This is a genomic window from Pseudomonas sp. PDM03 (assembly GCF_014852385.1).
GTDB lineage: Bacteria > Pseudomonadota > Gammaproteobacteria > Pseudomonadales > Pseudomonadaceae > Aquipseudomonas > Aquipseudomonas migulae.
The window spans coordinates 1-56113 of record NZ_JACVBM010000026.1 but is presented as its reverse complement, the minus strand read 5'-3'; the positions used below and the strand labels follow the sequence as shown (position 1 = coordinate 56113).

The 56113-nt window shown below is 57.8% G+C and carries 57 protein-coding genes, 1 tRNA gene and 3 pseudogenes; 22 read left to right on the top strand and 39 right to left on the bottom strand.

What is annotated here, in order from left to right:
• Window positions 1–219: 219 nt before the first annotated feature.
• The 11 genes from nirS to IB254_RS26420 are packed head-to-tail and all read left to right on the top strand — an operon-like array spanning window position 220 to window position 9112.
• Entirely contained in the window at window positions 220–1788 is a 1569-nt protein-coding gene (gene nirS / locus IB254_RS26470) for a nitrite reductase (protein WP_225602511.1), read from the top strand.
• 24 nt (window positions 1789–1812) lie between these two features.
• Window positions 1813–2127, top strand: coding sequence for a c-type cytochrome (locus tag IB254_RS26465; RefSeq protein WP_192420343.1), 315 nt, complete (start codon window positions 1813–1815; stop codon window positions 2125–2127).
• 16 nt (window positions 2128–2143) lie between these two features.
• Complete coding sequence (locus tag IB254_RS26460; protein WP_192420341.1) at window positions 2144–2470, top strand: c-type cytochrome; 327 nt, start codon at window positions 2144–2146, stop codon at window positions 2468–2470.
• Window positions 2467–3645 carry a cytochrome D1 domain-containing protein gene (locus IB254_RS26455; protein WP_192420339.1) on the top strand — a complete coding sequence of 393 codons (1179 nt, stop codon included), beginning with the start codon at window positions 2467–2469 and terminating at the stop codon, window positions 3643–3645. The genes IB254_RS26460 and IB254_RS26455 overlap by 4 nt, the downstream gene beginning before the upstream one ends.
• A 1-nt stretch (window position 3646) precedes the next feature.
• Window positions 3647–4105 carry an Lrp/AsnC family transcriptional regulator gene (locus IB254_RS26450; protein WP_192420337.1) on the top strand — a complete coding sequence of 153 codons (459 nt, stop codon included), beginning with the start codon at window positions 3647–3649 and terminating at the stop codon, window positions 4103–4105.
• A complete protein-coding gene (locus IB254_RS26445; protein ID WP_192420335.1) occupies window positions 4102–4617 on the top strand; it encodes an AsnC family protein in 516 nt (171 codons plus the stop codon). The genes IB254_RS26450 and IB254_RS26445 overlap by 4 nt, the downstream gene beginning before the upstream one ends.
• A complete protein-coding gene (locus IB254_RS26440) occupies window positions 4610–5053 on the top strand; it encodes an Lrp/AsnC family transcriptional regulator (RefSeq protein ID WP_008034421.1) in 444 nt (147 codons plus the stop codon). Before IB254_RS26445 ends, IB254_RS26440 begins: the two co-directional genes overlap by 8 nt.
• Window positions 5028–5531: an Lrp/AsnC family transcriptional regulator gene (locus IB254_RS26435; protein ID WP_008043669.1), complete on the top strand. Its 504-nt coding sequence runs from the start codon at window positions 5028–5030 to the stop codon at window positions 5529–5531. Before IB254_RS26440 ends, IB254_RS26435 begins: the two co-directional genes overlap by 26 nt.
• A 26-nt stretch (window positions 5532–5557) precedes the next feature.
• Window positions 5558–6736, top strand: coding sequence for a heme d1 biosynthesis radical SAM protein NirJ (gene nirJ, locus IB254_RS26430; protein WP_192420333.1), 1179 nt, complete (start codon window positions 5558–5560; stop codon window positions 6734–6736).
• 52 nt (window positions 6737–6788) lie between these two features.
• Entirely contained in the window at window positions 6789–7628 is an 840-nt protein-coding gene (cobA, locus tag IB254_RS26425) for a uroporphyrinogen-III C-methyltransferase (RefSeq protein ID WP_192420331.1), read from the top strand.
• Window positions 7625–9112: a cytochrome D1 domain-containing protein gene (locus tag IB254_RS26420; protein WP_192420329.1), complete on the top strand. Its 1488-nt coding sequence runs from the start codon at window positions 7625–7627 to the stop codon at window positions 9110–9112. The genes cobA and IB254_RS26420 overlap by 4 nt, the downstream gene beginning before the upstream one ends.
• A gap of 902 nt (window positions 9113–10014) precedes the next feature.
• Here IB254_RS26420 and IB254_RS26415 read toward each other — a convergent pair.
• The 16 genes from IB254_RS26415 to IB254_RS26340 form a co-directional block, all read right to left on the bottom strand.
• On the bottom strand, window positions 10015–10758 hold the full coding sequence (locus tag IB254_RS26415; RefSeq protein ID WP_008032084.1) for an SDR family NAD(P)-dependent oxidoreductase: 744 nt from the start codon (window positions 10756–10758) through the stop codon (window positions 10015–10017).
• Window positions 10759–10875: 117 nt separating this feature from the next.
• Window positions 10876–11400 carry a nitrous oxide reductase accessory protein NosL gene (locus IB254_RS26410; RefSeq protein WP_008037451.1) on the bottom strand — a complete coding sequence of 175 codons (525 nt, stop codon included), beginning with the start codon at window positions 11398–11400 and terminating at the stop codon, window positions 10876–10878.
• A gap of 32 nt (window positions 11401–11432) precedes the next feature.
• A complete protein-coding gene (locus tag IB254_RS26405; RefSeq protein ID WP_008037452.1) occupies window positions 11433–12263 on the bottom strand; it encodes an ABC transporter permease in 831 nt (276 codons plus the stop codon).
• Entirely contained in the window at window positions 12260–13183 is a 924-nt protein-coding gene (locus tag IB254_RS26400) for an ABC transporter ATP-binding protein (RefSeq protein ID WP_192420327.1), read from the bottom strand. The genes IB254_RS26405 and IB254_RS26400 overlap by 4 nt, the downstream gene beginning before the upstream one ends.
• Window positions 13180–14469, bottom strand: a complete 1290-nt coding sequence (locus IB254_RS26395) for a nitrous oxide reductase family maturation protein NosD (protein WP_192420325.1) — start codon at window positions 14467–14469, stop codon at window positions 13180–13182. Before IB254_RS26395 ends, IB254_RS26400 begins: the two co-directional genes overlap by 4 nt.
• A gap of 27 nt (window positions 14470–14496) precedes the next feature.
• Window positions 14497–16416, bottom strand: a complete 1920-nt coding sequence (gene nosZ / locus IB254_RS26390; RefSeq protein WP_192420323.1) for a TAT-dependent nitrous-oxide reductase — start codon at window positions 16414–16416, stop codon at window positions 14497–14499.
• 161 nt (window positions 16417–16577) lie between these two features.
• Window positions 16578–18758, bottom strand: a complete 2181-nt coding sequence (gene nosR, locus IB254_RS26385; protein WP_192420321.1) for a transcriptional regulator NosR — start codon at window positions 18756–18758, stop codon at window positions 16578–16580.
• A 109-nt stretch (window positions 18759–18867) separates the two neighbouring features.
• Window positions 18868–20256 carry an oxygen-independent coproporphyrinogen III oxidase gene (gene hemN / locus IB254_RS26380; RefSeq protein ID WP_192420319.1) on the bottom strand — a complete coding sequence of 463 codons (1389 nt, stop codon included), beginning with the start codon at window positions 20254–20256 and terminating at the stop codon, window positions 18868–18870.
• Window positions 20257–20278: 22 nt separating this feature from the next.
• Window positions 20279–21625, bottom strand: coding sequence for a coproporphyrinogen III oxidase (locus IB254_RS26375; protein ID WP_192420318.1), 1347 nt, complete (start codon window positions 21623–21625; stop codon window positions 20279–20281).
• A gap of 109 nt (window positions 21626–21734) precedes the next feature.
• Window positions 21735–22178: a CopD family copper resistance protein gene (locus tag IB254_RS26370; RefSeq protein ID WP_008032069.1), complete on the bottom strand. Its 444-nt coding sequence runs from the start codon at window positions 22176–22178 to the stop codon at window positions 21735–21737.
• 204 nt (window positions 22179–22382) lie between these two features.
• Window positions 22383–24383, bottom strand: a complete 2001-nt coding sequence (locus tag IB254_RS26365; protein WP_032832365.1) for a peptidase U32 family protein — start codon at window positions 24381–24383, stop codon at window positions 22383–22385.
• 202 nt (window positions 24384–24585) lie between these two features.
• Complete coding sequence (locus IB254_RS26360; RefSeq protein WP_192420316.1) at window positions 24586–25161, bottom strand: DUF1353 domain-containing protein; 576 nt, start codon at window positions 25159–25161, stop codon at window positions 24586–24588.
• Window positions 25162–25223: 62 nt separating this feature from the next.
• Window positions 25224–25811, bottom strand: coding sequence for a tetratricopeptide repeat protein (locus IB254_RS26355; protein WP_192420314.1), 588 nt, complete (start codon window positions 25809–25811; stop codon window positions 25224–25226).
• Window positions 25808–26296 carry a hypothetical protein gene (locus IB254_RS26350; RefSeq protein ID WP_192420312.1) on the bottom strand — a complete coding sequence of 163 codons (489 nt, stop codon included), beginning with the start codon at window positions 26294–26296 and terminating at the stop codon, window positions 25808–25810. Before IB254_RS26350 ends, IB254_RS26355 begins: the two co-directional genes overlap by 4 nt.
• 63 nt (window positions 26297–26359) lie before the next feature.
• Window positions 26360–28693: a hypothetical protein gene (locus tag IB254_RS26345; protein WP_192420310.1), complete on the bottom strand. Its 2334-nt coding sequence runs from the start codon at window positions 28691–28693 to the stop codon at window positions 26360–26362.
• Window positions 28690–29712, bottom strand: coding sequence for an NAD(P)/FAD-dependent oxidoreductase (locus tag IB254_RS26340; protein WP_192420308.1), 1023 nt, complete (start codon window positions 29710–29712; stop codon window positions 28690–28692). Before IB254_RS26340 ends, IB254_RS26345 begins: the two co-directional genes overlap by 4 nt.
• 240 nt (window positions 29713–29952) lie before the next feature.
• On the opposite strand from IB254_RS26340, the gene pseH reads away from it, so the two are divergent.
• Both pseH and IB254_RS29585 read left to right on the top strand, forming a co-directional pair.
• A complete protein-coding gene (gene pseH / locus IB254_RS26335) occupies window positions 29953–30507 on the top strand; it encodes a UDP-4-amino-4,6-dideoxy-N-acetyl-beta-L-altrosamine N-acetyltransferase (RefSeq protein ID WP_192420306.1) in 555 nt (184 codons plus the stop codon).
• Between the two features lie 461 nt (window positions 30508–30968).
• A pseudogene (locus tag IB254_RS29585) lies at window positions 30969–31127 on the top strand (integrase); the annotation flags it as partial.
• Between the two features lie 89 nt (window positions 31128–31216).
• On the opposite strand, the gene IB254_RS26330 reads toward IB254_RS29585, so the two are convergent.
• The 9 genes from IB254_RS26330 to thrS form a co-directional block, all read right to left on the bottom strand.
• Window positions 31217–31293, bottom strand: a tRNA-Pro gene (locus IB254_RS26330).
• Window positions 31294–31382: 89 nt separating this feature from the next.
• On the bottom strand, window positions 31383–31739 hold the full coding sequence (locus IB254_RS26325) for a MerR family transcriptional regulator (RefSeq protein ID WP_003179985.1): 357 nt from the start codon (window positions 31737–31739) through the stop codon (window positions 31383–31385).
• A complete protein-coding gene (gene ihfA / locus IB254_RS26320) occupies window positions 31720–32022 on the bottom strand; it encodes an integration host factor subunit alpha (protein WP_002553164.1) in 303 nt (100 codons plus the stop codon). The genes IB254_RS26325 and ihfA overlap by 20 nt, the downstream gene beginning before the upstream one ends.
• A 3-nt stretch (window positions 32023–32025) precedes the next feature.
• Window positions 32026–34407 (bottom strand): phenylalanine--tRNA ligase subunit beta, encoded by a 2382-nt coding sequence (gene pheT / locus IB254_RS26315; RefSeq protein ID WP_192420304.1) that lies wholly within the window; start codon window positions 34405–34407, stop codon window positions 32026–32028.
• 26 nt (window positions 34408–34433) lie between these two features.
• Entirely contained in the window at window positions 34434–35450 is a 1017-nt protein-coding gene (gene pheS, locus IB254_RS26310) for a phenylalanine--tRNA ligase subunit alpha (protein ID WP_007905876.1), read from the bottom strand.
• 109 nt (window positions 35451–35559) lie between these two features.
• Complete coding sequence (gene rplT / locus IB254_RS26305; RefSeq protein ID WP_007905879.1) at window positions 35560–35916, bottom strand: 50S ribosomal protein L20; 357 nt, start codon at window positions 35914–35916, stop codon at window positions 35560–35562.
• 28 nt (window positions 35917–35944) lie between these two features.
• Window positions 35945–36139 (bottom strand): 50S ribosomal protein L35, encoded by a 195-nt coding sequence (gene rpmI, locus IB254_RS26300; protein WP_002553160.1) that lies wholly within the window; start codon window positions 36137–36139, stop codon window positions 35945–35947.
• A 60-nt stretch (window positions 36140–36199) separates the two neighbouring features.
• A complete protein-coding gene (infC, locus tag IB254_RS26295; protein WP_172435341.1) occupies window positions 36200–36751 on the bottom strand; it encodes a translation initiation factor IF-3 in 552 nt (183 codons plus the stop codon).
• Window positions 36751–38673 (bottom strand): threonine--tRNA ligase, encoded by a 1923-nt coding sequence (gene thrS, locus IB254_RS26290; protein WP_008023971.1) that lies wholly within the window; start codon window positions 38671–38673, stop codon window positions 36751–36753. Before thrS ends, infC begins: the two co-directional genes overlap by 1 nt.
• 373 nt (window positions 38674–39046) lie before the next feature.
• Here thrS and IB254_RS26285 point away from each other — a divergent pair, with 373 nt between their 5' ends.
• Together IB254_RS26285 and IB254_RS26280 are read left to right on the top strand one after the other, a co-directional pair.
• Complete coding sequence (locus IB254_RS26285; RefSeq protein ID WP_192420302.1) at window positions 39047–39349, top strand: hypothetical protein; 303 nt, start codon at window positions 39047–39049, stop codon at window positions 39347–39349.
• A gap of 292 nt (window positions 39350–39641) precedes the next feature.
• On the top strand, window positions 39642–39854 hold the full coding sequence (locus tag IB254_RS26280; protein ID WP_003179963.1) for a cold-shock protein: 213 nt from the start codon (window positions 39642–39644) through the stop codon (window positions 39852–39854).
• A 72-nt stretch (window positions 39855–39926) separates the two neighbouring features.
• Here the strand turns inward: IB254_RS26280 and IB254_RS26275 are convergent, their stop codons facing one another.
• On the bottom strand, window positions 39927–40247 hold the full coding sequence (locus IB254_RS26275) for an I78 family peptidase inhibitor (RefSeq protein WP_008037562.1): 321 nt from the start codon (window positions 40245–40247) through the stop codon (window positions 39927–39929).
• Between the two features lie 165 nt (window positions 40248–40412).
• On the bottom strand, window positions 40413–40718 hold the full coding sequence (locus IB254_RS26270; RefSeq protein ID WP_192420300.1) for a hypothetical protein: 306 nt from the start codon (window positions 40716–40718) through the stop codon (window positions 40413–40415).
• A 131-nt stretch (window positions 40719–40849) separates the two neighbouring features.
• On the opposite strand from IB254_RS26270, the gene IB254_RS26265 reads away from it, so the two are divergent.
• Window positions 40850–41062, top strand: a complete 213-nt coding sequence (locus IB254_RS26265; RefSeq protein ID WP_008023978.1) for a hypothetical protein — start codon at window positions 40850–40852, stop codon at window positions 41060–41062.
• A 31-nt stretch (window positions 41063–41093) separates the two neighbouring features.
• On the opposite strand, the gene IB254_RS26260 is transcribed toward IB254_RS26265, so the two are convergent.
• The 8 genes from IB254_RS26260 to IB254_RS26225 form a co-directional block, all read right to left on the bottom strand.
• Complete coding sequence (locus IB254_RS26260) at window positions 41094–42122, bottom strand: nucleoside hydrolase (protein WP_192420298.1); 1029 nt, start codon at window positions 42120–42122, stop codon at window positions 41094–41096.
• A 43-nt stretch (window positions 42123–42165) separates the two neighbouring features.
• Window positions 42166–42570: a D-ribose pyranase gene (gene rbsD, locus IB254_RS26255; protein ID WP_192226384.1), complete on the bottom strand. Its 405-nt coding sequence runs from the start codon at window positions 42568–42570 to the stop codon at window positions 42166–42168.
• Window positions 42567–43484 carry a ribokinase gene (gene rbsK, locus IB254_RS26250; protein ID WP_192420296.1) on the bottom strand — a complete coding sequence of 306 codons (918 nt, stop codon included), beginning with the start codon at window positions 43482–43484 and terminating at the stop codon, window positions 42567–42569. The genes rbsD and rbsK overlap by 4 nt, the downstream gene beginning before the upstream one ends.
• A gap of 41 nt (window positions 43485–43525) precedes the next feature.
• A complete protein-coding gene (locus IB254_RS26245) occupies window positions 43526–44545 on the bottom strand; it encodes a LacI family DNA-binding transcriptional regulator (RefSeq protein WP_192420294.1) in 1020 nt (339 codons plus the stop codon).
• Between the two features lie 3 nt (window positions 44546–44548).
• Entirely contained in the window at window positions 44549–45526 is a 978-nt protein-coding gene (locus tag IB254_RS26240) for an ABC transporter permease (protein ID WP_008028232.1), read from the bottom strand.
• Complete coding sequence (locus tag IB254_RS26235; RefSeq protein WP_192420292.1) at window positions 45523–47076, bottom strand: sugar ABC transporter ATP-binding protein; 1554 nt, start codon at window positions 47074–47076, stop codon at window positions 45523–45525. Before IB254_RS26235 ends, IB254_RS26240 begins: the two co-directional genes overlap by 4 nt.
• A 56-nt stretch (window positions 47077–47132) precedes the next feature.
• Window positions 47133–48086 (bottom strand): sugar ABC transporter substrate-binding protein, encoded by a 954-nt coding sequence (locus IB254_RS26230; protein WP_192420290.1) that lies wholly within the window; start codon window positions 48084–48086, stop codon window positions 47133–47135.
• A 187-nt stretch (window positions 48087–48273) separates the two neighbouring features.
• Window positions 48274–48732, bottom strand: a complete 459-nt coding sequence (locus tag IB254_RS26225; RefSeq protein ID WP_192420288.1) for a hypothetical protein — start codon at window positions 48730–48732, stop codon at window positions 48274–48276.
• Between the two features lie 352 nt (window positions 48733–49084).
• Here IB254_RS26225 and IB254_RS26220 point away from each other — a divergent pair, with 352 nt between their 5' ends.
• The 3 genes from IB254_RS26220 to IB254_RS26210 all read left to right on the top strand — a co-directional run bounded on the left by IB254_RS26220 (window position 49085) and on the right by IB254_RS26210 (window position 51315).
• The gene (locus IB254_RS26220) at window positions 49085–50173 is read left to right on the top strand and encodes an asparaginase (protein WP_008037575.1); all 1089 of its coding nucleotides are present in this window, start codon (window positions 49085–49087) and stop codon (window positions 50171–50173) included.
• A 157-nt stretch (window positions 50174–50330) separates the two neighbouring features.
• The gene (locus IB254_RS26215) at window positions 50331–50621 is read left to right on the top strand and encodes a DUF1654 domain-containing protein (protein ID WP_008028238.1); all 291 of its coding nucleotides are present in this window, start codon (window positions 50331–50333) and stop codon (window positions 50619–50621) included.
• A gap of 4 nt (window positions 50622–50625) precedes the next feature.
• A complete protein-coding gene (locus IB254_RS26210; RefSeq protein WP_008028239.1) occupies window positions 50626–51315 on the top strand; it encodes an endonuclease in 690 nt (229 codons plus the stop codon).
• A gap of 101 nt (window positions 51316–51416) precedes the next feature.
• Here IB254_RS26210 and IB254_RS26205 read toward each other — a convergent pair whose 3' ends face one another.
• On the bottom strand, window positions 51417–51782 hold the full coding sequence (locus IB254_RS26205; RefSeq protein ID WP_008037578.1) for an SPOR domain-containing protein: 366 nt from the start codon (window positions 51780–51782) through the stop codon (window positions 51417–51419).
• 250 nt (window positions 51783–52032) lie between these two features.
• Here IB254_RS26205 and csrA point away from each other — a divergent pair, with 250 nt between their 5' ends.
• Window positions 52033–52224: a carbon storage regulator CsrA gene (gene csrA / locus IB254_RS26200; RefSeq protein ID WP_008028241.1), complete on the top strand. Its 192-nt coding sequence runs from the start codon at window positions 52033–52035 to the stop codon at window positions 52222–52224.
• A gap of 185 nt (window positions 52225–52409) precedes the next feature.
• Here csrA and IB254_RS26195 read toward each other — a convergent pair whose 3' ends face one another.
• Window positions 52410–52865 carry a DUF2214 family protein gene (locus tag IB254_RS26195; RefSeq protein WP_192420286.1) on the bottom strand — a complete coding sequence of 152 codons (456 nt, stop codon included), beginning with the start codon at window positions 52863–52865 and terminating at the stop codon, window positions 52410–52412.
• A gap of 238 nt (window positions 52866–53103) precedes the next feature.
• On the opposite strand from IB254_RS26195, the gene IB254_RS26190 reads away from it, so the two are divergent.
• The gene (locus tag IB254_RS26190) at window positions 53104–54051 is read left to right on the top strand and encodes an SGNH/GDSL hydrolase family protein (protein ID WP_192420283.1); all 948 of its coding nucleotides are present in this window, start codon (window positions 53104–53106) and stop codon (window positions 54049–54051) included.
• A 253-nt stretch (window positions 54052–54304) separates the two neighbouring features.
• Here IB254_RS26190 and IB254_RS30030 read toward each other — a convergent pair.
• A pseudogene (locus tag IB254_RS30030) lies at window positions 54305–54403 on the bottom strand (glycoside hydrolase family 19 protein); the annotation flags it as partial.
• Window positions 54404–54481: 78 nt separating this feature from the next.
• On the opposite strand from IB254_RS30030, the gene IB254_RS26185 reads away from it, so the two are divergent.
• On the top strand, window positions 54482–55504 hold the full coding sequence (locus IB254_RS26185) for an acyltransferase family protein (RefSeq protein WP_192420282.1): 1023 nt from the start codon (window positions 54482–54484) through the stop codon (window positions 55502–55504).
• Between the two features lie 490 nt (window positions 55505–55994).
• On the opposite strand, the pseudogene IB254_RS26180 reads toward IB254_RS26185, so the two are convergent.
• Window positions 55995–56113 (bottom strand): annotated as a pseudogene (locus tag IB254_RS26180) (integrase core domain-containing protein); the annotation flags it as partial.

Here is a 56113-nt window from a genome sequence, read left to right as displayed (position 1 = left end):
AGCGGGCATTGGCCTGCTCGGGCATAGCCTTGCAGCGCACTAAGAACCTGCGTCCTGTGCTGCCGTTCCAGCGCATCGCAAAGGTCTTGCCTGAGGAGAAATGGAATGCTGATCAGCAATAGAAAAACGTTTGCTCTGACCGTCGCCACCCTGTGTTCGACACTGGCCTTTGCGGTGTCTCACGCAGCTAGAGCCAACGAGCCCGCCGCCTCACCGCCCATGGTCAAAACCGCTGGCGCTCCCGATATGAGCCGGGCCGAGTTCGATTCATCCAAGGAAATCTACTTCCAGCGCTGCGCCGGCTGTCACGGCGTGCTGCGCAAAGGGGCGACCGGCAAGCCGCTGACCCCGGACATCACCCAGTCACGCGGGCAACCGTTCCTGGAGGCCTTGATTACCTACGGTTCACCGGCAGGCATGCCGAACTGGGGGACGTCCAATGCCCTGACCAAGGAGCAAATCACGGCCATGGCCAAATTCGTTCAGCACACGCCGCCGACACCACCGGAATGGGGCATGGCCGAGACGCTGAAAACCTGGAAGGTGCTGGTCAAACCCGAGGATCGTCCGAAAAAACAACTGAGCAAACTTGACCTGCCCAACCTGTTTTCGGTGACGTTGCGCGATGACGGCAAGATTGCCCTGATCGACGGCGACAGCAAGAAAATCGTCAAGCTGATCGAGACCGGTTATGCGGTGCACATCTCGCGGATCTCCGCCTCGGGCCGCTACTTGCTGGTGATTGGCCGCGACGCCCGGATCGACATGATCGACCTGTGGCCGGTGGAGCCGACCAAGGTCGCCGAAGTCAAAGTGGGCATCGAAGCACGCTCGGTCGAGACCTCCAAATTCAAGGGCTACGAAGACAAGTACACCATCGCCGGTTCCTATTGGCCGCCGCAGTTCACCATCATGGACGGCGAAACCCTGGAGCCGAAGCAGATCGTCTCGACACGCGGCATGACCGTCGACAAGCAGGAATATCACCCTGAGCCGAGGGTCGCGGCGATCATCGCGTCCCACGAATGGCCGGAGTTCATCGTCAACGTCAAGGAAACCGGCAAGGTCATGCTGGTCAATTACCAGGACATCAAGAACCTCACCGTCACCTCCATCGACGCCGCGCCGTTCCTGCATGACGGCGGTTGGGACAGCACGCACCGCTACTTCATGACCGCCGCCAACAACTCCAACAAAGTCGCCGTGATCGACTCCAAGGAACGCAAGTTGACCGCGCTCGTGGACGTCGGCAAAACCCCGCACCCTGGGCGCGGCGCCAACTTCGACCACCCGACCTACGGGCCTGTCTGGGCCACCAGCCACCTGGGCGATGAAGGCATCTCGCTGATCGGCACCGACCCAATCAAACACGCGCAATACGCCTGGAAACAGGTCGCCTCGATCAAGGGCCAGGGCGGTGGATCGCTGTTCATCAAGACCCACCCCAACTCCCGTCACCTGTACGTCGACACCACCCTCAACCCGGACGCAAAACTCAGTCAGTCGGTGGCGGTGTTCAACATCGACAAGCTCGACGCCGGCTACACCGTGCTGCCCATCGCCGAATACGCAGGCATCAAGCAAGGGGCGATGCGCGTCGTGCAACCGGAATACAACAAGGCCGGCGATGAAGTCTGGTTCTCCGTGTGGAGCGGCCAGGCCGACGAATCGGCGCTGGTAGTGATCGACGATAAAACCCTGAAGCTCAAGTCAGTCATCAAGGACAAACGACTGATCACACCCACCGGAAAGTTCAACGTCTACAACACCCAACACGACATCTATTGAGCTCCATCAATGCAAGGAAACACCATGAAAAATACTCTGCTTTCACTGTTCGCCCTGACCGCTGCGCTGAGCGTGCAACCGGCCATGGCCCAGGACGCGCTGGAGCTGTTCAAGAGCAAACCCTGCGCCGCCTGCCACTCCATCGACACCAAACTGGTCGGCCCGGCACTCAAGGATGTAGCGGCCAAGAATGCGGGCGTAGCCGGGGCCGCGGACACCCTGGCCACTCATATCAAAAACGGCACACAGGGCAATTGGGGACCGATGCCGATGCCGGCAAACCCGGTCACGGATGAGGAAGCGAAGATTCTCGCGACCTGGGTCCTGACACTCAAATAACCGCCTGGAGGGCGCCATGATGATTTATCGAAAGGCTCTGGTTCTGGCGGCCCTCCTCCTCATTTGCGCAACCACGGTTGCCGCGCCCGACGCCCAGCGTCAGGCGCAACTCGAACACCTGCTGACCCAGGACTGCGGCGCCTGCCATGGGCTGCACATGACCGGCGGCCTCGGCCCCGAACTGACCCGCGCAGCGCTGGCGGGCAAGTCCAGGGACAGCCTGATCGCCACAGTCACCCATGGCCGGCCCGGCACCGCGATGCCCGGTTGGGCCCCGCTGCTCAGCACCGCCGACATCCGTTGGCTGATCGATCTTCTTCTCCAGGGATATCCCGCACCATGATCCGTTCAATCCTGCTGTCAGCGGCGACCGGACTGTTATTGTCCGCCTGCGCTCAGCCACCCTTGCGTGGCACCGGCGACTTGGGCGTGGTGGTGGAACGCGCCACCGGCAGCCTGCAAATCATCGAAAGCGACAACCGCACTTCGCTGGCCCGGCTCGAAGGGTTGGGCGACCTGTCCCACGCCTCGGTGGTGTTCTCCCGCGACCAGCGTTTTGCCTATGTGTTCGGCCGCGACGGCGGTCTGAGCAAGATCGACCTGCTGACCCGACGCATCGATCACCGAGTGATCCAGGGCGGCAACAGCATCGGCGGCGCCATCAGTCAGGACGGCAAATTGATCGCCGTGTCCAACTATGTGCCGGGCGGGGTCAAGGTCTTTGATGCCGAAACCTTGCAGCTGGTGGCCGACATTCCCGCCACCCCGCTGGCCGATGGCAGCAAGCGTTCCCGCGTGGTCGGCCTGGTCGACGCGCCTGGCCAGCGTTTTGTGTTCAGCCTGTTCGACACCGGCGAGATCTGGACCCTGGATTTCAGCCAGGGCACCACCCCGCAGATCAACCGCTTCACCGACATCGGCGAGCAACCCTACGACGCGCTGATCACCCCGGACGGGCGCTACTACATGGCCGGCCTGTTCGGCGAAGACGGCATGGCGCAACTTGACCTCTGGCATCCCGAGCGTGGGGTAAAGCGGGTGCTCGGTGATTACGGACGCGGCCAGGCAAAACTGCCGGTCTACAAAATGCCGCACCTTGAGGGCTGGGCCGTCGCCGACCATCAGGCCTTCGTCCCCGCTGTCGGTCGCCATCAGGTGTTGGTGATGGATTCGCGCACCTGGCAGCAGAGCGCCGTGATCCCCGTGGCCGGCCAACCGGTGTTCGTCACCTCGCGCCCGGACGGTCGGCAACTGTGGGTCAATTTCGCCTACCCGGACAACGATCGGGTCCAGGTGATCGACACCGAAACCCACGCCGTGGTCGCCGACCTGCGACCGGGCCCGGCGGTGCTGCACATGGAATTCACCGCACGCGGCGATCAGCTGTGGCTGTCGTTACGCGACGGCAATCAGGTTCAGGTCTGGGACCCGTACAGCCTGAAACAGCTGAGCACCCTGCCGGCCACTGCACCGAGCGGCATCTTCTTCAGCAGCCGCGCACAAAAAATGGGTTATTGAAATGGACCTCGACCTGCTTGCCTGCCAACTGATCGATCGCTTCCAGCATGGCATGCCGCTGTGTCCGGAACCTTATCTCGAAATAGCCCAGGTGTTGGGTTGCAGCGAGTCGCAAGTGATCGCCTGTCTGCAACGCCTGGAACTGGCCGGGGCCTTGTCGCGGATCGGTCCGGTGTTCGACCACAGCCGTGCCGGCGCCAGCACCCTCGCCGCCCTCGCCGTGCCCGCCGAACGCCTGCATCAGGTCGCCGAGCGCGTCAGCCAGTACCCCGAGGTCAATCACAACTACGCGCGCGAGCATCACTACAACCTGTGGTTTGTGTTGACCGGCCCCGATCGCCAACACATCGAGCGCATTCTCGAAGAACTGGAGTACGACACCGGACTCACCCCACTGGACCTGCCGATGTTGACCGCTTACCGCATCGACCTCGGCTTTGCCCTGGGAGAAAACCGATGAAAGCGCCATTGAATCCCAAACAGGCACTGGCCCTGCGTCGGCACCTGGAAGGCGGGTTGCCGCTGGTCTCGCGTCCTTATCAGGCACTCGCCGAACGGATCAACGCCGAGGAAAACCAGGTGCTCGCGCAAATGCACCAGTGGCACGAGCAAGGGTTGTTCCGCCGGGTTGGCCTGGTGCTCAACCATCGAGCGCTGGGCTTTACCGCCAACGCGATGCTGGTGCTGGACATTCCGGACGCGTTGATCGACGAAGTCGGCCAGCGCCTTGGGCGAGCGCCCGGCATCACCCTCTGCTATCAACGGCCGCGACGCTTGCCTGACTGGCGATACAACCTGTTCTGCATGGTTCACGGTCGCCAACGCGATCAAGTCGCGGCGCACATTCAGGCGCTGCTCGAAGAACACCTGCTGAGCGACCTGCCCCACCAACTGCTGTTCAGCACCCACGCCTTCAAACAATGCGGCGGGCGCTTTGCGCCTTCACCAACAGGAGCCTCCGACCGTGGATGACCTCGACCGTCGACTGATCAACCGCTTGCAACTGGGCCTGCCGCTGGTGCGCCATCCCTGGAAAGTACTGGCCGCCGAACTGCAAAGCAGCAGCAGCGAACTGCTCGATCGGCTCCACGCACTGCTGGAAGACGGCGTGCTCACGCGCTTCGGCCCGATGTTCGACATTGAACGGCTGGGCGGTGCCTTCACGCTCGCGGCGCTGGCGGTGCCGGAAGAACGCTTCGAAGACGTCGCCGAGCAACTGCACGCACTGCCGGAAGTGGCCCACAACTATCGACGCGAACACCCCTGGAACATGTGGTTTGTGCTCGGTTGCCCGACCGAACAAGGCATCGCCGAGACCCTGCAGCGCATTGAATCCCTGACCGGCTTGCCGCTGCTGAATCTGCCCAAAGAGGAGACCTACCATGTCGGTTTGTATTTCCCGGTCTGAAGACACCCTGGCCCATCGCCTGATCGAGCTGACCCAGACCGGCCTGCCATTACTGGACGACCCTTGGGCCTGGCTCGCCGAGCAGTTGGACTTGAGCATCGAATCCACCCTGGACTTGCTCAAGCGTTTGCAGGCCGAGGGGGCCATCCGGCGCATAGCCGCCGTCCCCAACCACTATCGCCTTGGCTATCGCTACAACGGCATGACGGTCTGGGATGTGCGCGACGCCGACATGCCGCGCCTCGGCGCGCTGATCGGTGCGCAGCCCTTCGTCAGCCATTGCTATCGACGCCCGCGCCGTGAGGACTGGCGCTACAACCTGTTTGCCATGGTGCACGGTCGCAGCAGCGAGGAAATCGACAGCTACCGCGAACACCTGCGCTACTTGCTGGGCGATGCCTGTGCCGCCGACGAGATGCTGGTGAGCAGCCGCATCCTGAAAAAAACCGGATTGCGCCTGCCACCCGCAACGCACTGAACGCGCGCCGACTCAAGGAGAGTTGCATGTTAAGGATCAGCCAATACCTGCGTGCGCTGGCCGGCCAGGCGCCCGCCCCCAGAACCAGCCCACCGGGCAGCAACCGGCCGCCCGTGGTGATCTGGAACCTGCTGCGACGCTGCAACCTGACCTGCAAACACTGCTACGCAACCTCAGCCGACAGCGTCTTTCGCGACGAACTGGATACGCCCGCCGCACTGAGCGTGATCGATGATCTGCGCGCTGCCGGGGTGAAGGTGCTCATCCTGTCCGGCGGTGAGCCGCTGTTGCGTGACGATCTGTTTGTGCTCAGCGCCTACGCCCGCGCCAAGGGTTTCTTTGTTGCCTTGTCCACCAACGGCACGCTGATCGATGAGCACAACATCACGCAGATCCGTGCGGCGAATTTCGACTATGTCGGGATCAGCATCGATGGCCTGGAAGCCACCCATGACGCCTTCCGCCAACTCAAGGGCAGTTTTGCCAGTTCCATGCGGGCGATCCGCCTCTGTCGCGAACAAGGTATTCGGGTCGGCCTGCGCACCACCCTGACCCAGGAAAACCATGCGCAGCTTCCCCAATTGCTGGCGCTGATGCGCGAGTACGACGTGCAAAAGTTTTACCTGTCGCACCTCAACTACAGCGGTCGCGGCAAACGCAGCCGCCAGCTCGACGCCCGGCAACAGATGAGCCGCGAGGCGATGACGCAGATTTTCGAACGCGCCTGGGAAGACATCGCGCAGGGCCGCGACAGCGATTTCGTCAGCGGCAACAACGATGCCGACGCGGTTCTGTTGCTGCAATGGGTGGGGCTGCATCTGCCTGAACATTACCCGCGCCTGGAACACATGCTGCGTGCCTGGGGCGGCAATGCCTCGGGCAGCGGCATCGCCAACATCGACAACACCGGCGAAGTACACCCGGACACCTATTGGTGGCAGCACTCGGTGGGCAACGTGCGGCACACACCGTTTCGCACGCTGTGGCTGGACCGGCCGGACACCTTGTTGCAGCAGCTGCGGGTGCATCCGCGCGCCGTCGGCGGCCGCTGTGGCCAATGTCGCTGGCTGGACATCTGCAACGGCAACACCCGAACCCGCGCCTGGGCCGAAGGCGATCTGTGGGGGCAGGACCCCGGTTGCCACCTCAGCGATGAAGAAATCGGTGTGCCGCCCATCACGACCATCCCTTGCGTCATGCACTGAAGCATCCGCCTGGCAAGCCCCGGCCAACCTGATGAAGAACCAAGGACGTCCCATGTACCCATCGATTATTTTACCGGCCGCACTTGCGTCCCTGTTCAGACCGGGCGAAGTCGCCCTGGTCGGCGCGGGCCCCGGCGATCCACGCCTGCTGACCCTGCGCGCCTGGAGCCTGTTGATGCAGGCCGACGCCGTGGTTTACGACCGTCTGATCAGCCCCGACCTGCTGACGCTGATCCCCCTCACTTGCGCCCGGCATTACGTCGGCAAGGCCAGCGGCTGCCACAGCCTGCCCCAGGAACAAATCAACGAGCTGCTGGCCGACCTCGCCGAGCAAGGGCAACGCGTGGTCCGGCTCAAGGGTGGCGACCCGTTCATCTTCGGTCGCGGTGCCGAGGAGTTGCAGTATCTGCTGCAGCGCAACATCGACTGCCAAGTGGTGCCGGGCATCACCGCCGCGTCCGGGTGCAGCGCTTACGCCGGCATCCCGCTGACGCACCGGGACCTGGTCAACTCCTGTCGATTCATCACCGGCCACTTGCAACACGACGGCGAGTTGAAACTGCCTTGGCACGATCTGGCCGACAGCAGCCAGACCCTGGTGTTTTACATGGGCTTATCGAACCTCGGGGTTATCGCCCGGAACCTGATCGAGGCCGGGTTGCCGGCCGACACACCGGCAGCGCTGGTCAGCAACGGCACGCGCGCCGACCAGCACGTTGCCCGTGGTTTGTTGCATCAACTGCCGACGTTGGCGCTGGAGTGCCCGCCCGGTATTCCGACGCTGACGGTGATCGGCAAGGTGGTCGATCTGTTCGCGGCACAACCGATGGAATACCCGGCGCGTTTTTATCCTGTCCAGGCGTTGCAACGGCACGGCAAGGTGGCGCTATGAAGCGCGGGCTGCTGCCGTTGTTATGGGTCAGTGCTGTCGTTGGCGCCGCTGATCCGGCACTTGAACACGCCGCGAACGACTACCGCCAGCATTGCCAAAGCTGCCATGGCGCCAACCGTTTCGGCGGTACCGGGCCGGCGTTGTTGCCAGAGAGTCTGAGCCGGATCAAACCCGATGAAATCCGCAGCGTGATCCAGAACGGCCGCCCCGCCAGCCAGATGGCCGGGTTTGCCAACGTGTTCAACCCGGCACAGATCGACGCGCTGGTGAGCTACCTTCAGCAACCGCCCACCACCGCGCCGACCTGGAGCAACGACGAGATTCGCGGCAGTCACTCGATGTTCGCCGACATCAACAAGCTGCCCAACACGCCCCAGCATGGCGCCGATCCGCTGAACCTGTTCGTGGTGGTGGAAGCTGGCGATCACCACATCAACATCCTCGACGGCGATCGCTTCGAGGTGCTGGCGCGGTTTACCTCGCACTTTGCCGTGCATGGCGGGCCGAAGTTCTCACCCGACGGGCGCTTCGTCTACGTCGCCTCGCGCGATGGCTGGGTCAGCCTGTACGACCTGCACAACCTGAAGCTGATCGCCGAGGTCCGCGCCGGGCTCAACACCCGGAACCTGGCGGTGAGCAAGGATGGTCGCTGGGTGTTGGTGGGTAACTATTTGCCGGGCAATCTTGTCGTGCTGGATGCCCGCGATCTGTCGCTGGTCAAGACCATTCCAGCCATCGGCCAGGACGGCACGGCGTCACGGGTCAGCGCGGTCTACACCGCGCCGCCACGGGACAGTTTCATCGTCGCGCTCAAGGACGTGAAGGAAGTCTGGGAACTGTCGAGCGCCGGGACTCCGGATTTCGAGCCGCGACGGATCGAGGCTGAGGACATGCTCGACGACTTTTCCTTTTCACCGGACTACAAGCAGTTGCTGGCCACGTCGCGCAAGGCCAAAGGTGGTCAGGTGATCGACCTCGACAGTGGCAAGGTGGTCACCGACATTCCGTTGCCGGGCATGCCGCACCTGGGGTCCGGTACCTATTGGAAACGCAACGGTCAGTGGGTGTTTGCCACGCCGAACATCAGCAAGGGGCTGATCTCGGTCATCGATTTCAAGACCTGGAAGCTGATCAAGGAAATCCCGACACTGGGGCCGGGGTTTTTCATGCGCAGTCACGTCAATTCGCGGTATGCCTGGACGGATGTGTTTTTCGGGCCGGACAACGATGCGATTCATTTGATCGACAAACAGACCCTGGAAATCGCTCGTACCTTGCGTCCGATGCCTGGCAAGACGGCGGCGCACGTCGAGTTCACTCGCGATGGTCGGCACTTGCTACTGAGCATTTGGGCCACGGATGGGGCGCTGATTGTTTATGACAGTGACACGCTTGAGGAGATCAAGCGTATCCCGATGAACAAGCCGTCGGGCAAGTACAACGTTGGTAACAAGATCGAGTTTGTGGAGGGGACTTCGCATTAGGGGTTGGGTGTATATCCGTTTTTTTGGTGATGGCGGCTGGCGGTTTCGCCCTTACGGCGAGTCACTTTGGAAAAGCCCCAAAGTAACCAAAGGGCTCTTGCCCCTTTCGTTCGGTGCCTCGCTAATGCTCGGCATGCCCTCGCTCCGGTCCTGCTCCGTGGGCCCGCCGCCATCGGCCATCCATGGCCGGGGGCGGCTAACCCGGCATCCATGCCGGGTTGCCCACTGCGCAGAACCTACGCTCGGCCTCTCGAGGGGGCGTGTACCTCAAAATCAAAAGCTGAAGGCGAGCTAACGCTCGGCCTGATGAGTGGTGAAAGTCAAAAGCGTATGGGATTCCCTGTAGGAGCCGGCTTGCCGGCGAAAAACGTCGGGGCAACGCGTTCATTCAGACAGCCCGCGTTATCGTTGACGCCCATCGCCAGCAAGCTGGCTCCTACAATTTTGAATCGTGTGAACCCAATCCCTGTGTAGGAGCCGGCTTGCTGGCGATGGCGGTAGATTAGTCAACGTATGTATTGGCTGGACGGACGCTATCGCCAGCAAGCCGGCTCCTACAGTTGATTGGTGTCATGGCCAATTACCGCGTCTGCTGCTGTTGCTTTGCTTTGCTTTGCTTTGGCTTTTGATTTTGATCTGCCCCGTCGGAAGGCCGAGTGGAGGTTCTGCGCAGTGGGCAACCCGGCATGGATGCCGGGTTAGCCGCCCCCGGCCAGGGATGGCCGATGGCGGCGGGCCCACGGAGCAGGACCGGAGCGAGGGCATGGCGAGCCTTAGCGAGCCACCGTACGTCAGGGGCGCGGGCGCTTGGTTACTTGGCGCTTTTCCAAGTAACCCGCCGTAAGGGCGGAACCAATAGCCGCCGTTACCGCAGAAATGGATATGTACCCCGATCCCCCCCCTCAGCCCAACGTATAACCGTTATCAACCTTCCAGTCCTGCCCATAAACCCCCCGAGCCCCCTGGGACAGCTGAAAAATAATCACGTTGGCCACCGCAGACGCATCAAGAAAATGCCCCGGCAAAAGACGCTTGCCAAGCGTATCGGCAACATCATCAAGCTCACCGTCGCTCAAGCCCAGGTTGTCCCACATCGAGGTCGCGGTCGGCCCCGGCGAAACCAGGTTGATGCGCACATCGTAACGGGCAAACTCCACCGCCAGCGTGCGCGCCTGGGCCGCCAATGCCGCCTTGCTGGCAATGCAGGCAGCCAGGCCAGGAAAACTCGACCCCGTCAGGAAGCTGCCGACAAACACCACCGACGCCGGGTTCGCCAACTCACCGCGCAACGCCGCCAGGGTGTTCAACGCACCCGCACCGTTGACCGCCCATTGCCGCTGAAAGGCCGGCATGTCCAGGCTATCGGCCATTTCGGCAATGCCGGCGTTGGGCACCAGATAATCCACCCGCCCCAACGTCGCCGCCCGCCGGGCCAACCCTTGCAGATCGTCCTCGCAGGTAACGTCCCCGGCACACCATTGCAGCCGTTCACCATAGATCTGCTGCAAGGCCGGCAAGTCACCGACGGTGCGCGACATCGCCAACACCCTGACCCCGCGCGGCAACAGCGCCGCGCACAAGGCCAGGCCAATCCCGGAACTGGCGCCGGTGATCACGGCCAAACGATCCTGAAACTCGGTTTGCATCATGTTCTCCTGGGCATCGTCGATGCCAAGCACTGGGGACCTGGCGGGCCCCTATCTTTGAACAGATGCAAAAATACCGACTTGACGGCGATCAGATTTTCTCAATGGATCGACAGCTCAATGAGTCGAGTGCGACATGGCCGGTTGCTGCAGCACCGACTGATCGATCTCGCTGAACCGCAGCACGCGACCGCCCTGCTCCGTGGCCAGTTTTTCAGCAGCCTGCTGGCTGGAGAACGACGCCAACACCACACCCATCGCCCCCTTGAGCCGGGTGCCGACCACGTAATACGCATCTTTGGCATCGATCAGTTGGGTGTCATCCGGCGAATTCCAAGGGCTGTGCTCCATGTCGTGGACATACAGCCTGGCATCGCCATGATGGTTTTCCGGTTGCAACCACCAACCGATCATTTCCGCCGTCGAGCAGAATTTCTTGATGCCGCTGTGCTCGACCACTTCACCCTTGGGGCCGGGAAAGCCGTCGATGATCATGCCGCAGACATGGCACTCATCACTGGGATGAAAGGCGCTGGGGGCATCGCTGTAGCTGGCTTGCACGGGTTTGTCACACGCCGTCAGCAGCACACAGACCATCAGGCCCGCCAGGTTGCGCAGCGTCTTCCAATCAAGCGTTCTCATCATCAGGTGCTCCAAAAAACCAAAGTAAGAATTCAAGTCGCCCGTCGACGAAACAGCAGCCAGGCCGTACCCAACGGCGCCGCCACCCACAACAGCAGGCAGAGCCAGAGCATCGAGCCCGGCACAGGCAAATCGCTGCCCAGGGTCAGCACGCCAGCGGTACTGGCGACGGCGTCAAAACCGGAAAGATTGATCAAGCGATAGAGGTCGGCGGGATTGAACAGCAGCAACCAGGGCAGCACTTTCGGGTTGAAGTGCCCTTCGCTGAGCACCAGCAGGGCGAGCAGCGCCAGGTCGAACACCAGCACGAAAAAGAACCACACGCCCAGCGCCAAACCGGCAGCCGTGGATTTCTCGGCTGCCACACTGCTCAGCACATAGGCCAGCCCCAGGAAGCCCCAGCCCAGTAGCGTCGACGAGACAATGAATCGTCCGAAGGCCCAGAGCAGCAGGTTCAGCTCGACGTCGTCCACCAGCACGGCGATCGCGAGCATCGCGCAGCCGAAACCGATCAGCGTCGCCAGTGCCAGGATCAACCCGTGGCCAATGAACTTGCCGAGCAGGATGTGCCCGCGCCCCAGCGGATAGGTCAACAACAGCAGCAAGGTGCCGCTTTCGTCCTCGCCGACAATGGCGTCATACGCCAACATCAAGGCAATCAGCGGCATCAGGAACGTCGCCAGGCTGGCCAGGCTGGCGATGGTCGCGGGCACCGAGGTAAAGCCCAACTGACCGGACGCCGCCGCGCCCAGCCAGGCAATGCCGGTGGCCAGCACCGCGAACAACAGGCTGATCGCCAGCAACCAGCGGTTGCGCAAACCGTCATTGAATTCCTTGCGGGCCATGTTCCAGATCGGGTTCATAGAATCTCTCCACTGTGGGTCGCAGCGGCCCGTCCCATGTAATAGCGGTAGAGGTCTTCCAGGGACGGTGGAGTGATTTCCACGTCCGCCGGCTCATCCTCATTGAGCAACTGGCGCAACAGGCCCAGTTTGCTGCCATTGAGCGCGGCCACTTCCAGGCCCTCCACGCCCCAACGTTGAGTGGCGTGCCCGGCGCTGTTCCAAGTAGCCTGCAAGGGGCCGGCATGCTTGAGTCCGTTGGCGCGAATCAGCGTCGGCAACCCGGCTTCCTCGCGCAGGCTGCGCAGACTGCCGAGGGCCAGCAGACGCCCTTGGGTCAGGATCGCCGCACGATTGATATGCGCCTCGACCCCCGGCAAAACGTGGGAACAGAGAATGACGCTGGTGCCCTGGCTGCGCAGACGGTCGAGCAACCGATACAGGTCTTGAGTGGCGATGGGATCGAGGCCGACCGTCGGCTCGTCGAGCAGCAACAGGCGCGGTTCGCCGAGCAAGGCTTGCGCCAGCCCGAGGCGCTGGCGCATGCCTTTGGAGTAGGTCTTGACCCGTCGATGCGCCGCCCCTGCCAGGCCAACTTCTTCCAGCAGCCCGTCCACCTGAGCGAACGCGGCCCCTTTGAGTCGCGCGAAATGACGCAAGGTTTCCAGGCCACTCATCTGCGGATAAAACGTCACGTTCTCCGGCAAATAGCCGAGCAGACGCCGGACATTCGGATCACTGGGCAAGCGGCCAAACACCCTGACCTGCCCTTCGCTGGCCTGCAGCAAACCGAGCACCAGTTTCATGCTGGTGGTCTTGCCCGCACCGTTGTGCCCGAACAAACCCAGCACTTCGCCTTCGGCCAGGCTCAGGCTCAACTGATGCAACACCGTGGTGTGCCCATAACGCTGGCTGACGCCTTCCAGATCGACGACATTCATGTGACGGGCTCCTTGGTCAGGGTGTGCGTGGTGGATTTCATCAACGGATGGCTGTCGAGTACGCCCGGCGATTTCATCACCGGAAACGCCCGTTGCACCCAGCGCAGCAGTTCAATCCCGGGGCTGTTCATCAACAGCCGCACCTGCGGATACAGCCACAGCAGGCGGTCGACGTTGTCGTTGGGTTCGTAGGCGATATCGCCCAGGCCATCGTTGTTGCGGTCCCAGCCCAGATAGTCGCTCCAGTAATTGCCCCGGCCATCCGCCGACCATTCCTGCAAGCGGGTGGCGACGTATTTGACCTGGCGCTGGTTGCCGACAAACGCGTTGTCGGCGATGCGGTTGTCTTCGGAGCCGGCGGTGAGGTGAATGCCCACGGCGCTGTGCTCGAAGTGGTTGTGTTCGATGCGGTTGAACAGCGAGTTGTAGATGAACAGCGCCTTGCCCTCGGCGCCGCTGATCATGCTGTCGCCGGTCGAGCCGTCGCGCACGTCGGTGACGAAGTTGTCGCGCAAGGTCGAATAGGTGATGTAGTTCATCAGGATGCCGTAGTTCTGATCCTGTTCGGAGCGGTTGCCGATCACCGTGAGCTTGCGGCTTTGCATCAGGGCGTAGCCGGTACGGGTGCGGCGGGTGGTGTTGCCGATCAGCTGGTTGTCGTTGGCGAACATGTAATGCACGCCGTAACGCAGGTCTTCCAGGGTATTGCCTTGCAGCAGGTTGCCGTTGGAAGTGTCGATGTAGATGCCATCGCGGGTGTCGCGCACCTGGTTGCCGATGACCCTGGCGCCATGCACGGCATACAGGTGAATGCCGTTGCCGCGATCCTGTGAACGCATCGCCGGATCGCCCTGGATGCGGTTGTCGATCAGGCTCGCATCCTGAGTCCCATCGACCCAGATCCCGAAACCCTGACCTTGCAGGCGATTGCCTTTGATCACCGCGCCACGGGCCTTGGGCTGGAGGAACACCGCCGCATTCATGGCCGTGAGGTCATGACCCCAGTCCAGAAAAGTGCAGCCCTCGATCCCGACGTCCGGTGCGCTGACAATCACCCCGTTGCCCTGCCCTTGCGCCTGAAACACCGCGCCGGGCTCGCACACAATCTGCATCGGCTGATCGACGCTGAACGAGCCACGGTATTCGCCCGCCGGCACGTGCCAGCGTTGCTCGGCGTCGAGGCGCAACGGCAGCGCGGTAATGGGTTGCACCGCCAGCACGCTGCCGGGCATCAGCAGGAGCGCAAGCGCGATCACCTTGATCGGGTTTCCCTTGATGTCGGTCATCGGTCCGCTCCTGTCGATGCTCAACCGTCAGGCCCGCTCGACCTTCATGCGGCCGACCATTTCCATGTGCAGCGCATGGCAGAACCAGCTGCAGTAATACCAATGCAGGCCGGCCTTGTCGGCGGTGAAGGTGATGGACGAGGTTTGCTGCGGGCTGATCTCCATGCTCGCGCCGTGGTTGGTCATGACAAAACCATGGGACACGTCCTCGATCTGGTCGATGTTGGTGATGGTCACGGTCACTTCGTTGCCCTGCTTGACGGTGAACTCGGTCAGGCCATACGCCGGCGCCATGGAGGTCATGTAGACCCGCACATGGTTGCCGTCGCGGATCACCTTGTTGTCGGTCTCCAGGTTGATGCCATCCTTCTTGGCCAACTCCACGGTGGCGGCGAAGAACGGATCGTTACGGTTCCAGATTTTTTGCGTCTTGATCTGATCCCGCCGCGCGAGGATGCAATCGTGCGGTTCGGCAAACGCCGGGCCGTCGTGCACCAGCTTCATTTCTTCGCCGGAAATATCGATCAACTGGTCGTTTTCCGGGTGCAGCGGCCCGGTCGGCAGGAAGCGGTCCTTGGAGAACTTGCACAACACCACCAGCCACTTGCCGTCCGCCTCACTGGTTTCGGTCAGCGACGCGTGGTTGTGGCCGGGCTGGTAATGCACGTCGAGTTTTTGCTTGATGTAATTGACCTTCTCGCCCTTGTAGGCACGTACCGCGTCCGCCATGTTCCACTTCACCACCTGGCTGTCGATGAACAGCGTGGTGTAGGCGTTGCCGCGACCGTCGAAGGTGGTGTGCAACGGGCCCAGGCCCAGTTCGGGCTCGGCGGCGATGACTTCGCGCGGGTCCTTGAATTTATCGGCGAACAGGTCGTCCAGGCGGTCGATGGCGATCATCGATACGGTCGGCGACAGCTTGCCGTTGGCAATGAAGTACTTGCCATCGGATGAGGTGTTGAGGCCGTGGGGGTTCTTCGGCACCGGGATGTAACGGGTGAATTCGGAGTCCTTGCCATCGGTTTTACGACCGTCGACCACCGGCACTTTCGAGTTTTCCAGGGTGATGAACTTGCCGGCCTTGATCGCGGCTTCGATGCGCGGAATGTTGAACACCACGACCCAGTCGCGCTCGTTGCGCATCATGCCGCCGAGGTCGTAGGCCTTCTCCGAGTTGTAGCAGGTGGACGCGGCGTACTTGCCGGTGTAGTCCATGTCGGCGTTGTCCAGATTGCCGTCGACGATCACCTGAAACGCCATTTCCATTTTTTCGGCATCGACGGCGTTGAACATGGTGAAGCTGTTCTTGTCTTGCAGGTCGAAGGTGTGGCCGTCATTGGGGTGCGGAATGACGAACTCGGCGTTGGCGAACACGTACTTGGTGTACGGCACTTTTTGCAGGCGCAGGCCGTGAATGGCTTGCACGTTCGGCACCGTGAGCATCTTGTCGCACTTCATGATGTCCAGGCGGATGCGCGCAATACGGGAGTTGGCCTTGTCGTTGATGAACAGGTACTTGCCGTCGTACTTGCCGTCCGTCATGGAGATGTGCGGGTGATGGCAATCGCCGTTCTGAAACTTCGCGCTGTCGCCCATGATGCGCTTGCTTTCGTTGGTCAGGCCCCAACCGGTGGCCGAGTCTACGTTGAACACCGGAATACGCATCAACTCGCGCATCGACGGCACGCCCAGCACCCGCACTTCGCCCTGATGACCGCCGCTCCAGAAGCCGTAGTATTCGTCCAGCTCGCCGGGGCCGACATGTGTTTTCGCCTGCGCATCCTTGACCGCAGCCGCCCATGACTCGCGGCTGAACACCGCCCCGCCCAATGTCGTGGCCCCTGCCAGCACCGCCCCGGTGACGGCGCTGCTGCCGAGAAAACCGCGACGGCTGAGTCCGGTCTGTTCTTCTTCCTGCACCGGTTTTGTGGATTCTTTGTCAGTCATGCTGCGTACTCCTTGAAGGGATAAAAACTGTGTGCGGGTAGAACTCGGTCAACTGTAGGAGCGAGCCTGCTCGCGATGTTCGCTAACGATGACGCGTGATGACTGGCTAAACGCGGCGCTCTGAATCCATCGCGAGCAGGCTCGCTCCTACAAGGGGCACATCATTCAGCGGCCGTCACTTCCACGACAGGTATCAGTTGCGCCGCCACGGGTGCCGGTTTGCCGCGCTTCTTGCGCTTGTTGATCAGCGGCGGGCATTTGTGTTCGTTGTGGTAAGTCATCTGGCAATCGAGGCAGTAGTGGCACTCGTTGGCATTGATTCGCCCATCCGGGTGAATCGCCTGGATCTCGCATTCTTTGGCGCACAACTGGCAGGGGTTGCCGCATTCCTTGCGGCGCTTGAGCCAGTCGAACAGGCGCAGCTTGGTCGGGATCGCCAACGCGGCACCCAACGGGCAGATGTAGCGGCAATAGACTTTGCGCGTGAAGATGTTGATGACCAGCAGCGCCACCGCGTAGAGGACAAACCACCATTGGCGGTCGAACCTGAGGGTGATGGCGGTCTTGAACGGTTCCACTTCGGCGAACAATTCGGCGGTGGACATGGATTCCAGGGAGATACCGAACAGCAGCAGCAAAATGATGTACTTGATCGCCCACAACCGCTCATGCACCGCGAAGGGCAATTCGTACTGGGGGATTTTCAGCTTGCGCGCGGCTTCGTTGATCAGTTCTTGCAAGGCACCGAACGGGCACAACCAGCCGCAGAACACCCCACGCCCCCACAACAGAATGCTCGCGGCGGTGAACACCCACAGCATGAAAATCAGCGGATCGGTGAGAAACAGCTCCCAGCGAAAATGCTCGAACAACGCATGGACAAAGGTCAGGACATTGACCACCGACAGCTGCCCCAGCGCATACCAGCCGAGGAACACCACGGTGAAGATCAGGTAACCGCGACGCAGCCAGTGCAGGAAATGCGGGCGGCGGGTGAACTTGTCCTGCAGGAACAGGATCGCCGTCAGCAGCAACAACGCGGTGGCGAGTACGCCGACCTGGAAGTGTTTCTGATACCAGATCGTCAACCACATCGGCCGGTTGGCTTCCTCGATGGCAGCCAGTTCTTCGGCACTCGGTGCGGGGCGCTCAAGGTATTGCTCGGGCAATTGATAAGACAGTTCGAAGCTGCTGAACATGCCGCTGACCGGACCGGTCTGACGCCGTACCAGCAACTCCAGGGACCAGGGCGATCCCGGATCGAAACCCGCCTGCTTGCGCACAATGAACACCGACATTTCATTGAACTCGGGCATGCCCTTGGCGAACACGTCGGAGAGGCGCTGATGGTCCATGTCGCGAAAGCTGATGACATTGCCGAACTGACGCAATTGCACCCGGTCGAAAATCCCGCCGCGCACATAGCCCGAGCCTTTATACGAATACAAGCCGCGTCCCAATACAGCAATGGCTTGCTCGCCGGGCTTGAGGTCTTGCATGAGGACACGGTATTGAATGTCACCCAGCAGCGCGCGGCCGATGGTCGGCGGGTTCAGGTCGGCGGTGTACAACTCGATAAAGGTGTCATCGGCCTGGTCAGGCGCGGCCGTGTCGACGCCTTCGGCCTCGGTGCCTTTGAAGGCGGCATCGACCTGTCCACGGGTCAGGTTCAAGCGGCGGATGGCGCCGTTTCCGCTCAGTTGCTCCCAGGTGGCGGGCTCGAAAAAGTCCTGGCGCACGGTGGCGGGCTTGCTCGCCACTGCCCCCTTGTCTTCGATCAGCTTGAGCGATACGGCCACCTCATGGGCGGCCCGCATGATGACCTCATTGACCACCATGGCGGTGACGGTTGCACCGGCAATGGCATCCACGGTGACCGCACTCGGGTCACTGGAATGGCCGACAACCACTCGCTGGCTGACCTTGATCCCTGTGTAGCGGGCACTGAAACCGTGGAGTTTTTCTTCGGGGATGCCGATCAGCAGAATCGGCTCATGGTGTTCCAGGACGTAGGCATCCTGAATCACACCGGCGGTGTCGAGGATCACTTGGGTGTTGATCGGTTTGCCCGAGTAGGCCGGAATGTCCACCACGTCCAGGCTCTGGAAGACATAACCGATGACCTTGCCGGTCGCTGATATCGTCCGCACCTTGAACGGGCCTTCCGCTGCGGAAACCGAATCGGTTTGCGGGAAGACCTTCTCGATACGCTGCTGCTCGATGTCGCCGTATGACTTGGCCTCAACCACCGCGAACATCGCGAGTATCAGCAAGACCGTCACCACCAGACCAACGCTCCAGATGCGCAGGTTGCCAGGTATCGAAGGCGAAGAGATTGTCATGAGCAGGCTGATTTCAAAGGGTCTGCGCCCATGTTAGGGAGCATTGCGCCCCCGTCCCTTGATTGAAATCAACTTGCGGACAATCCCCGTGCCAGAGCGCCCGAATGCCTCAAACAGTGCGGGAAAACTGGCCTTTTTGCTGATCGCCCAAGTAGGCATCAAACGCCATCGCGGCGCTGCGCATCATCAAATGCCCTTGCGGCAACAGCACCAGCTCGTCACGGTGAATCTGCAAGAGCCCATCGCGAACGTGCTCGCCGAGTTGGGCCAATGACTCGGCGAAATACTCGGTGAAGCAGATCGCGTGACGCGCTTCAAACTTGGCGAAATCGATCCGGCCATGACACATCAGGTCGCTGATCACTTCGCGGCGCAACAAGTCGTCAGCGCTCAGGCGATACCCCCGATGCACCGGCAGCAGACCTTGATCGATGCGCGCGTAGTACTGCGAAAGCTCCTTGACGCTCTGGCTGTAGCTGTCGCCGACCTTGCCGATCGAAGACACCCCGAGGCCGATCAAGTCGCAGTCGGCATGGGTCGAGTACCCCTGGAAATTGCGTTGCAGCGTGCCATGGGCGCGGGCCAGTGCCAGCTCGTCATCCGGCAAGGCGAAATGGTCCATGCCGATGTAGACATAACCGGCCTCGGTCAAACGGCGAATGGTCAGTTCGAGCAACTCCAGCTTGCGCTCCGGCGGTGGCATGTCCTCCGGGCGAATCAGCCGTTGCGCGCGCACCATCTCCGGCAGATGCGCATAACTGTAGGCAGCAATCCGGTCCGGGCGCAGGGCAATGATCTTGGCGAGGGTGACGTCGAAACTCTGCACCGTTTGCAGGGGCAGGCCGTAAATCAGATCGACGCTGATCGACTTGAATTGCGCCTCGCGCGCCGCCGCGACCAACGCATAAATCTGCGCTTCACTTTGCTGGCGATTGACCGCCGCCTGGACGTCGGGATCGAAGTCCTGCACGCCAAAGCTCAGGCGATTGAAGCCCAATTGGCGCAGCGAGTGGATCTGTTCGCTGCTGATGGTGCGCGGGTCTACCTCGATGGAAAACTCATGGTCGTCGCTGTCGTCCATGTCGAATGCCTGATGCAGGCAGCCCATCAGGTCGGCCAGTTGTTCTTGGGTCAAATACGTCGGCGTGCCCCCGCCCAGATGCAGCTGCGTAAGCTTGCGCGTGCTGTCGAACAGCGCGGCCTGCATGGCGATTTCACGCTTGAGGTACGTCAGGTATTCGACGGCCCGATGGGTCTTTTGGGTAATGATTTTGTTGCAGGCGCAGTAGTAACAAAGGCTTTTGCAGAACGGGATGTGGATGTACACCGACAACGGTTTCGGCACAGCGGCCTGGTTGCTGTCGTGGGCGGCACGCTGATAGTCGTCGACGGCAAACGCCTGATGAAACTGCGGGGCCGTCGGGTAAGAGGTGTAACGCGGCCCGGGCCGGTCATATTTTTCGACCAGGGCACGATTGAAATCGAATGAAGGCTTCATGATCAATCAACTCGCAGGTGGGTTAATGTTTTGCACTGTCCACCTCCTTTTCAAAAAGGCTGCAGATAGCATCCACCTCCTGCCGGCCGGCGGGAAGGATGCTGATGAAACGCTCTGACAATTCAATCAAACCGTCACGACTCAATTGCTCCAGCAATGGCCAGACGGATGAGAAATACATGGGGAACACCAGCCCATAGCGCCGCTCGATGGCACGGATATCCAGCTCCTGATCACACGCCAGTCGCTCCATGACCATTTGCCTGATCTGCTCCCCCGCCTCAAAACGCCAGCCACGTGCAGTCGGCAGCTGGTCGTTGTCCAACTGACGCTGATAGCGCTGAATGGCGTCGGTATTTTGCGTGTACAAATCGTCGATCCGGCTGATGGCGCACACACCGAACCCGATGTGGTCGCAATAGCCGTGACGGGTGAAACCGTCGCAGGTGCGGCTCAAGCGGCCACGCTCCTGAGCGATCGCCAGGTCATCATCGGGCCGGACAAACTGCCCCATGCCGATGTAGTGATACCCCGCTGCCAGCAATTGCTCGAAGCAGATCTGACGCATCGCGCCTTTGTCGTCCTGGCTGCACAACGCCCTGGCCTTGTCACCGAGCACAGGCCGATAGCGGCGTGGCGGCCGTGCATAGTCGAACACCATCAGGCGGTCGGGTTCCAACTCGATAATCGTCGTCAGCTTCAGCGCAAAACTGTCCGGCGTTTGCCAGGCATGGCCAAAACCCAGATCGACATTGATGGAGCGATAACCAAACGTGCGCGCGGCATCGATGAGCGAATGGATCGGTGCCGGATTCTGGTAACAGGCCACGGACATCTCGCACTCGGTGTCGATGTCCGGAACGCCAATGCTGACGTGATTGAATCCCTGGTCGCGCAGCACGCCCATGGTCGACCAATCGGTGTGATGCAAATCCACTTCAACGCTGTAGTCGCCAGACTCATGCGCCAGAAAGTTGAACCGGCGACGCAAATGCCCCATCAGTCGCTGAATATGGGCGATGGTGGGCGTTCCACCGCCCAGGTGAAATTGCTCGACCCGTTGCTCTGGATGGGTGTGGCAACCGACCAGATCGATCTCGTGTTCCAGACGCCGCAAGTACTGCTCGATGGCGCCCTGCTCGCCGCAGGCATCAGCAAGGGTGCAAAAGGATGGCTTGAGGCTGGAAGGCAGGCGCACGTTCAGGGAGAGCGGCCGGCGTTTCTGGCGGCTGACGCGCAAGGCACGAAGCAAATCCAGAGAGCCGATGCCGTTGTGAAACTTTTGCGTATCGGCATGGCAGTTGGGGTCAAGTACGCCCTGATCGCACCGAGCGACAAGCTCGCCAGGGTTGTGAAAGAAATCGAGCATGACGGGTCTCCCAGACTGGCTGCAGATCTTCAGTGTCCGGGATCGGCAATCATCGCTCCTTGATTTGTATCAAGCCGCCAGCCAAGTGCTTGCAGAGGCCGACCATCGGTCACCACGTCAGGTAAAACATGCCCTTGGCCAGCAAGACGATGGCGACCATATGACAGAACAGACTGCCGTGGATGAATTGCAGGTATCGAGCGTTCATGCGCCCGCTTTTGAACAGAATCATGGCCACCAGAAAATGCAGGAGCACGCTCACGGCAACGACGATTTTCACCATCAGCAGCGTGCCGAACGAGGACGCCAGCGGCGTGGCAAGAGCGGGCAAGTAACGCTGCCAGACCATGCCGATCCCCGCGCCGAACAACACCAGCAACACCCACGGCATCAGCGTCCGGGCTCGACGACCGATCCCCTGCTCGACCAGCATCATTACCCTGTCGGGCAATTGCTTGCGGATGCTTTCCAGAAACAGGACCTCGAAGAACACCGTGCCGATGAAGATCAGCGCGGCGAACAGGTGCAATGTCAAAAAAACGGGATAGACCATGAGAGGGATGGCTCTGATGACTCAGCGAGAGGAACATCAATCCCATTGTGTCGCCAGTGCCGGTGAACTTCGGCCCAATGGGAACTCGCGCGCTCATCCGCAAGGGCGCGCGAGTGTTGCTTCACAGAATACAGAGCTGCCCGCCCCATCCGTTTGACACCGATCAAGAAACGTCCCTGTCCCTGATGCGGGCTAGCCCACCGTTCAGTGGGGTGCGCGAGGAATCGTCTTGAGCAGATCTTCAGGGCTGATGTAGCCGACAACCGGCTCCGCGACGCTGCCCGGTAGCGGCAGGTCAAGGATGTGGCCCTTGATCTTGCCGATCACGTGCATTTCGCAAGGTTTGCAGTCGAACTTCAACGTCAGCACCTCATCACCGTGCACCAGTTGCATCGGCGCGACCTTGGTGCGAACGCCGGTGACGCCTTTGGCCTGTTTGGGGCAGAGGTTGAAGGAGAAACGCAGGCAGTGCTTGGTGATCATCACCGGCACTTCTCCGGTTTCCTCGTGGGCCTCGAAGGCTGCATCGATCAGCTTGACGCCGTGACGGTGATAGAAGTCGCGAGCCTTTTGGTTGTAGACGTTGGCCAGGAATGACAGGTGCGATTCCGGGTACACCGGCGGCGGATTTGTCTCGGCCTTGCGACCACCCCGTGGGTGGGCCAGCAGACGGGCCGCGGTCAGCGCTTCGATCACTTCCCGACGCAGGGCCTTGAGCTGCGAGTTGGGGATGAAGAACGCCTGGGTCGCTTCCAGCTTGATGCCGGTAGCGTGGTAGTCGGTGGTGCCCAGTTGGCCGAGCAGATCACGCAGTTGGTCCAGGGCCTGCTCCGGCTTGTTGGCCAGACCGAACGGGCCGTCCAGAGACACGCTGGCACTGACGCCCTCCTCGCTGGTGGCGGTGAGTTGCAGGCGCTGCTCGTCCAGCTGTGCGACCCAGGCCAGACCGATACGACGTTCAGCGGAAGTCTTCTGCAAGGCTTGCTGCCAGTTGTGGTCCAGGTTGCGGCTCAGTGGATGGTTGGGCCGCAGCTTGTACATCCCGTCCGGCATCTCGTTGGGCTCGACACGGTAGCGATAACGCTTCTCGCCCTCTTCAAGAAACTCACCCTTGGGCTCGGCGATGTTGGCGCGAAAGCCCACCACTTCGCGCTTGATCTGCACGTTGAGACCGTCGCCGTTGGACAGCGGCTCAGAGGTCACCACCTGCAAGTCACGCTTGCCCACCTTCTCCACCACGCCCACTGGCAGGCCAGTGAAAGTCGGTGAATCGAAGGCACCGATGTCGACCTTGCGGTCGGTGACAAAGTAGTCGGTGCTGCCACGGTGGAAAGTCTTGTCCGGGTCAGGCACAAAGAAATGCGCAGTGCGGCCACTGGATGCGCGGGCCAGGTCCGGACGATCTTCAAGAACGTCGTCCAGGCGCTGGCGATAGTAGGCCGTGATGTTCTTCACGTAGCCCATGTCCTTGTAGCGCCCTTCGATCTTGAATGAGCGAACACCGGCTTCGACCAACGCGCGAATGTTGGCGCTCTGGTTGTTGTCCTTCATCGACAGCAGGTGTTTTTCGTAGGCGACGACGCGGCCCTGGTCGTCCTTGAGGGTGTACGGCAAACGACAGGCCTGTGAACAGTCGCCACGGTTGGCGCTGCGACCGTTCTGTGCGTGGGAGATGTTGCACTGGCCGGAGAACGCCACACACAACGCGCCGTGGATGAAGAACTCGATGGCCGCATCGGTCTCGTCGGCGATGGCGCGAATCTCTTGCAGATTCAGCTCGCGGGCCAGTACCAGTTGGGAGAAGCCCGCCTGGTCAAGAAACTTCGCCCGTGCCAGGGTGCGGATGTCGGTCTGGGTGCTGGCGTGCAACTCGATCGGCGGAATATCCAGCTCCATCACGCCAAGGTCCTGGACGATCAACGCATCGACGCCGGCATCGTAGAGCTGATGGATCAGCTTGCGGGCTGGCTCCAGCTCATTGTCATGCAGGATCGTGTTGATCGTCGTGAACACCCGGGCGTGGTAGCGCCGGGCGAACTCCACCAGACCGGCGATCTCACTCACTTCGTTACAGGCATTGTGGCGGGCGCCGAAGCTCGGTCCACCGATATAAATGGCGTCGGCACCATGCAGAATCGCCTCGCGAGCGATGCTCACGTCACGGGCAGGGCTGAGCAGTTCCAGGTGATGTTTGGGCAAGGACATATTTTTTATCTGGTTTGTCACGGTCGAGGCACGCATTGTAGCGGGCAAATGTTTGACCGGCATCCGTGGGCTTCTTGGTCAGGGTTGATATCACCTGCCTGTAACAAGCCGAAAGGCGCTACTGGGCCGCAAAAACGACAGCATCACCCGTCACGACTCCGGCGTTGACCTCGGGCAGCTGAGTGGAACGGTGCGTCAGCCACTATTTGAATTTTATTGTCATCAGCAACTCACCAGGAGGCGTTTGTTCAGGAATGCCCAGCAGGTTGAAAGCTACGGGTTCGTTACATATACCCTTCTCCCAGAGCCGTTTCGCTATGGGCGAACTGACGGCTGCAACCACCGAATCAAAAACAAAGTAATTTCGAATCTCAGGACTTACCTCCATCACCGCCTTCAAACCCTCTGCCAGGACGATGTGCGTATTTTTGAACGAGTAATCCTTGTACCCGGGGTAACCACACTCATGAGCCACGAAAAGCCAATCGTGAATGATATAAGCGGGTGCGTACCCCCAAGGGGAATAACCATTGACGCCCCATAAAAATCGAGGAATTGACCCCCCATCGGTATACATGGGGCCAGGGCGAATTACTTCACCATTAGAACGTGTAAATCGAAACGGATCATCCTTGCTTGGAACAAACAGAAAATAGTCATTCTTGATCCAGCGCACATCCAAAGCGCCTTCAAACCGTCCCTCATCGGTTTCGCGATACGATATCGGAGCGCAGGCTTGCAACGTGAGAACAAGAAACACAAGAATTAGAAAGCGCATATCAAGTCCTCCTTGAAAGACGAAAACTTGCCATTAAAGATGGCAAACATCGCACTTCCACTTTACTTCGCCCCTTCAATATTATTTTGGATTGCCTGCTGCCCCCGACTTTTTTCCAGCTTCTCCATCAACATCAAATTATCTTTTGCATACCCGCTATTATAATCGGATACGGCTTTATCAAAATTCTCCTTAGCCTTGTCATTTTCGTTGCGATACATATAGATCAACCCTAGATTATTATAAGCCGCCTCAACCACCTTGGAATCCATATTGCTTTTGTTCTCGATCGCGGTATTGATATCGACAATCGCACCTGCGGTATCACCATTTAAAAACCTGACCCAACCCATAGAGTTATATATTGATGCATCCGCAACATCATTAGTCTCTTTAATAGTTTTGGCTCGCTCAAAATAGTCTATTGATTGTTTATAGTCTCCTTCAAGGGCCGCTGCCTTTCCGAGCGCAGAATACGCATAATAACTTTTCGGATTGGATTCCACGTATGTTTTCAATTTCTCTACGGCGGAGGCATAACCGTTCTCGGAAATTGTTGACTTTATATCCACAGGAAGTTCTAACGAAGCATCGTCAGCACAAGCAAATGGCATCAAAAAAATACCGATGATGGCGATCATGATTTTCATTGCCCGAACCCTCCCATAGGCGTGTGAGTAGGTAGAAGAGTTTTATTGTAATCGCTTAACTCTCCCAGCTTATTAACGAGTCTCTCCACCCCGATTCTTATATTATCCTTATCGCCAACCTGGATTTGTGCAAAACCCTCAACTATCTCAACTTTCGCCTTATCATGACTGACTAAAACAAAGCCTTCATATTGCTTGAGCCCTTCAGGCCAAGGAGAAGGTGTCACCATTACGTTTGCCATGGTTTGATGCGGTGCTGACGTATAAATTTGTGCGCCCACACCTATCAAAAACAGAGCGAGACAAAGCCCCATGAAAATCCTCACTTCCTTGAGAAGCCGCCCAAGAATACCGCCCGCTTTCGACGCTACATCCGGCCCCCACATGGCAAGTGGTTTATTAAGGAGTCTGAATGTCAAAATAGCCATTACTATTGCAGCACCATGAAATCCGACCTTGATGACGTCAAGTAGAATCGGGCTCATACAAACCTCCTGTTTATGGCACTAACGACGGGACTAACAACAACCTATCAATATCAACCAACTCTAAAATGTGATCGCCCTGCCTGAATCCCGATCCCAAAGCAAAAACCTTACGGAAGACACGGCAACCAATAGTCTCTTTGGATCATTTGTGTGTTGCGGTGATTTACCACCGTCAGCAAAGCCAAATAAATAGCCACCACCGGACATGTCTCTGACCTTGGCTTCAGAGGCGGAATAATCATTCAGAAGCGATATGGGCAAGAACTCTTCAGTCTTCAGATCAGACCACCGCTCATAGGATCGGAATACCACAAGCCAGTGACTTGACTTCGAAACCTTGGCGCCTGGACCGTCTAATTTCTCGATAATAAGAGCGAGTGCACGCATTCGGTGCTGCATTTCTGACCGACCGACAGCACGCAACTTATCGAAACATAGGCTGTTGGACAGAGCATTGGTGACATAGTCAGCTCTCATGATGTCGGAAAAGTTGACCATCACGTTCAATCCGTCCGCCACTAAAAATGGTCCATGCTCCCCGTCCCAGCCAGGAACTGGTTGCCCATATATTGCACCCGGGCTATCTGGATGCAGCCCCAGTTCCTCATCTGTCAAAGGGATCGCTGTCGGCGTTTTAGTTCGGTTGAATGTGCGCGATGCATCTGGCGACGCGGCAGCCCACATACCGTTGGCGGCAGCACATAACTTTGCGTCTTCAACAAACGGCGAGCCTAAACCGGCGGTGTGATAATAAGGTGCCGAAAAAACACTGTCTCTGCCGTAGGTGACGTCCCAACCAGGTGCAAAGACATTCGAAGCACCATCCGACAAGGCAGTCGGCACATCGACCACTCGCTCCGTGTGGGCCACCCCCTCCCTGCGTGGTGGTCTGCTGACAGCAGTAACGATAGTGTCATCTGAAGTAAAAATCGGTGCCCCTGTATCAGGGTCAGTCATCCGTGCATTTGCGCCCAACCGTCCTTCACACAATGCAGACGGGCCACCCTCCTCAAAATTACTTGAGAACTTTTTGAGTTCCAGATTTCCAACATATGGGAAAAAGTCAGGGGCCGTAATAATTGAAAAAGCAGGTGTCACGTCGTACTTGTGATCATTACTGCTATACATTGCAGCCACATAGCCATCGCAAATATCATCAAGGTAGAGCGCTATATCATAGCGTCCTGCATCAAGCACCGACTCAAACTCTGTCGCATCAGGAATGCTGATGTTTATGTCATTCACAGCGCCGGTTTCATCACTCAGCTGATGACGCATATTAATGAATTCAGAACAGTTGCGCGGTGAAAGGAACGGCCGTTCGTTTGCCGCCACGACTCCGATGATGGCGGCGGAAATATAGTCGAGGCCTGCGCTGAATAATTTCTGCCCAACACGAAGTGTCGAGTACCTTCTGTTCTCGATATAGGCTTCAATCCCGGGTCCCTTCGGAGGCACCTCAGTGGCACCATGTTGAACCTGGCCGCCACCGGTGCCCATCGACACCTTGACCTCTCGCACAAGTGGTTGAGGTTCTGCGCAGACTGTAAGGGTTGCACCTTTCAATTCGGTGTTGATCAGTAACCCGTCGTTGCGACTTGTGCGCGTATAGGGCGGTTGGCTAAGGTCCGCACTCTTGATGTTCGGTAGTTTTCCGACGGAAAAAAGACGGCGCAGTCGATCAGTGAAGTGGAAAGCAGAAAACTCAACAGTCTCACAGGTAAAGGAGTCCAGTCTCAAACCTGGAAAAAGCTTAACGATCGGAACAAGAAATTGGCGGCTCGAATCGCCAAACTGTGAACCACCTAAATAGCCCCCCTCAAAATCACGACCCTCTACACGCTCGCAAAGGAAGGCAGCATAGCGGGCAGGCATGACACGCACTTCGTGTGATAGATCGGTATCGTGCCGATAGTTGCGTATCGTGGGGTCGTAAAGTGCCGGCGCATTTCCGACACGAGCGATACCAGTGCGACTGAAAACAAGGTCTGCATGCATGCGATGCGGTGTTCCGGCGGCTTCCCGATACTCATAAGCGAAGACGGCCGCCACCCATTTGCGCCGTTGTTGATCAGAAACATCAACCAGGCTGTAGATGTAGTTTTCGACCAGATCCAGATCTTCCTGTGTCGGATAGTCGCTTTGCTCCAAACCTGATGGTTGAACCGCAGGGCTCGCCAGACAGTGATAAAGCAAACTCCTCGCGGGATCACCCGGTTGAATAAGAGCTGCTTTATCCGTACTGAAATCATGGAAGCCAAGGACTGTACGATCCACGGTGAGTTCTGCTGAAAACTCTGTTTGCGCGTTGACACCATGCGCGCCAAGAACCGTTTTCCAACGGGTGGCCAGCAACTTTTCCAGCAGATTACGAACATCTTGTTCAAGCGTCATATGACCACTCCAAAGGTAGTTGCCACTCTTGAAGCAAAGCCTATGGGGTCGTCCCGGCCCGATGCGCTCTGATAGAACGCATTGAGCCGTTGGCAGTCGCCCAGGAACCACCCCGTTATCATTGCGCAGTAATCTTCCAGAGCCTCGGTTGAGTTGCGCCCAAGGTAAACACTCACCGCGTTCGCGGCAGCCATTCCCGAAACCAGGGCTCGATACACCCCCCGAGAAGCCGCAGGATCGAGCTTGCAAGCCGCATCACCCGTTAGTACAAATCGGGGCGAGGCCAATTGATCGGCAATGCGCCAAGTACTGTCGGCCCTGAGGAAGCCCAAACGCGATGTATGAACTTTACGGCGCCCTTCAAAGGTCATCTCACACTCGACGTGTCGACCCGATCCAATATTGGATGTCCACCGCCACCCTTGCGAGCCAAGGTGAAAAGACGGATTCATATCATCATCGACCGAGTCGCTATAGCGGTACGCGACCTCAAGAGGGTTACTCAAACACAGCGCTTCAATACCCGTTTTCTTGCTGAGCCAATTGGCTGAACCGGTACTGTCAATGACAACTCGAGATGTCAATTGACCGCATGTTGAGTTAACTGTGACTAGACCTGCATCGCACAAATCAATTGATCTTGCAGATGCAGGCCGAAAAAGACGAACGCCGGCCCTGGCCGCCGCGGCCAACAACGCCTCGTCCAATTCGATCCGATGCACATGAATGCCACTTTGTGCGAAACCGAAATGATTCAGCCTTTGAGCGTTGTCATCCGTAAATTTGATCGTGTCGTGAGTTGCTTTCGGGAGCTGAGAAAAAGCTTCACTTCCGAGCAATTGAGAAATGAGAAGAGCGGTACCTGGCGCAAGGGATTCTCCAGGTCGGAACCGAGGACCTCCAGAAACTTCGATCACCGCCGTGGACAACCCAAGCTCCGCAGCACGAATCGCTGCCGAAGAGCCTGCTGGCCCACCACCGACCACGATCAAATCAAAGTCCGCCCCAGCACTCTCCATGCCTCTATCTCCCTTGATTCGCTTCCCGGCTCGGGCGGTAGATCGATTTGCATGCCTTGGTAATCCGCCGTTTTGTGAATCGGAGGGAGGCTACATGACGTTAGCCAATGGCCATCACTCTGTCCAATTTCCGCCCCCCCCATGTCGAGGAGCAACTCTGCAAACCAAGTCGCTTGAAAAGGTATTTTCTCTATGAAGCTGTTAGCCTTTTAAGTTTTCTGGTCCCCGCGAGGTAATCCGGTGCAGTTTATTCCTTTAGTTGACGCCAACCCCTCTGTTCAAGCACATGTGCGCACTCTCCGAAACCAGGAGGATGTCCGAAACAACATGTACACCTCCCACGAAATCACCGAAGAGGAGCACGAGGATTGGTTGCGTTCTTTGAAAGGAAACAAGCGCCAAGCAGTGTTCGTGGCCATGAGGAATGAGCAGTCCATCGGTGTCGTTTCACTCAACGCCATAAATGCAGTTCAACAAACCGCCGATTGGGCGTTCTATCTCGACACTGAACATCAAGGGAAAGGCATAGGAAGCATTGTAGAGTTTTGGATGCTTGACTATGCATTCAATGACGCATGCCTGGAAAAGCTCAATTGCGAGGTATTGGAAACTAATTCTGCCGTAATAAAAATGCACCAGAAGTTTGGCTTTGAACTTGAAGGAGTTAGACGCAAGAACATTCTGAAAAACGGAAGCCGAATTGACGTGGTACTGCTCGGCATTACCAAAGAAGAATGGAAAAACAAGCGTCCCACACTTGAGCCGCTGATCTTGCGTCTACGTAAGCAGGAATGACAATCGTGGGAGTTCGACTTGGACGCCCACCCCTACTGGGGTGATGGTGAGGCTCACTGCCTCGGATGGAAGCCCGAAATGCCTCCGGCATATGAGTGGTTCTTGCTTGGCATTTTCGACACTGAAGACAGCCCGTATGTGCAGTGGGCTCGGCGCGAGGTTTCGCCATGATCGCCCTCGCCTGGTTCCCCTACGTGTACTGCGACAAGGCTCCGCGACCAAGAAGTAAGCCCACCCTGACCAGTTGCGGCCACTCAGCATTTCTCTGAAACAGCTGGCAGGGCGAACTACTGGACCTTATTCGAGCAGGCCTTCCTCGTATATCAGCTATTCCCTGATACCCACCGTCAGCGTCCCCGCCGAATTCGTCCGACTGCAAGCCAAAACCTTACGACTCAAATTCTGCCGGTGAATGGCGGGCGAGGAATTCTATTGCCATGCCAAACCCTGTAACCAATGCAGCACTGTCACTGCACCTGTAGAAGAAAACCAGAAAGGATGGGCAGAAAATTGCAGGGCATGCGAGTGAGGACATGACCAGAAACTACCAGCGGGACCACGAGGAAATCGTCTGGGCTGAGGCAATTCCGGACCTGAATATCAGCGAAATCACCGGGTAGTTTTGCGCCAGTTTTGTGCGGGTTTTGCGCAGGCACAAAAAAGCCGATCTAACTGATCGGCTTAAGTGTCTGATTTTACTCAGGGAATATGGTCGGGACGGAGTGATTCGAACACTCGACCCCTAGCACCCCATGCTAGTGCGCTACCGGACTGCGCTACGCCCCGACTAGGCGTGAAACTCGTCCTTCATCTCGAAGAACGTTCAAGAATATATCGCAAGCTTTTGAAAACTGGAAGTATTCAAACGCATGAATTTATTTCTTGAGGACCACCAGCACATCTTCCAATTCGGCGATCATCTGCCGAATCATCTGTTTGTATTGAGTGGTGTCGTCTTTGGCTTCATCGCCGGACAAACGCAAGCGTGCGCCGCCGATGGTGAACCCTTGATCGTAAAGAAGCGCACGGATCTGCCGGATCATCAGCACGTCTTGACGCTGATAATACCGGCGGTTTCCGCGCCGTTTGACGGGGTTGAGTTGAGGAAACTCCTGCTCCCAATAGCGCAGCACGTGCGGTTTTACCGCACACAGCTCGCTGACTTCACCAATGGTGAAGTAGCGTTTGCCTGGGATGACGGGTAGCTCGTCGTTATGACTTGGTTCCAGCATAAGCCTCAACTCGGGCCTTCAACTTCTGCCCTGGACGAAAGGTGACCACACGGCGAGCCGTGATCGGGATTTCTTCACCCGTTTTCGGATTGCGGCCAGGCCGCTGGCGTTTGTCCCGAAGGTCGAAATTGCCGAAACCGGACAATTTGACTTGTTCGTTGTCTTCAAGAGCGTGCCTGATTTCTTCAAAAAACAGTTCGACCAATTCCTTGGCCTCCCGTTTATTCAGGCCCAGCTCTTCATACAGACGTTCCGCCATTTCAGCTTTCGTCAGAGCCCCCATACGTCACTTCCTTAACGTGGCGTTCAACCTTTGTTCGAGCGAGGTGAGGATGTTTTGCGTCGTGGTATTCACCTCATCGTCATTAAGAGTGCGCGATGGATGCTGCCAGGTCAAGCCGACTGCAAGGCTTTTTCTATCAGGATCAATGCCTTTACCCTGATACACGTCAAATAGCCTGAGGTCCGTCAGCCATTCCCCTGCATTTTCACGGATTACGTCCAGTACAGCACTGGCCGCGACGTCTTTTTCGGCGATCAGCGCAAGGTCACGACGCACTTCAGGAAAGCGCGACAACTCCTGGAATTTAGGCATTTTACCCAACGCCACTTCGGCCAGAACCAGCTCGAAAACGAAGACCGGACGGTCGAGACCGAGGGTTTTCGACAATTCAGGGTGGATTGCGCCAACGAAACCTACCAAACGACCTTCGCGCTCGATGCGTGCGGTTTGACCCGGGTGCAACGCTGGGTGTTTGCCCGGCACGAACGTGAACGAATCCAGTGCACCGGCGAAGCCCAGAACCGCTTCCACGTCAGCTTTCACGTCGAAGAAATCCACGACGTCGCGGCCTTGCGCCCAGCCTTCCGGAAGACGAGTACCGCAAACGACACCCGCCAGCATCGGCTCTTGCTTCAAGCCTTCCAGCTGACCGACAAAACGCAGACCGCTTTCGAACAGACGCACGCGATCCTGTTGACGGTTCAGGTTGTGCTGAAGCGCCTTGACCAGACCAGGCCACAGGGACGAGCGCATGGCCGCCATGTCGTTGGAAATCGGGTTAGCCAGCAGCAGCGGCTCGACACCCGGATTAAACAACTCGAATTGTTTCGGATCGATGAAGCTGTAAGTGATCGCTTCCTGATAACCGCGAGCCACCAGCAGGCGACGCAGTTCAGGCAGATCGCTACGCGCTTCAGCCTTGGCTTGCGGCGCCAGGCGGGCTTGTGGATAGCGAACCGGCAGACGGTTGTAACCGTACAGACGGGCCAGCTCTTCGATCAGGTCGACTTCGAGGCTGATGTCGAAGCGATGGCTCGGCACTTCAACGCGCCACTGCCCTGCCCCATCGGCAGAAATCTTCAGACCCAGGCCGCTGAGCAGTCGCTCGACTTCGGCCGAATCCATTTCCATACCCAGCATCTGAGTGATGCGTTGCGCACGCAGAGTAACCGGCGCAATCGAAGGCAGGTGCTGTTCGCTGACGGTCTCGATGATCGGACCGGCTTCGCCGCCAGTGATGTCCAGCAGCAGGCCAGTGGCGCGCTCCATGGCTTCACGGGCCAGTTGCCAGTCCACGCCACGCTCGTAGCGGTGCGAGGCGTCGGTGTGCAGGCCGTAGGAACGAGCCTTGCCAGCCACGGCGATCTGATCGAAGAACGCACTTTCAAGGAAAATGTCACGAGTGGTCGCGGTGTTGACGCCGCTGTGCTCGCCGCCCATTACGCCGGCGATTGCCAGAGCGCGGGTGTGGTCGGCGATCACCAGCGTATCGCTACGCAGGCTGACTTCCTGACCGTCGAGCAGCACCAGCTTCTCGCCTTCTTCGGCCATACGTACGCGGATGCCGCCATTGATTTCGGCGAGATCGAACGCATGCAGCGGTTGACCCAGTTCCAACATCACGTAGTTAGTGATGTCGACGGCCGCATCAATGCTGCGCACATCGGCGCGACGCAGGCGCTCGACCATCCACAGCGGCGTAGGCTTGGACAGGTCGACGTTGCGGATCACTCGACCCAGGTAACGCGGGCAAGCGGCTGGTGCCAGCACCTCAACCGAACGCACTTCATCGTGCACGGCTGGAACGGTCACCACGACCGGGCGAGTGACTTCAGCGGCGTACAGCGCGCCGACTTCACGGGCCAGACCGGCCAGGGACAGGCAGTCGCCGCGGTTCGGGGTCAGGTCGACCTCGATGCTGGCGTCGTCCAGGTTCAGGTATTCACGAATGTCCTGACCGACCGGCGCATCGACCGGCAACTCCATCAGGCCATCGTTGCCTTCGCCCACTTGCAGTTCAGCTTGCGAGCACAGCATGCCGTTGGACTCAACGCCACGCAGTTTGGCTTTCTTGATTTTGAAGTCGCCCGGCAGTTCGGCACCGATCATGGCAAACGGGATCTTCAGGCCCGGACGCACGTTTGGCGCACCGCACACGACCTGAAAAGTCTCCGAGCCATTGCTGACCTGGCAAACACGCAACTTGTCAGCGTCCGGGTGCTGCTCGGTGCTCAGCACCTCGCCCACCACCACACCGCTGAATTCACCGGCGGCCGGCGTAACGCTATCGACCTCAAGACCGGCCATCGACAGACGGGCAACCAGCTCGTCGCGACTTACCTGCGGGCTAACCCAGCCACGCAGCCATTGTTCACTGAATTTCATCCTGCTCTCCTAAGAATTCGTTACGACTAGCGAAATTGCGCGAGGAACCGCAAGTCGTTGTCGAAGAACAGACGCAAGTCGTTCACGCCGTAACGCAGCATGGCCAGACGCTCAACGCCCATGCCGAAGGCAAAGCCCGAAAACTCTTCCGGGTCGATCCCGGACATGCGCAGCACGTTCGGGTGAACCATGCCGCAGCCCATCACTTCCAGCCAGCCAGTCTGTTTGCAGACACGGCAGCCTTTGCCGCTGCACATCACGCATTCCATGTCGACTTCAGCGGATGGCTCGGTGAACGGGAAGTACGAAGGGCGGAAACGCACGGCCAGTTCTTTTTCGAAGAACACGCGCAGGAATTCTTCGATGGTCCCTTTCAGGTCGGCGAAGTTGATATCGCGATCGACCAGCAGGCCTTCGACCTGGTGGAACATCGGCGAGTGGGTGATATCGGAGTCGCTACGGTACACACGGCCTGGGCAGACGATGCGGATCGGTGGCTGTTTCGATTCCATGGTGCGGACCTGTACCGGCGAGGTATGGGTGCGCAACAACATGTTGGCATTGAAATAGAAGGTGTCATGCATCGACCGGGCCGGGTGATGGCCTGGGATGTTGAGCGCTTCGAAGTTGTGGTAATCGTCTTCGACCTCAGGGCCTTCGGCGATGCCGTAGCCGATGTGGGTGAAGAACTGTTCGATACGTTCCAGAGTGCGAGTAACCGGATGCAGACCACCCGAGGTCTGGCCACGGCCAGGCAGGGTCACGTCAATGGACTCGGCAGACAGTTTGGCGGCCAGGTCGGCCTCTTCAAACAGTGCCTTGCGGGCATTGAGAACCTCTGTGACACGCTCCTTGGCAACGTTGATCAGGGCGCCGACTTGCGGACGCTCTTCTGCCGGCAAATTCCCCAGGGTCTTCATCACCTGAGTCAATTCACCCTTTTTGCCAAGGTAGTGAACCCGGATTTGCTCCAGGGCATTGATATCTTCAGCGCTTTGCACAGCCTCTAGTGCTTGAGAGACGAGCGCATCCAGGTTTTCCATGTACAGACTCCAGATACAAAATAGGGGAAGAGCTTGAAGGCTCTTCCCCTATTTATGACGTTTAACACCTGACCCCACAGAGGTGAGGCCGGGTGACTGTCGGGGGTACTTAAGCCAAGGTGGCTTTAGCTTTCTCGACAATCGCAGCAAACGCCGCTTTTTCGTTCACTGCCAGATCAGCCAGAACCTTACGGTCGATCTCGATGGACGCTTTTTTCAGGCCGGCGATGAAACGGCTGTAGGACAGACCGTTGATACGTGCACCAGCGTTGATACGAGCGATCCACAGAGCGCGGAACTGACGTTTTTTCTGACGACGGTCACGGTAGGCGTATTGGCCTGCCTTGATTACCGCTTGCTTGGCAACACGGAATACGCGCGAGCGAGCGCCGTAGTAGCCTTTAGCAAGTTTCAGAATTTTTTTGTGACGTTTACGGGCAATGACGCCACGCTTTACACGAGCCATGAGTTACTTCCTCTATTCTTGACTAAAATTAACGAAGGCGCAGCATGCGCTCGACTTTTGCCACGTCAGACGGATGCAGCAAGCTGCTACCGCGCAGTTGACGCTTACGCTTGGTCGACATTTTAGTCAGGATGTGGCTCTTGAAAGCGTGCTTGTGCTTGATACCGTTAGCAGTTTTCAGAAACCGCTTAGCAGCACCACTTTTCGTTTTCATTTTTGGCATGTTCGGATACTCCGCATTCAGTTGATAAACATAATCAGAAGGCCTGCCGTGCCCTGTTGATTACTTCTTCTTTTTCGGGGCGATGACCATGATCAGCTGGCGTCCTTCCATCTTAGGATGCTGTTCGACCGAACCGTACTCGAGCAAGTCACCTTCAACTCGCTTGAGGAGTTCCATCCCCAGCTCCTGGTGGGCCATCTCACGGCCGCGGAATCGCAAGGATACCTTGGCCCTGTCCCCATCACTCAGGAAACGTACCAGGTTGCGCAGTTTTACCTGGTAATCCCCTTCCTCCGTCCCTGGACGAAACTTGATTTCTTTAACCTGAATCTGCTTCTGGTTTTTCTTGGCCGCGGCAATCTGCTTCTTCTTCTCGAAGATCGATTTGCCGTAGTCCATCAGTTTGCAAACAGGGGGTACTGCATCGGCGGAAATCTCCACCAAATCCAGCTTGGCCTCTTCAGCCTTAAGAAGCGCGTCTTCAATTGACACAATCCCAAGCTGTTCACCTTCAGCCCCAATTAACCGAACCTCGCGTGCCGAGATATTCTCGTTGATCGGGGCTTTCGGTGCAGCTCGTTTATCTTGTCTCATTTCACGCTTAATAATAATTACTCCGAATCTGGGCGACCACGCCGGGAAACCGCTTGCGCGAGAAACTCAGCGAACTGGGCGACGGGCATCGAGCCCAGGTCAGCACCTTCACGAGTACGCACAGCGACAGTCTGCATCTCGACTTCCCGATCTCCGATAACCAAGAGATAGGGAACCTTGAGCAAAGTATGCTCGCGGATTTTAAAGCCGATCTTTTCATTTCTCAAGTCAGACTTGGCACGAAATCCGCTTTCGTTGAGAGTTTTTTCAACCTCGGCGGCAAAATCGGCCTGTTTGTCAGTGATGTTCATGATCACTGCCTGGGTCGGAGCCAGCCACGCAGGGAATGCACCCTCGTAGTGCTCGATCAGGATTCCGACGAAACGTTCGAAGGATCCGAGGATCGCCCGGTGCAACATCACCGGATGCTTGCGACTGTTGTCTTCGGAGACGTATTCGGCTCCCAGACGGACAGGCAGGTTAAAATCGAGCTGCAGGGTACCACACTGCCAGACGCGACCAAGGCAATCTTTCAGCGAGAACTCGATCTTCGGACCGTAGAACGCACCCTCCCCCGGCTGCAGATCGTACGGCAGGCCAGCGCTATCAAGGGCTGCAGCCAATGCGGCTTCGGCGCGATCCCACAGCTCGTCGGAACCGACGCGTTTTTCCGGACGAGTGGACAGCTTCATCTCGACGTCTTTGAAGCCGAAGTCGGCGTAGACGTCCATGGTCAGCTTGATGAACGCAGCGGATTCGGCCTGCATCTGCTCTTCGGTGCAGAAGATGTGGGCGTCGTCCTGAGTGAACGCACGCACACGCATGATGCCGTGCAGCGCACCCGATGGCTCGTTACGGTGGCAGGCACCGAACTCGGCCAGGCGCATCGGCAACTCGCGGTAGCTTTTCAGGCCCTGGTTGAACACTTGCACGTGGCAAGGGCAGTTCATTGGCTTGATGGCGTAGTCGCGGTTTTCCGACTGAGTGGTGAACATGTTGTCGGCGTAGTTGGCCCAGTGCCCGGATTTCTCCCACAGGCTGCGGTCAACGACTTGTGGAGTCTTGATCTCCAGGTAGCCGTTGTCGCGCTGAACCTTGCGCATGTACTGCTCGAGTACCTGATACAGCGTCCAGCCGTTCGGGTGCCAGAACACCATGCCCGGCGACTCTTCCTGGGTGTGGAACAGGCCCAGGCGCTTGCCGATCTTGCGGTGATCGCGCTTTTCAGCTTCTTCGATGCGCTGGATGTAAGCCGCCAGCTGCTTCTTGTCCGCCCATGCGGTGCCGTAGACGCGCTGCAATTGCTCGTTTTTGGCATCGCCGCGCCAGTAGGCGCCGGACAACTTGGTCAGCTTGAAGGATTTCAGGAAGCGGGTGTTCGGCACGTGCGGACCGCGGCACATGTCGACGTATTCTTCGTGATAGTACAGGCCCATGGCCTGTTCGTTCGGCATGTCCTCGACCAGGCGCAGCTTGTAGTCTTCGCCACGAGCCTTGAACACTTCGATCACTTCGGCGCGCGGAGTGACTTTCTTGATCACGTCGTAATCTTTTTCGATCAGCTGTTGCATGCGCTGTTCGATGGCGGCCAGGTCGTCCGGAGTAAAAGGACGCTCGAAGGCGATGTCGTAATAGAAGCCTTCGTCGATGACCGGGCCGATGACCATTTTGGCGGTCGGATACAGCTGCTTGACCGCATGGCCAACCAGGTGGGCGCAAGAGTGGCGAATGATCTCCAGCCCCTCTTCATCCTTTGGCGTAATGATTTGCAGCGTAGCGTCGGCGCTGATGATGTCGCTGGCGTCGACCAGCTTGCCATCGACCTTGCCGGCCACGGTGGCCTTGGCCAGACCTGCACCAATGGATGCGGCGACCTCGGCTACGGAAACCGGGTGATCGAATGAACGTTGACTGCCGTCGGGAAGAGTAATAGTTGGCATGGCGCCTCCTCTCCTAGTGGTGACCCCTACCAAAGGTCACGTGGGTTGGGATGAGCCAGTACAAGATCCGGTCCAGGCCATTCAATGACGAACGCCTGCCTTACAGCGGCAGGAGCCTTGCGGCCAACCGGAAAACCGAACCAGAGTGACTGGGATTCAAATCAGGGTTATTCGAACATCTGCCGCCACCGTGACTGAAGGTCTGCGGAGCTTGCAAATACCCGAGCCAGGCATGCTAGCACAGATGAACGGTCGTCGCGGTGCCGAGGTTTTCTGCTGGGGCAAATCAGTCCTTTTTATGCCAGAGTGCTGAACTTGAACCCCGCTTTACCCCTCAGATAACAAGACATTGACCCACAAGGAGCATCCCAGCATGCGTCTGAATCGTTTGTTCGCAGTAGTCGCCCCCATCGTCCTGTTGCTGCCGTTGGCCGCCCATGCCGATTGGCCGAAGGGCGAGCGCGAGAAATACATGGCTCAGTGCACCGAAGCGGCCACCCCACAGATCGGCGCTGCGGCTGCAAAAGCCCACTGCGCTTGTGGTGCCGATGCAATCAAGTCATACCCGGCCAGCGACATTCAGTCGTTGATGGACAACAAGGCCAGCGACGCACTGAAACAAAAAGCGCTGACCCAGATTTCCGCGTGCAAGGCCGATAACAAGGCGAAAAAATAAGCCCGAAAGGACGCTTTGAAGGCCTCAACAGCCGATGAAAAGCCCCTGAAAAGCACTTTTTCGTACAATTTATGCAGGTTTTACAGGTTTTTTTATCGTCTTTACTTTCGGCTGAAAGCCTTTTAAATCGGGGCTTTCAGCCATATCAGGCAACAAAGAAAGCGCGACTGTAGGGCAAACAGCACGCCCGGGGGGCTCCCAAAGCGAACATTTCGACTATGATACCCCGGTGTGCCCAGTTGGCCTGAGCAGCACAGTACTACTGAAAATATATGTTTCTTGGAGATACACCATGTCTAATCGCCAAACCGGCACCGTTAAATGGTTCAACGATGAAAAAGGCTTCGGCTTCATCACTCCTCAAGGTGGCGGTGACGACCTGTTCGTACACTTCAAAGCTATCGAAAGCGACGGTTTCAAAAGCCTGAAAGAAGGCCAGACTGTTTCCTTCGTGGCTGAGAAAGGCCAAAAGGGTATGCAAGCTGCTCAAGTTCGCCCAGAGTAATTTCTCGGCGCACTAAAAAAACCCCGTCCATGTGACGGGGTTTTTTATGGGTGAAGCAAAAGCCGGACGCTATCAGCCGCAGTTGATGCGCGTGATCACCAGGTTGGCATCGGTGTTCAGGTTCAAGCGGTCGGAGCGGTACTCCAGCGTCACCATATCGTCAGGCTTGAGGATACGGGCATTCTGCGCGCCTGCGCGAACACGCGCCTGTTCCAGCAGCGCGGGCGAAGCCTTTTTGCCAATGGTGAATTCGGCAGCCTTTGCTTCGCATCGACTGTGGCCGGTATCCGTCGTCGTGACAGGGTCTGTTGCCGATTCGGTAGATGTGCTGCTGCAACCTGCCAGCAGACTAGCGGCCAACAAAGTACCCAATGACGCGAGCTTCCAAGGCATGAAGCCTCCTTTTTTCAATAGTTAAGCTGAGATCGTGCGACCGCCAATCTGGCGTTTGGTTTCACAGGCAGCGCCAGCGCCCTGCCCTCGACCCGGACAAGCGGCGAGTTTGCCTGAGCACTCCCGGTCATTCACCCCGCAATCGTGACTGAATATGACCTGCGTTCAATAAATATCGATGTAATCGAATGGTGGTGATGGCCAGTTCTCTTTCAGCGCATTGAAGATCTGCATGACCCACACCTCGTCACTGGCCGCGACCAATCCCACATACCCCGAGCCCTTGGCCCACGTCTCCAGACGAAACAGCAGCCCGCCGATGTCCGTGCCGCCCACGACACCCGATGAAATGTAAGCGATGCCTCCCTTGGTCACCCGCAATTGGGTGTGCTCATCATCACTGGCAGAGCCCAGCAGCTGGCGCACCGCCTCAAGGGTCAAGCCGTCAGGAGAGTTCAAATCAATCTGCACAGCACGGTCCTTGAAAAATCATCAAAAACCAAGTGTCGCATAGCCTTTCCCTCATGCCTAAGTCGGAGTGCCAAACACTCTGCAAAATGCTTAACTCTCCCCCAGACTTTCCCGAACTCACGAGCACCATCATGACCACCGTAAGCATCGACGCCGACATCAAAGCCAAGTGGCCACAAGGCCACAGCTCTTACAGCCCGGGCAGTCCGGAAGAGCTGGCAATCATTGGTATCGATCTATTGGTCAAGGAGCTGGGGACTGAAGCGGCGCAAACCTTCATCGCACAGGTATTCGAGAAGTACCCGGCCGACTACAAGGGCGCTGAATACAACGAAAGGGAGTAACCCCGCAGGCTGGCACCTGCGGGTGTGCAACTTACTTCAGACGAGCCAGACGCTGGGTCAGCAGGTCGAAGAAACCCTGGGCATCACCGCTTTCGACCCAGAAAGCGTTTTTCGGCGCTTTCAGGCCGTCATACCAGTCGACGATGGTTTGACCGAAGGTCGGGCCTTCGCGGCTATCAACCACCACATTGACCGAGCGGCCAGTGAACAGCTCCGGCTTGAGCAGGTAGGCAATGACCGTCGCGTCATGCACCGGGCCACCCGGAAGACCGTAGTGCTCCATATCACCTTTGACGTACTCGTTGAGAATATCGCCCACCAGCTTGCTGGCATTGTTGTTCAGTGCGGCGATCTGCTTCAGGCGCGCTTCGCTGGTGAGGATCTTGTGGGTCACGTCCAATGGCAGATAGGTCAGTTTGACGCCACTTTTCAGCACCACTTCAGCAGCATGCGGGTCGGCGAACAGATTGAACTCGGCCACCGGGGTGATGTTGCCACCGTTGAAGTGAGCACCGCCCATGATCACCACTTCCTTGATGCCCTGAACGATTTCGGGCTCCTGGATCAGCGCCAGCGCCAGGTTGGTCTGTGGACCGAGCATTGCGATGGTGATGCTGTGGGGTTTGGCGGTTTTCAAGGTGTCGATCAGGTAATTGACTGCATTACCCTTTGCCAGACCCTGCTTCGGCTCATGCACGGTGACGCCCGACAGGCCTTCTTTACCATGAATGTTCTCGGCATAAATCGGCGTACGCATCAGCGGTTTCGGCGCACCGGCATAAACCGGCACATCCTCGCGCCCCGCCCATTCGCGGGCCAGCCGCGCATTACGCGAGGTCTTGTCCAGACGCACGTTGCCGGCGACGGTGGTCAACGCGCGGATGTTCAGTTCTTCTGGTGACGCCAGCGCAAACAGCAAAGCGACCACGTCGTCGGCACCCGGGTCGGTGTCGATGATCAAGTCGATCTTGTCCGCCGCCTGGGCGCTTGTTGCGGTAATCAGTGACAAAAGCAGCAGACTCCGGAGCAGATGGTGCAGTTTCTGAGCATAGCGGTACATAGCGCACTCCTTGTGCGTGGAAAAGCAGACAGACGAAAACGAATCAAAACGTGACCCCGGCCACCAGCACGACGTTGCAGTACGGCTGACATTCGCCTGTACGAACAATCGCCCGCGCCTGTCGGCTCAGGACTTTGAATTGGTCATGACTGAGTAGCTCACGCCGGCCCAGCGAACCTTCGGCATTTAGCTCATCCAGCGTCACCAGCGCCGACGGCTGCTTGTCCAGAATTTCCTGGGCCAAGACGTGGCTTTCGACCTGCATTTCGCTGAGCACAACCTTCAACGTGCTGATGAAATCCGGAACGCCGTGAGTCAAGGCCAGGTCGATCAGCTCGACACCCGGCGGAACCGGCAGGCCGGCATCGCCAATCACGACCATGTCGCCATGCCCCAGAGAAGCGATCAGTCGCGACAGCGCGATGTTGAGCAACGGTGTTTTTTTCATGGTGCTTTAAAGGCCTGTACGTCGGACAAAGTGGGGATCGAGGGTTGCGCGCCGGCACGGGTCACAGACAGCGCCGCAGCGACCTGGCCGAAACGGATCGCTTGCGCCTCGTTTTTGCCGGCGGCCAGTGCGGCAGCAAAGCCACCGACAAAGGTATCGCCCGCCGCCGTGGTATCGACCGCCCTTACCTTCGGCGCCGGAAAGTGTTCGAAGCGGTTTCCATTGGCAAACAGGGAGCCTTGGGCACCGAGAGTGATGATCACCTTGCCGGCCCCCATGGCGATCAATCGGGTCGCCGCGACTTCGGCGGTTTCCAGTGAATCCACCGGCAAACCGCTAAGGGCCGAGGCCTCGCTCTCGTTAGGGATCAGATAGTCGATGGCCGCATACCAGTCTGCCGGCAACGGTCGGCTGGCGGGCGCCGGGTTGAGAATCACGGTTTTCCCCAGTTCACGACCGCGCTTGAGCGCATGACCGACCGTGGCATCCGGCACTTCGAGCTGACAGATGATCACATCCGCCGCCTGCAACACCGCATCGAAGCGATCAATCACTGCCGGCGTCAGTGCACCATTGGCACCGGCGACAATCACGATCGCGTTCTGGCTGTTGTCATCGACCACAATCAACGCCACACCGCTGGCACCATCGACGGTGCTGACCGCCTGACAATCGATACGGTCGGCCAACAGCGCTCCGCGCAGTTCCTCGCCATAGGCATCGCTGCCCACGCAACCGACCATCGACACTTGCGCACCCAGTCGCGCCGCAGCAACCGCCTGATTGGCACCCTTGCCACCGGAGACCGTGGCAAACGACTCACCAATCAGCGTTTCACCGCCACGGGGCAACCGTGACGCGCGGGTCACCAGGTCCATGTTCAGGCTGCCTATCACCACTACTTTTGCTGGCATACATCACTACTCATAAATGCAATTTCAACGGTGCTTTCTGTTTAACGGAAGTGGGCAAACACACCGGCCAGCGGTGCAGTCGATTCGCGCAGCACAATACTGGGCGTCACGATCCGTTGATCGGTGGCCATGGCCGGTGTGGCGATCCTGCGCAACAGCACTTCGGCCGCCATCTCGCCGAGCTGCAGGATCGACTGCCCCACGGTGGTCAGCGCCGGGTAGACATAACGGCTCATCTGGATATCGTCGAAGCCAATCACCGACAGTTCGCTAGGCACACGAATATTGCGCTCGGCGGCGGCGCGCAACACGCCGATGCCGATCATGTCGTTACCGGCGAAGATTGCGCTGGGCGGATTGTTGTCCAGGAGGATCGCGGCCGCGCTGTAACCGCCGGTACTGGTGAAGTCGCTTTCCAGCATGCGTTCGCGAGGCACTTCGACGCCCGCCTCTTTCAAGGCGCGGCAATAACCTGCCAGACGCATCTGCGCGACGCTGGTACTGGCCGGGCCGCCAATGGTGGCGATGTCCCGATGCCCCAATTCCAGAAGATGGCGGGTCGCCAGATAAGCGCCGTACTCGTGATCGATGCGCACCAGGTCCGCATCAACCCCTTCCAGCCCACGGTCGACAATCACCATCGGCGTGCGCACGCCCGCCAGACCTTCTGCCAGCACCGCGTCCCCACCGGCCGATGCCACGATCAGCCCGTCAATGCGCTTTTCCAGCAATACGCGCAGGTAGCTGCGTTGCTTGTCCGGGTTGTCATCGGAATTGCAGAGGATCACGCAATAGCCATTGCGCTCGCAGTAATCCTCGATGCCGCGCGCCAGTTCGGCGAAGTACGGGTTGAGGCTGTTGGGCACCAGCAGACCGATAGTCGCGGTGGTCTTGGCTTTTAATGAGCGGGCCACGGCGCTGGGCACGTAGTCGAGACTTTTGATTGCCGCTTCGACCTTGATCCGCACTTCTTCGCTGACGGGCCGGGTCTTGTTCACCACATGGGAAACCGTGGTGTAGGAAATCCCCGCGAGCGCTGCCACATCCTTGATTGTTGCCATGACTCAGGTCCGCCGGCTTGCGCGCTGACTGCGATAGGTATCAAGCACCACCGCCACCACGATGACCGCGCCGGTGATGATGCGTTTGGTCGGTTCGGTTGCGCCGATCTGCGCCAGACCGGCCGCCAGTACCGAGATGATCAACACCCCGAAAAACGTGCTGATGACCGAACCGCGCCCGCCCATCAGGCTGGTGCCGCCAATCACCACCGCGGCGATCACTTGCAGTTCCAGGCCGGAGCCGGCATTCGGGTCCGCCGCCTCCAGGCGGGAAATCTGGAACAGCGCGGCGATACCGGCCAGCAGCCCCATCAGACTGAACACCAGAATCTTGTAGGGTTTCGGATTGATCCCTGCCAGACGCACGGCTTCTTCGTTGGTGCCGATACCGATCAGGTAGCGCCCGAACACCGTGCGGGTCAACACGGCCTGGGCAATGAAGATGATAAGCAAGGCAATGATGAACGACGGCGAAATGCCGAAGGCGATCGGGTTGGACAGCCAGGCAAAGGCATCACCGATATAGGCGGTGCGCGAGCCGGTCATCTGATACGCCACACCACGCGCCATTTCCAGCACGCCGAGGGAGACGATGAACGAAGGAATCCGCCACGCCACGGTGATCGAACCGGTGATCGTCCCTGCCAATGCGGCGGCCGCCATACCGAGCAATGCTGCCGGCAATACGCTCCAGCCCCAGCCGAGAATCGCCACGCTGACCGTCGACGCCGCGAGTGCCAGCACCGAGCCCACCGACAGGTCGATGCCGCCGATGATCAACACAAACGTCATGCCGACCGCCAGCACCATCAAGTCCGGAATCTGGTTGGCCAGGGTGCTGAACGTGTCGTAAGACAGAAAATGGCTGCTCAGGACCGAGAACAGCGCGACCATCGCCAGCAAGGCACCGGCCAGGCCCAGATAGGTGCCGAGGCCGTAAAAATTGCCACTACGTTTACCGGCAGATGTTGCAGTTTTCATGGAAGATCCCTAGGCGCTGCTTCGTTGAGCAGCGCATCACGTTTTTGATAGCCGGCAAAAGCAGCGGCAAGCAAGTCATCCTGGGTCCAGCTGTCGCGCTCGAATGTCTCGATCAGGCGCCCCGCCGACAGCACGCCGATGCGGTCGCAGATCAACATCAGTTCGCGCAAGTCGCTGGACACCACCACCAGCGCCTTGCCCTGACGAGTCAGCTCACCGAGCAGTGCATAGATGTCGAATTTGGCGCCGACGTCGATGCCGCGAGTCGGCTCGTCGAACAGCAACACCGAACAATCGCGTTCCAGCCAACGGCCGATCACGACTTTCTGCTGATTGCCGCCGGACAACTCCGAGACCAATTGCGTCGGGCTGGAACTGCGGATGCGCATGGCATCGATCTGACGCTGGGCCAACGACATCTCGTCACCGTTGTTGACGAAACCGCCGCGGGAAATCTCCGGCATGTTACCCAGGGCAATATTCGCGCTGATCGATTGCGTCAGCAGCAAGCCCTCACCCTTGCGGTCTTCGGTGATCAGGGCAATGCCATGACCGACCGCGTCCGCCGGCGAACGAATACTCACGACCTGTGCCGGCGAACCCAGCGCAACCGTGCCGCTATCCGCTATGTCGGCGCCGAAGATCAGGCGTAGCAACTCGGTGCGCCCTGCCCCGATCAAACCGGAGATCCCGTAGATCTCGCCGGCGCGCACTTCAAAGGAGACGTCGCGCACTTTGTCGGAGCGGGTCAGCCCCTTGACCGTCAACGCCGGCGCGCCGATGTTGCGCGGGCCCATGTCGATGTGTTCACCGAGCTCACGGCCAACCATCAAGGTCACCAATTGCTCACTGTTGTAGTTGGCCATCGGCTCGACACAAACGAGGTTGCCGTCGCGCAACACCGCAATGCGCTGAGCCACCCGCGCCAGCTCTTCGAGGCGATGGGAGATATAGATGATCGACACGCCACGAGCTTGCAGGCGCGTGATTTGCTCGAACAGCATTTCGACTTCACGGGCCGTCAGCATCGCGGTCGGTTCGTCGAGGATCAGCACATGGCAATCGCCGATCAGGTTGCGGGCGATCTCGACCATTTGCTGGTGACCGATGCCCAGTTCGCCGACCAGGGTGTCCGGGTCGATTGCATCGAGCCCGACCTGAGCCATGGCTTCGATCGCGGCCTTGCGCAATTGCTTGCGACTGATCCAGCCGCCATTGCTGGGCAGGTTATCGAGAAACAGGTTTTCCGCCACCGACAGGGTCGGCAACAGATTGAGTTCCTGCATGACCATGCGAATGCCCAGGTCTTCAGCCTGGGTACGGCTGCCGGGGCGGTAATCCTGCCCCTGGAATTGCATCTGGCCGGTGGTCGGCGTGACCAATCCACCAATGATCTTCGACAGCGTGCTTTTGCCGGCGCCGTTCTCGCCGGTCAGCGCCAACACCTCGCCGCGTATCAGCGTCAGGTCGATACCGGTGAGGACAGGCTGCGCGTAGGTCTTGCCGATACCGCTGACCGAGAGGACAGCGTTCGGAGCGCAAACAGACATAAAAACTCTCCATGCGCTCGCCCGGACGGGCGAGCACCGTTGTGTCGCCAGAAGGACTACTTGGTAACCAGCTCTACCGGAGTTTCGATTACGCCGTTGGTGCCGCTGTCGACTTTCTCACCCTTGACGATCCTCAGCGCCGTCTCGATGCCGAACACGGCTTGCCTGGCAGCGAACTGGTCAGCGGTGGCCAGGACACGGCCATCCTTGAGCATCGGCTTGATGGCGTTGATGTTGTCGTAGCCGACCACTTGCACCTTGCCGGCCTTGCCCGCGGCACGCACGGCAGACACTGCGCCGACAGCCATGCTGTCGTTGCCGGCCAGCAGGGCTTTGACTTGCGGGTATTCGCTGAGGATCGACGCGGCGACCTTGTTGCCTTTATCGATTTCCCAATCGCCGGATTGCAGGGACACGACCTTGATCTGCGCCGCTTCCATCGCATCCTTGAAACCTGCAGTGCGAGCCTGGGCGTTGGTGGTGGTGGACACACCCTCGATGATGCCGACTTCGTCACCGGCCTTCAGTTGCTTGGCCAGGTACTCACCCACCAGACGCGCCCCCTTGCGGTTGTCGGGGCCTACGAACGGAACATTGATGTTTTTGCTTTTGACGACCGCTGGATCCAGCTGGTTATCGATGTTGACCACGGTGATGCCGGCATCGATGGCTTTCTTGATCACCGGGACCATGGCCTTCGAATCAGCGGGTGCGATGACCAGCGCATTGACCTTGGCCAGAATCATTTGCTCGACGATACGTGTCTGGCCCGCAGTGTCCGTTTCGTCCTTGATGCCGTTGGAGATCAGGTCGAAATCGGCGGAGTGATCTTTCTGGTAGGCCTTGGCGCCGTCTTCCATGGTCAGGAAGAATTCGTTGGCCAGAGATTTCATGACCAGTGCGACTTTGGGTTTTTCAGTGTCGGCGAAGGCCGAGGAGACAGGCAACGCGGCGGATGCGGCAGCCAGCATAGCGACAGCGAGAAGACGTCCAGCGAATGGCAGCTTCATGGGTTCACTCCGATCTTATGATTATTCTTGAGCAACGCTTGCGCTGGCATAAGTTTCACCGCGTAAACCGATGGAACAAGCCATCGGCAGTGCCGCGCAAACGTTTGCGTAGACCGAACTATGCGAACCCTGCCGCTATTTGTCAACGGCCGAAAAACACGGTTTGTGCTTGCGGTAACAAAACCGCTTATGCCGTAGTGCTGATCACACTACCCGCGCTGGAGCCCTTGGCCAGTTCCTTGACCAGATTGCCTGTGACTTCCGCCAGCGCCCCGCTGGTGTTGGCAATTTGCCCTTGAATCGACATGACGACAGCGGTCTTGGCTTCCGGTGTCGGGTAATTCGCCACTTGAGCCGCCGCCAGTTGTTGCTGCTGTTCGCGCAGTTGCTGCTGCAGTTCCTGCATACGCTTGAGCAACATCTTCACCGCGACGCTTTGGTCGCTGCCGCTTTCGCTATCGCTCTCCGTTTTCTTTTCAATCACCGCGCCGCCGGTCCGGACCTTGGTTGCGCCACCCTCCTCCTCGGTACCCAACGCCAGTGTCGAAGCCTCGGAAGTTGATTCGCTCAAGGCGTTGATCGTTGCGGTGGATTTGCCACCGATGGTGATTGTGCCTGCATTGGGAAAGCCGATCGAAAACGACATGTGAACTCCTGAATAAAAAGATCCTTCAGACAAGCATCGACCTGCGCGCAGGTTTCTTTAGCAATGATTTGCCGTCTGGCAAGACGACTTGTTCAACAGAAGCCGTAGCCCTTTTCGGAGAGCCGAACGTAAATAACAAACATATTCGGAAAACCGGACAACAGGGCGTTTAAACCACGCTCAACACATTCCTAATAATTGATACAAATCATTGGGTTAAAGCTATTTTTCATTTCCAGGTATGACTGGTACAGATCCTGCTCCCTCTCATTCACCCCAGACATTCAGATCTGTCCGGGGCGCATCTAGATGAACCTGCATCCGCACCGTCTCACTACTAGAGAGAAAAATAATGACATCTGCTTTCAAGACTTTTGTTCCGGGCGCCTTGGCCCTCCTGCTACTCCTTCCGACAGCCCTTCAGGCGAAAGAAGTCGAAACCAAACAAAAACTGGCGAACGTGGTGATCCTGGCCACCGGCGGCACCATTGCCGGCGCGGGCGCCAGCGCCGCCAACAGCGCGACGTATCAAGCGGCGAAAGTCGGCATCGAACAGTTGATCGCTGGCGTTCCGGAACTGAGCCAATTGGCCAATGTTCGCGGCGAACAGGTCATGCAGATCGCCTCCGAAAGCATTACCAACGACAACCTGCTGCAACTGGGTCGTCGCGTGGCCGAACTGGCTGACAGCAAAGACGTCGATGGCATCGTCATCACCCACGGCACCGACACCCTGGAAGAAACGGCCTACTTCCTGAACCTGGTGGAAAAAACCGACAAGCCGATCATCGTCGTGGGCTCCATGCGCCCAGGCACCGCGATGTCCGCAGACGGCATGCTGAACCTGTACAACGCCGTGGCCGTGGCCGGCAGCAAAGACGCGCGCGGCAAAGGCGTACTGGTGACCATGAACGATGAAATCCAGTCGGGTCGCGACGTCAGCAAGATGATCAACATCAAGACCGAGGCGTTTAAAAGTGCCTGGGGTCCTCTCGGCATGGTGGTCGAAGGCAAATCCTACTGGTTCCGCCTGCCGGCCAAGCGTCACACCATGGACTCGGAGTTCGACATCAAGAACATCAAGAGCCTGCCTGACGTCGAAATCGCCTATTCCTACGGCAACGTGAGTGATACCGCCTACAAAGCGCTGGCTCAATCCGGCGCCAAAGCCATCATCCACGCAGGCACCGGCAACGGTTCGGTGTCTTCGCGCGTGGTTCCAGCCCTGCAAGCCCTGCGCAAGGATGGCGTGCAAATCATTCGCTCCTCCCACGTCAACGCCGGTGGCTTCGTATTGCGTAACGCCGAACAACCTGACGACAAGTACGACTGGGTTGTGGCCCATGACCTGAACCCACAGAAGGCTCGCATCCTGGCCATGGTCGCGCTGACCAAGACCAACGACAGCAAAGAGCTGCAACGGATGTTCTGGGAATACTGATTCGCCCTCGCCCGACCGGTTCCGGTCGGGCACCGCTTTCACCACTCGCCCACTGCGGCGAGTGGCCTCCTATCTGATAAAAAAATCTCCTTCGTCCTACACCAATCGGGAAAAACTGCTGTCAGAGGATTTTCTTGAATTTTAAGCAGTTGCGAAAATGCCTACAGTTAAATACTGTATGCACGTACAGCTTAATAAGGACAATTCCGTGGCCACCACCTCTGCCTCTCCTGACACCTATGTACGCATGGGTATGCGCGTTCAGAAAATCATCAACTCCCCCACCGCCCAGAAAGCCAAGGCGGCCCTGATCTTCCGACTTCCGGACGAGCCAGTGGATGAGTGGGAGCAATTACTCGAAGAAATCGACGAAAACGACAACGTCACCCTCGCCTACCGCGACGATGGCGGTGTGCAGATTTTCTGGGTTGTGCCGAAGGAAGATTGAGTCAATGAGTGTCCGTTTTTTTGCTTTGCTGTTTTTGCTCTTCGCGATGGGCGCGCAAGCTGACGCCCCGCGCACCTTCAACGAAGCCAAGAAAGTCGCCTGGAAGCTGTACGCCCCGCAATCCACCGAGTTCTATTGCGGCTGTAAATACACCGGCAACAAGGTGGACCTGTCGGCCTGCGGTTATGTGCCACGAAAAAATGCCAAGCGCGCTTCACGCATCGAGTGGGAGCACATCGTCCCCGCCTGGCAGATCGGCCATCAGCGTCAGTGCTGGCAGGAAGGCGGACGCAAGAACTGCACGCGCTACGACCCGACCTACCAGAAGGCCGAGGCCGACTTGCATAATCTGGTGCCGAGCATCGGCGAGGTGAATGGCGATCGCAGCAATTTCAGTTTTGGCTGGTTGCCGGAGCAATCGGGTCAATACGGTTCGTGCCTGACCCAGGTCGACTTCAAGGCCAAAAAGGTCATGCCCCGCCCTTCCATTCGCGGAATGATCGCCCGGACGTACTTTTACATGAGCAAGCAGTACGGTTTGCGCCTGTCGAAACAGGATCGGCAACTGTACGAAGCATGGAACAAAACCTATCCGGTACAGGCCTGGGAACGTCAGCGCAATCAGAGCGTGGCGTGCGTGATGGGACGCGGCAACGAGTTTGTCGGGCCGGTGGACATGAAAGCGTGCGGTTAAGCGCTTGTTGAAAACAAAAAGGCCTGCGGTTGAAAGCCCCAGGCCTTTTTCGTTTTCAATCGTGCTGCTGGCGCCCAAGCGTTTGGGCGGCCGATGACGTCTTACTGAGTCACCGGATGCTCGATGACCAGCAGTTCGATGTTCTGTTTTTTCGCCCGGGTCAGCGCCGCGCGCACTTCTTCCTGCTTGGCTTCAGCTTCGGCTTTGGAATTGAATGGCCCCATCAGGATGCGGGTCTTGCCATTTTCCTTGACCACGCTGGAAACGAAACTGTGCTCGATCAGCCAGCCACTCAGGTCGCTGACAGCCTGGGTTATTTCACCTCGCACTTCCAGATCCCACTGCGGCGCAGATACCGCCGCCGGTGCTGCCGCCACGGCTGGCTGCGGCTTTGGCGCATCAGCGCGCTTATCCTCACCGCATCCCGCCAATGCCAGTACTGCGATTACCAAAGCCATTTTGCGCACAACGCTTCCCTCTGAATGCTGAAAGCGGAGATTTTAACACCCATGAATACTTCTCGAGTGCCGCAAAATGGGCGCAAAACAACGAGAATCATGGAGGCGGCCTCTGTATAGTTACGCCTTGGGAATCAATGCAGCATCTGCGCGTCAGAAAGAGGCACCCAAACCGTGAAACTTCGCACTAATCTATACATACCACCGACCTCTGCACTGTCCGAATCAGGTGCCCTACAAAGCAATCAAGGAGAAGACCATGCTGATACTCACCCGCAAAGTCGGTGAAAGCATAAATATTGGCGATGACATTACGATCACCATTCTGGGCGTAAGCGGCCAGCAAGTCAGAATTGGCATCAACGCCCCGAAAGACGTTGCGGTACACCGCGAAGAAATCTATCAGCGCATTCAGGCAGGCCTGACCGCCCCGGACAAGCCGCAATCCTGAATCCTGCTGCAGTCAGTAGCCAGCCTGTTCGCCCCCGAACCACGGCTGGCTAAAGATTCACGCACAGCGACCACTCCTGCATCCCGCCCCATCCCCGAACGTGAAGCCGATACTACCGGCATGTCTCACGTCATGGCTGTCGGACGTTTCGGATTAAGCCTGGGGAAGTATGCATTCGTACCCGGCTAACCAAGCGTCACTCCCCGCGCCATGCCCGTGGCCGCCACGACCATCAACATCACCAGCAGCGCTTCGATATGGCTGATCCGCGCGAACAGCTTCGCACGACTGGCATCAATGGCTGCGCCACGCGCCTGCGCAATCCGCCATTTGATCAGGGTGATCATCGGCGCGATTTCAAGTAGTAGAATCAGTACGAAAAGTGTCATCTTCAGATGGAACAATGGCTGGTGAAGATAGTAGTCAGTGCCCTTTTCGTACCCGGCAAAGGCTCGCATCCCACCGGTGATCAGCAGAATGACCGCTGAAATGCCCCACAGATTATCTGCAATCAAGACGCTGCGCGCCTCACCCAGCCCCGCGGCCAACCGCCGAAAAGCGCTGCCGCGGGTCAGCACGGCCCAGAAACCCAGGGCGAACGCCAAGAGATGAATCGCCGCAAAAAACCAGTGGGCAAGCATCGAGATACTCCAGTCAGGTTTGAGTTGGATCAGCCTGTCAGTAGTAGCCCATAAAATCGGGGATTGCCCCTCCCCCGCGCGGGAGACGCAACCGAAGAACAGAAAACTAGGTCATTCGCGAGCTGCAAGCAGGTGCAAAGTAGATCGTCACTCAAGCCGGCGCTGCGCTTGTTTGCAATGATGGCCATGTGACAGACACCCGATCATTCTCCTTGTAGACTCCCGCTCATAATTCGGCATGGATTTGATCGCTCCAATGCGCAAAATAATATTTTTCCTCATGCTATGCGCCTCTACAGCGCAAGCAGCCTGCGAGATGCAACCCACGACCATCGTCGGGAAAACCCTGATTGGGTCTTTTGAGACGAAAAGGCTGAAATCCGACGCGATCAAATTCTCGCCGGAGACCGGCGACATCACTGGCAAGAATGCAGTGTTCGACTTTGACACTCTTTATGAAATGGATTCCGGCAAATCATCTGCGAGATTCCGTGTGGGAGAGGCTTTCCTGATTGACGGGGTTTCTTATGTCGGGAACGTTGAGTGGGAATCCGGAAAAGCTCCGAAAAAAACAGGGATCTACGAGTTTTACGCCCTTAAAACAGAACCCGTGAAAAACGCTAAAACCCTGACGATGGTAGGCGACTCGATTACCTGGTGGAGCTACGGCCGCTATTTCCGTTGCCTGCTCGCCCCAGAGTTGCCTGGAGTTCAGTTTGTAGGGCCTCACACCGATGTGGTTGGTTATGGCCATGCCGGTGAAGGTGGCAACAATACCCAGCAAGTCATTGACCGCCTGGACAAAATCAAACCATCCAATTATTACTTTGTGCTTGCAGGAACAAACGATTGGAATTTTTGGGCGCCACCAAAAACGATTGAAAACCTGAAAGAGATCGCGAAGGCACTGAACGAAAAAGGCGGACAGGTCATCATCTCTACCCTGCTTCCTCGGCTTGACGAACATGATGTACACAATGAAGAAGTGAACAGATTATTACTTGCGTGGAATGGCGAGGGATGCGACTGCAAAATAATCGACTTGGGCTCCGAGTTCAGGAAGCTTCCAAACAGCCAAAGCTATTTCTGGGATAACGCAGTCCATCCGAACTTTGAAGGCTATCAAAAGATCACCGAAATACTCGGCACCGACATCCGTAAAACTTTTAATCAAGTTGCTCAGTAACCATCGGTGGCTCCAGGTCCTGGCTTTTGGTCTTCCGACAAATGTAAGTCGTGGGCTTACATGAAGGTTAGAGCCGACCTGATGATGTAGCGCGGCGAGGGCTTTGCAAATCGCAGTGTTCAGTCCTGAAACAGGTGTAAACCTTATTCAGGACTAGACACCATCTTGAGTCTCTTTGTTGTTTGACTGTTGAGGGATTGTTCCTTTTTCGCGCTCCCCGGCTTCGTTCGCCGCTTGCGCCTCAAATTCCGGCATCGGCCGGCACGTTCCGGCTTCTCGTATTCCAGAACCGCGCCGCCGACTTCGCCGCCCACTCGGTCTGTTCCAGCAGCTCAGGCGTCCGCAGCAGACGATTGACCGTGGGGACCACCAGAGAAGAGGCGGACTTGATCGCTTATCGGTATACTCAATTTTTTCGAATGAAATCGTAATGCTAAATTCAGTTCAGATTCTTAGAGCTCTCGCCGCATGGATTGTAGTATTCCACCACTACATTCAGATTTTCGGTTATGGAAAAAGTAATGAAGTATCAAATATCATCGCGCTATACGGATCTATCGGGGTTGATATTTTTTTCGTAATCAGTGGCTTTGTCATTTTTACTTCTGCCTCCCAGAGACCGTTGACACCTGGAGAATTTTTCATACAAAGAGCCGCTCGAATAGTACCGGCATACTGGATTTTCACCCTTATTACCGCTGCGACGATTTACTGGGCTCCATCCATAATGCCCTTATTGGGCCTCGATAGCATATCCCTGTTAAAAAGTCTTTTTTTCATTCCCACCCCAAATCCGTCTGGCATAGGAATATATCCGATCCTCACAGTAGGATGGACGCTAAATTACGAAGTGCTTTTTTATGCGATATTCTTTTTATCTCTTTTCCTGCCCCGCGCTCTTCTAGCTCCTGCGATATTTTTCGGGGTTATCATATCGACTTACATATTGCCAAAAATGGGTGGATCGTTCTTATTTTACGGCGCCCCAATAGTATATGAATTCTTGCTGGGGATAATAATCTCCATCATTTACCAGCTTGGGCTACTTAAACGAATCAACCCGATGGCTGCCATTCCTCTGGTAGCAATATCGATTGCAGCAGTAGCATTAATGCCAGACACCGACACTCATGACCCAATGCGGCTCGGGATTCCGAGCGCAATAATAGTGATCGCGATCATATCGCAAGAAAGATATCTTCCTAAACTTTCAATACTTACCAAATTAGGTGATTTTTCGTACTCCACATACCTCATCCATCCGATAGTGATTTGGTACATGCTGAGCGCAAAAAATCACTTTGATTTAAACCTGACGCTTACACTAATAATTACCTGCTCTTTGATTATGGTGTTTTCTTGGTGGAGCTTTGCCTTCATCGAGTTGCCGATTTCGAAGCTTACTAAAAAAAGGGTATTGGAAAGCGCCAGACAGGCTACAAGTCCAACGTAGCCACAGGAATCCATACCAATCTCCGGCCAAGGCACACCCTTGAAAAATGTGTGCCCCCCCCCCTCCAGCCTCAGAGGCTGCCTGGCCTGCTCCAGCTCACGGAGCGGTCGCCACTGGTGCCGCCACGCCTGATCCACTACAAGCCCAAGGCGCGGCGCCGAGAACAGATCGACGCAATGGACCTCCGGGCGTCGGCAACCCCGCACTACCTGACCAAGGAGCCCAGCAAGGCCCCGGATGCGGCGCGCGCCTGCGCCCATATGCCAGCCGGCGAGCATCCCACTTTTCACGAGATCCACACTTCAGATGGCTGTACGAGCAGCAAGCTTCCCGCAGGAGTACATTCAGGCGTTGATGGGGTATGCGAACGAGAGGATGACAAAGCACTATCAGGAGGGGCAAGACGAAAAGAAGATCGAGCACCTGGAGGTGGGTGCCGAACTGGCGTTCTGAGGTGGGAGTTTTGCAAAAGTTTTGCAAATCGCAGTGTCTAGTCCTGAAATAGGTTTACACCTGTTTCATCCCAGCGCCCGATGCATCGCATCGGGCGTTTTGTATTTCAAAGACTGGTGCGGACGCTCGTGGTTGTAGATCGATATTGATTCACTC

What these genes read in the sequence shown, in the direction of transcription:
- nirS (WP_225602511.1), top strand. Translation starts at nt 220, where the DNA reads ATGGTCAAAACCGCTGGCGCTCCCGATATGAGCCGGGCCGAGTTCGAT.
- IB254_RS26465 (WP_192420343.1), top strand. Translation starts at nt 1,813, where the DNA reads ATGAAAAATACTCTGCTTTCACTGTTCGCCCTGACCGCTGCGCTGAGC.
- IB254_RS26460 (WP_192420341.1), top strand. Translation starts at nt 2,144, where the DNA reads ATGATGATTTATCGAAAGGCTCTGGTTCTGGCGGCCCTCCTCCTCATT.
- IB254_RS26455 (WP_192420339.1), top strand. Translation starts at nt 2,467, where the DNA reads ATGATCCGTTCAATCCTGCTGTCAGCGGCGACCGGACTGTTATTGTCC.
- IB254_RS26450 (WP_192420337.1), top strand. Translation starts at nt 3,647, where the DNA reads ATGGACCTCGACCTGCTTGCCTGCCAACTGATCGATCGCTTCCAGCAT.
- IB254_RS26445 (WP_192420335.1), top strand. Translation starts at nt 4,102, where the DNA reads ATGAAAGCGCCATTGAATCCCAAACAGGCACTGGCCCTGCGTCGGCAC.
- IB254_RS26435 (WP_008043669.1), top strand. Translation starts at nt 5,028, where the DNA reads ATGTCGGTTTGTATTTCCCGGTCTGAAGACACCCTGGCCCATCGCCTG.
- nirJ (WP_192420333.1), top strand. Translation starts at nt 5,558, where the DNA reads ATGTTAAGGATCAGCCAATACCTGCGTGCGCTGGCCGGCCAGGCGCCC.
- cobA (WP_192420331.1), top strand. Translation starts at nt 6,789, where the DNA reads ATGTACCCATCGATTATTTTACCGGCCGCACTTGCGTCCCTGTTCAGA.
- IB254_RS26420 (WP_192420329.1), top strand. Translation starts at nt 7,625, where the DNA reads ATGAAGCGCGGGCTGCTGCCGTTGTTATGGGTCAGTGCTGTCGTTGGC.
- IB254_RS26415 (WP_008032084.1), bottom strand. Translation starts at nt 10,758, where the DNA reads ATGCAAACCGAGTTTCAGGATCGTTTGGCCGTGATCACCGGCGCCAGT.
- IB254_RS26410 (WP_008037451.1), bottom strand. Translation starts at nt 11,400, where the DNA reads ATGAGAACGCTTGATTGGAAGACGCTGCGCAACCTGGCGGGCCTGATG.
- IB254_RS26405 (WP_008037452.1), bottom strand. Translation starts at nt 12,263, where the DNA reads ATGAACCCGATCTGGAACATGGCCCGCAAGGAATTCAATGACGGTTTG.
- IB254_RS26400 (WP_192420327.1), bottom strand. Translation starts at nt 13,183, where the DNA reads ATGAATGTCGTCGATCTGGAAGGCGTCAGCCAGCGTTATGGGCACACC.
- IB254_RS26395 (WP_192420325.1), bottom strand. Translation starts at nt 14,469, where the DNA reads ATGACCGACATCAAGGGAAACCCGATCAAGGTGATCGCGCTTGCGCTC.
- nosZ (WP_192420323.1), bottom strand. Translation starts at nt 16,416, where the DNA reads ATGACTGACAAAGAATCCACAAAACCGGTGCAGGAAGAAGAACAGACC.
- nosR (WP_192420321.1), bottom strand. Translation starts at nt 18,758, where the DNA reads ATGACAATCTCTTCGCCTTCGATACCTGGCAACCTGCGCATCTGGAGC.
- hemN (WP_192420319.1), bottom strand. Translation starts at nt 20,256, where the DNA reads ATGAAGCCTTCATTCGATTTCAATCGTGCCCTGGTCGAAAAATATGAC.
- IB254_RS26375 (WP_192420318.1), bottom strand. Translation starts at nt 21,625, where the DNA reads ATGCTCGATTTCTTTCACAACCCTGGCGAGCTTGTCGCTCGGTGCGAT.
- IB254_RS26370 (WP_008032069.1), bottom strand. Translation starts at nt 22,178, where the DNA reads ATGGTCTATCCCGTTTTTTTGACATTGCACCTGTTCGCCGCGCTGATC.
- IB254_RS26365 (WP_032832365.1), bottom strand. Translation starts at nt 24,383, where the DNA reads ATGTCCTTGCCCAAACATCACCTGGAACTGCTCAGCCCTGCCCGTGAC.
- IB254_RS26360 (WP_192420316.1), bottom strand. Translation starts at nt 25,161, where the DNA reads ATGCGCTTTCTAATTCTTGTGTTTCTTGTTCTCACGTTGCAAGCCTGC.
- IB254_RS26355 (WP_192420314.1), bottom strand. Translation starts at nt 25,811, where the DNA reads ATGAAAATCATGATCGCCATCATCGGTATTTTTTTGATGCCATTTGCT.
- IB254_RS26350 (WP_192420312.1), bottom strand. Translation starts at nt 26,296, where the DNA reads ATGAGCCCGATTCTACTTGACGTCATCAAGGTCGGATTTCATGGTGCT.
- IB254_RS26345 (WP_192420310.1), bottom strand. Translation starts at nt 28,693, where the DNA reads ATGACGCTTGAACAAGATGTTCGTAATCTGCTGGAAAAGTTGCTGGCC.
- IB254_RS26340 (WP_192420308.1), bottom strand. Translation starts at nt 29,712, where the DNA reads ATGGAGAGTGCTGGGGCGGACTTTGATTTGATCGTGGTCGGTGGTGGG.
- IB254_RS26325 (WP_003179985.1), bottom strand. Translation starts at nt 31,739, where the DNA reads ATGCTGGAACCAAGTCATAACGACGAGCTACCCGTCATCCCAGGCAAA.
- ihfA (WP_002553164.1), bottom strand. Translation starts at nt 32,022, where the DNA reads ATGGGGGCTCTGACGAAAGCTGAAATGGCGGAACGTCTGTATGAAGAG.
- pheT (WP_192420304.1), bottom strand. Translation starts at nt 34,407, where the DNA reads ATGAAATTCAGTGAACAATGGCTGCGTGGCTGGGTTAGCCCGCAGGTA.
- pheS (WP_007905876.1), bottom strand. Translation starts at nt 35,450, where the DNA reads ATGGAAAACCTGGATGCGCTCGTCTCTCAAGCACTAGAGGCTGTGCAA.
- rplT (WP_007905879.1), bottom strand. Translation starts at nt 35,916, where the DNA reads ATGGCTCGTGTAAAGCGTGGCGTCATTGCCCGTAAACGTCACAAAAAA.
- rpmI (WP_002553160.1), bottom strand. Translation starts at nt 36,139, where the DNA reads ATGCCAAAAATGAAAACGAAAAGTGGTGCTGCTAAGCGGTTTCTGAAA.
- thrS (WP_008023971.1), bottom strand. Translation starts at nt 38,673, where the DNA reads ATGCCAACTATTACTCTTCCCGACGGCAGTCAACGTTCATTCGATCAC.
- IB254_RS26285 (WP_192420302.1), top strand. Translation starts at nt 39,047, where the DNA reads ATGCGTCTGAATCGTTTGTTCGCAGTAGTCGCCCCCATCGTCCTGTTG.
- IB254_RS26280 (WP_003179963.1), top strand. Translation starts at nt 39,642, where the DNA reads ATGTCTAATCGCCAAACCGGCACCGTTAAATGGTTCAACGATGAAAAA.
- IB254_RS26275 (WP_008037562.1), bottom strand. Translation starts at nt 40,247, where the DNA reads ATGCCTTGGAAGCTCGCGTCATTGGGTACTTTGTTGGCCGCTAGTCTG.
- IB254_RS26265 (WP_008023978.1), top strand. Translation starts at nt 40,850, where the DNA reads ATGACCACCGTAAGCATCGACGCCGACATCAAAGCCAAGTGGCCACAA.
- IB254_RS26260 (WP_192420298.1), bottom strand. Translation starts at nt 42,122, where the DNA reads ATGTACCGCTATGCTCAGAAACTGCACCATCTGCTCCGGAGTCTGCTG.
- rbsD (WP_192226384.1), bottom strand. Translation starts at nt 42,570, where the DNA reads ATGAAAAAAACACCGTTGCTCAACATCGCGCTGTCGCGACTGATCGCT.
- rbsK (WP_192420296.1), bottom strand. Translation starts at nt 43,484, where the DNA reads ATGCCAGCAAAAGTAGTGGTGATAGGCAGCCTGAACATGGACCTGGTG.
- IB254_RS26245 (WP_192420294.1), bottom strand. Translation starts at nt 44,545, where the DNA reads ATGGCAACAATCAAGGATGTGGCAGCGCTCGCGGGGATTTCCTACACC.
- IB254_RS26240 (WP_008028232.1), bottom strand. Translation starts at nt 45,526, where the DNA reads ATGAAAACTGCAACATCTGCCGGTAAACGTAGTGGCAATTTTTACGGC.
- IB254_RS26235 (WP_192420292.1), bottom strand. Translation starts at nt 47,076, where the DNA reads ATGTCTGTTTGCGCTCCGAACGCTGTCCTCTCGGTCAGCGGTATCGGC.
- IB254_RS26230 (WP_192420290.1), bottom strand. Translation starts at nt 48,086, where the DNA reads ATGAAGCTGCCATTCGCTGGACGTCTTCTCGCTGTCGCTATGCTGGCT.
- IB254_RS26225 (WP_192420288.1), bottom strand. Translation starts at nt 48,732, where the DNA reads ATGTCGTTTTCGATCGGCTTTCCCAATGCAGGCACAATCACCATCGGT.
- IB254_RS26220 (WP_008037575.1), top strand. Translation starts at nt 49,085, where the DNA reads ATGACATCTGCTTTCAAGACTTTTGTTCCGGGCGCCTTGGCCCTCCTG.
- IB254_RS26215 (WP_008028238.1), top strand. Translation starts at nt 50,331, where the DNA reads ATGCCTACAGTTAAATACTGTATGCACGTACAGCTTAATAAGGACAAT.
- IB254_RS26210 (WP_008028239.1), top strand. Translation starts at nt 50,626, where the DNA reads ATGAGTGTCCGTTTTTTTGCTTTGCTGTTTTTGCTCTTCGCGATGGGC.
- csrA (WP_008028241.1), top strand. Translation starts at nt 52,033, where the DNA reads ATGCTGATACTCACCCGCAAAGTCGGTGAAAGCATAAATATTGGCGAT.
- IB254_RS26195 (WP_192420286.1), bottom strand. Translation starts at nt 52,865, where the DNA reads ATGCTTGCCCACTGGTTTTTTGCGGCGATTCATCTCTTGGCGTTCGCC.
- IB254_RS26190 (WP_192420283.1), top strand. Translation starts at nt 53,104, where the DNA reads ATGGATTTGATCGCTCCAATGCGCAAAATAATATTTTTCCTCATGCTA.
- IB254_RS26185 (WP_192420282.1), top strand. Translation starts at nt 54,482, where the DNA reads ATGCTAAATTCAGTTCAGATTCTTAGAGCTCTCGCCGCATGGATTGTA.